The organism is Faecalibacterium gallinarum, assembly GCF_022180365.1.
Classification (GTDB): Bacteria; Bacillota; Clostridia; order Oscillospirales; family Ruminococcaceae; genus Faecalibacterium; species Faecalibacterium gallinarum.
Genome location: NZ_BQKV01000038.1, coordinates 1 through 42,563 on the forward strand (window position 1 = coordinate 1; position 42,563 = coordinate 42,563).

Below are 42,563 nucleotides of genomic sequence, written 5' to 3' on the forward strand. Positions count from 1 at the left end.
CAAAGATAAGATATCCCACTGAAAAATCAGGTAAGATCCCTTGAAGACTACAAGGTTGATAGGCACAATGTGTAAGTGGAGTGATCCATTCAGCAAGCGTGTACTAATAGATCGAGGGCTTGACCACAATTCACTTGATACTCTGTTTGCTAGAGCAGTTTATTATTCAGTTTTGAAGGCACGTCCTTCTAGAGAGAAGCGCTGAGGTAGCTCAGTAAATATGGCCGGTGTCGATGACGGTGAGGACCCACCTGTTCCCATTCCGAACACAGAAGTTAAGCTCACTGGTGCCGACGATAGTTAGCTGGAAACGGCTTGTGAAAATAGGTAGTCGCCGGCTTCTCTCACATCAGGATATTGAAACCGTATCCTGATGTTTTATATGGCCCGTTGGTCAAGCGGTTAAGACAGAGGCCTCTCACGCCTTTAACATCGGTTCGATTCCGGTACGGGTCACCATATGCACCTCTAGCTCAGTTGGTAGAGCAACTGACTCTTAATCAGTGGGCCCAGGGTTCGAGTCCCTGGAGGTGCACCATACAACGCAAATCCGAACGTACTTCTTTTTGAAGATGCGTTCGGATTTGTTTTTTATTTTAAGTTTATTAAGATTTGAATGAGAATATTAGACGGAGGCAGTGAAAGCTGCCTCCGTTTTGTATTTGTCCTGGTAAGCGTTTGCGTGTTCCAAAACCCGCAGACGCTTTTTTATTTTGTCCATAACAGAAAGACGGCGAAAGCCAGGAGGTACGCGTATGGGTGATTTCTTTTACGGCGAGCAGGCAAACATCTTTTCTTTCTACCGCTTCCCCAAGGCGCTGTTTACAGATAGTCGGTTTCGGGGGATCTCAGTGGAGGCTAAGGTCCTCTACGGTCTTCTGCTGGACCGGATGGGGCTCTCAGTGAAGAACGGGTGGAAGGATGAAGAAGGGAGGGTGTATATCATTTTCACGGTAGAGGCCATTATGGAGCATCTGGGATGCAGCAACAAAAAGGCGGTGGGCCTGCTGCGGGAGCTGGACGAGAAGGCCGACCTCATCGAGCGCAGGCGGCAGGGTCAGGGCCGGCCCAGCCTGATCTATGTGAAGAGCTTCATGGATGCCTTGGCATGACGATTCTGGAAGTGTCAGAAGTTCACTTCCGGCGGTGTAGGTTTTACACTTCCAGAAGTGTAGAATCTACACCCTAATAAGAATGATAGAACCATACAGAGTAGAACGAGACTGATCCTTTCCTTTCCGGGCGGGGGAGGCCGGAACAAACCAATTTCACGACTCTGGGCAGATGCGCAGAGCCTTGTTTTTCACAGGAGTCCAATGGTGTGAAGTCAAGTAGATAATGCAAGAAAAAATGAGAAAAATAGAGCAGGAAGCACGATGTAGGTTGCAAAAAGGCGACACAAACCTAAGTCCTGCCCCTGAAAAATTTTAAAACAGGGCCTGCGCAGCAAAGCGGCGAGCGATACGCTCAGCCCTCTGGCGGGATATACAAGCGATTGTCCTTCAGCAGTCGAAAGATCAACCGAACAAGTTTTCTGGCAGTGAAAGCGAGTGCGCGTTTATGCTGGTACTTGTTGACCTCTTTAAATTTAAGGTCGTAATAACGTCGGAACTCGGAGTCGCATCTTCTCACAGAGTTGGCGGCTTCCAGCAGGTAGTAGCGGAGATAACGGTTGCCAGATTTAATCATCCGAGAATGCTCGGCCTCAAAGTCACCGGACTGGTTCTTATGCCAGACAAGGCCAGCAAACTTGGCGACAGAAGCTTGAGAATCAAAGCGGTGTATATCACCAAGCTCAGCAATGATACCGGCAGAGTAGATCCTGCCAATGCCAGGGATAGATGTCAAGGTATTTGGGATGATCTCAAACTGCTGATCAATAGCCTTATCCAAAACTTTGACCTGTTTTTCCAAAGCCCGCATGGAGGCAATAGATATCGCCATAGCCTGGTTTACGGTGTCGTTCACCGTTTTGGGCAACCGGTAAGAGCCGCTGGCCGCAGCGCGAACTGCCTTGGCAGTAGCTGCTGGGTCAGCAAATCTGCCATGTCCTGTTTCGGAAATAAAAGCAGTCAGTTCGTTCAAGTCTGTATTTGCCAGTTCATCCACGCTTTCAAAGTGTTCCATGAGTGCAATGGTGGTGGCACTGGTATTTGGGATATCCTTGTCTTGAGCCATACCGGAACATTTTAAGAATAAATAGTTTGCAAACCGCTGCTTCTCTCGGGTCAGGTTTTGAATCACGTCAAATCTGGCTCTGGTAAGGGTTTTAAGTGCATGGTAACGATAATCATCTAGATAGACCTCCTTGGCGATCCTGCCAAAACGGAGATGGTCGGCAATTACAAAGGCGTCCACCCAGTCGTTTTTAGGTAGATCTGGATAGGCCTCTTTGAATTTTTTAACCTGCTTCGGATTAAGAATATGAATCTTCCGCTGGAACCGGCCAAGACTGCCATCCTCCCGGAGGGCATAAACCAGGCTGTCCCCGTAAATGGAGGTGGCCTCCAGACCAATCACCACATCACTGAGCTGCATGGAGCTGAGTGCTGACACGATTTTCTCTGACAATAGCTTGGCACCACCTAAGTTATTCTGTACGGAAAAACTGGAATACTTGCTGCCGTCAGGATTCATCAGATAGACTACATTGTTTCTGCTGCTCACATCAATGCCAACAAATAATGGATTCACAATTTTCACCTCCCTGTATGGAGATTTAAGGCCAGCAGGCTTTGAGATACCCATGATAACCGGAGCATCTGCAACCTCGCGTATCAGAATCATTCCGGAGAAGGCTAATGCGATATCCCTTACTGCTAAAAGGGCAGCCTTGCATCCAGCAAACAGCCAATGAGTTTGCAGCTAACTTCCGGCTCAGGGGAACTAACTCCTTTTGAAGTGACTTTTCAGTCCAACAAGGTGATGGAGAACTTGTCCCTGCCGTCCTACAGCTATTGTATCACGGGCATCTCTAAGCCTGCTGATTATATGGAGTGAATGAAGCAAATACACTTAAAAATTACCTGCAAATCTTATTATACGAGGTGGTGCCCTATGTTGAAAAAGAAGCCGGAGACTGCTGCACAGGGAGAACAAATTCAGCAGGTTCCTGTGGCAGAACTCCACCCATTCAAAGATCACCCTTTCAAGGTGCTGGACGATGAGGCTATGCTGAAAACGGTGGAGAGTATGGCCCGGTTCGGCGTATTGAATCCGCTGATTGTCCGGCCCCGGGCGGAGGGCGGCTATGAGATCATCTCAGGCCACCGGCGACAGCACGCAGCCCGGCTGGCCGGCATGAAAGCCCTGCCGGTGATCGTCCGCCAGCTGGACGATGACCAGGCCATTCTGCAGATGGTGGAAAGCAATTTGCAGCGGGAAACCATCCGTCCCAGTGAGCGGGCCTTTGCCTACAAGATGAAGATGGAAGTCCTCAAACACCAGGGAGCCAGGACAGATTTAACTTTGAGCCAAGTTGGGACGAAGTTGCGCTCAGATGAAAAAGTGGCTCAGGAAGCAGGCGAAAGCCGCAATCAGGTCCAACGCTATATCCGCCTCACCCACCTAATTCCCGAACTTCTGGAGCTGGTAGATCAAAAGAAAATATCCTTCAATCCCGCTGTGGAACTGTCTTACCTGACAGCTGACGAACAGCGGGATTTTTTGCAGGCCATGGAGGACAGCAAGCACCCGCCGTCCCTGTCCCAGGCTCAGCGTATCAAGAGACTGAGCAGGGCGGGCGATTGCAGCTATGACGCCATTTTGGATGTCATGAAGAACGCCCAGCTGGACCGGCTGACCCTGAAAAACGAAGCCATCCGGAAATACTTTCCGAAGTCCTACACCCCGCGCCAGATGGAGGAAACCATTGTAAAGCTCCTGGAGCAGTGGCACAGGAAGCGCCAGCGCAGCCAGGAACGCTGAAAATTACAGCTTTGACATCCTTCCTTTCCGCACAGCGGCCCTGCTATAATGAGGCTGAAAGAAGGCAGCAGCAAAGCAGAAAGGAGCAGACTATGGAAGAACTGAGACAGACCATTCAGGAACACGGCATCCGGTATCAGCTGGAAGGAGACTATTATCTTCCGGTTCTGGAACTGCCGGAAGAAAACCGCCCCATTGGCCGCTGGGGGCGGCTCCATAAAACGTATCTGAAACATCACAGACCGATCCTGTATCAGTCACTGCTTTTGTCCGGGAAGCTTTATACAGTGCTGGCTGACCTGAATGAGCAGGCGACTGAACGGTGCCACCTCATCATCCGGCAGATGGCAGAGGCCGAGGGCATCACCGAGGAGCTGAAAGCAAACGACCCGATGCGCTGGGTGCAGGGGATGAATTCCATCCGCAGCCGGGCGGAGGAGATCATCCAGACCGAGATGATCTACTGTTGAAGGAGGGCAGAACAATGATTCTGGAAGCGATTTATAACGGAGACTTTTATCCCAGCGAAACGGTTGTACCAAAGTCCGAAAAGTACCGAAATGCACTGAGAGCCTGCGAGAAGATTATGGATCAGTTGGCCCAGAGGCTGACAAAGGAAGACTACGACCTGGTGGAAACGCTCCTAGATCAGTCCTCCATCGCCCAGTGCGAGGAGAGCGAGTGCCACTTCAAGGTCGGCTTCTCGGCGGGGCTGCTGGTGCAGCAGGAGGCGATAGAACAACTCAAAATCATGGATTATATCCATACAGAGCAAGGAGTCCTATGATCCGGGATTTGTACAACAACAGTAGTGTGGCCTACAAGACTGTGCCCAGAAAACAGTGAATCTGGTGCTGGATACTATTCGCCTTGCTATGAAGAAAGAGAAAGTCGCTGTGGAGGTGCACCTCCACAGCGACCATGGGTTTCAGTATACTTCCCAAGCGTACTTTAACCTGACGAAAGAATAAGGCATTACGCCGTCCACGTCAAGACTGGAAAACTGCTATGACAATGCAATGACAGAAAATTTCTTCGGTATTCTGAAAACCGAGTGCATCTACTGCCAAAAACTCAAAACATTTCAGCAGGCCAACGACCTGATTGACGACTATCATCACGAGCAGCTCCAGTCTTTGATTATTCTTCTTCTACCCCTTGTAGACCTCTTTTTTTGTACTGCCTGCATAATATGAATCGGTTCACAGGTTTGTCCTGTCAATCTTCTTTTTTATTTTGATGATAACTTTTGCCTGCTGTGACATTGATAACTTTTCTATATAGTTGTATAATTATATTAATTATAGATTCTGACAACATTTTTAAAGGAGGTAACTCGATGGCTTCCAGCAGTATTTTTATATATGAATTGAGTTCACCAGAAGAAATCAATATAGAATCAATATATTCATGTTTGAAAAGCTATCCGGAAGATGAAAATACCTATTTTAATTTGGAAATGATTAGCGCCAATGAACTACTGGGCGAATATGTCATTGTCCAAAATGCTCAAGAATCTTATTATAACCCTGAGCAGAGAGTTTTTGAATATCGTATTGTTCCTAAAGCAAATGTTATTTCTTTCAGCATTACGGATGGTTTTTTGGAAATTTGGGGAAACAAAACTTCAGCAAACAAATTGGTATTTGAGCTCTCGAATTTGTTGGCGCCTATTTCCATTAATAGTATCGAAGTTACGATTGACACTCTATTAGAAAAATTGAAAGGTTATAAGTTAAAAGTCTCTAAAGTGTGCTTTCAAGATTTTCTCTTTACGGAGGATATTGTTGGCAACTTTACTGTGGATCTCTCATCGTATGGAGATGCTTTTTCTATCCTACAGAAATATAATGATAAAATTTCAAGCATGACTATTATTCTTTACTGTAATAATAGCTCAATTAAACTCCGAATTACTGCAAAGGGGCGAGTTACCGTTTATAAGTCTCGTTCCTCGATGGACGATGGAGAAATATTATTTCTCCATCAAATTTTGCTGAATGGAGGTGAACATTGATGGGCGAACTTAGTCAAAGAATTGGGAAAAAATTAGAGCGCTATGGAAATTCTATTTTTGAGCATTTGGAATGGAAAATTTTAGCTCAAGATGTTCAAATTGACTGCATACGAGCTGCACATAAAAACGCAAAATCTTCTGACAAAAAAACGCATGGTGTAGATATATTGGCAGGGTATTATAATCCTTTTACTAAACGCCAAGAGGCCTTTATTATAGAATGCAAACATCGCGAATGGTCTAACTTTATTCCGAGTAATTTGTCATTATGGGTTGAGGAATTGTGTAATACTATTGAGTGTGCTTCAACATCTCCTGCCTTAACTACATATTTAGAAGGATATACTTTAATCGGTGGGATTTTGTTATATAATTCAAGTGATGGCATATACGAGATAAAACGTGCGTTAAAAAGCATTTCCCAAATTAAGGTTCCAAGACGTCGCCATCCTCTAATGATTTATCTTGCAGATAATAGTAGGCTTGAAAAATGGTATTCTTTTAATGCTGAAATTGCGAAAATTAAGCAAAACAGTATTGAAAATAGCTTTGGCATTATATATCCATCCATTGGTGGTTCTACCTGGGATCGTTCACCTGTAGTCACGCCAACATATTTATTTTCCGACTACATCTTGGCATCCTATATTAAAAGTGCAACCAACCAAGGCGTTACAACAAAGGTTGATATAAAGGCCTTGTTTTGTTTTGAGCACGTTACAGATGATTCTTTAAAGTATTTGCAGGATATGATTAATGAATTACAATTAGAATCGAGAAGTGATCGTTATCAAGAAGTTCATTTCTATTTTTATCCTGAAACAGAAAAAGACATAGATCACATTAAAGAATCTTTTTCAAAAATGTTCGCAGAAAAAAATACTTTTAAATATTATCTGATGGACAATCGTCGTTTATCAAGAATCTATTATGAGTCATAAGGGAGGCAAGAATAATGGCAGTTCAATCCTTTGTTAAGGGGGATGACCTTAAAAAATTAATAGACGATAAACTAATTAACGCTCAAAGTGTCAAATATGTTTTACGGCAAAAAGGTATCCTTCCCGTATGTACTAATTCAGAGGCTCTTTCTGACTTGATACACCATCATTTTTTTGGCTCTGCAACTATGACTCAGATGCAAGAAGTTATGAATTTTGAGCAAAACAACTTGAAGTCTACTGTTGTCATAATCTCTCCTAAAAGCGAACAGTCCAAAGAAGATTTTCTGACGAGTATAGCAGATGAATTTGTCAATAAAGGTCGTAGTTCGAATACTAAGTATACATTAAAAAACATTACAAGAAATCAAACCAGCGTAACATTGCAGTATATATATAAAAAACCCCAAAGAGGCCGTATTAAAATTGCTGAAACGCGAAAAGTGACTTTAGATGTTACCATTTCCCCGTTAGAAGATGATTCGCAGAAGTTTAAAGTTAGCATACGGCACGAAGGAATGTCGGAATCAAAACAGTTTGTCACACTTCTGGATGAAATGATTCAAGAAAATAGTGAACAGGCTGTATTTGGTCTTAAAAGAATAACTTTAGCAAGTCTTTTAAAGGCACACAAGGTAGATTTCTTTGATGATTTTGGCGCGTACACTCACAAAGAATGGAAACTAACAGACATTATTAATGTTACTGTAAACAAAGATGAAAAAAGCATTGATGATGAAAATGACGAGACTACATCAGGCGAAATTGATGATTCTGAACCCAGCGGACGCCTTTCGGGAATTAGTAGTGCAATTTTAAAAGGTGACGGGTTAAGAAATAATGATTTTGTAAAGGAATGTATGGCTCAAGGATTTATTTTTTCAAGCATGAGCTATAAATTCTCGCACAAGACACTCCCGATAACAATAGTAATCGATGTGAATTTTAAGCAAACCGACTTGAAAATCAATATTGTAAAAACATACCGGCTTGAAGATGACGGTATAGAACGTTTGGCCCCCTTGCCTGCAAGTGACCAGAGTTTGTATATCGATTATTTTCAAAATGTTGCTTATGCAGTCTACTCAAATCTCATTGAGAAACAAAAAGCCGAACTGGTTAAGCAAACTATCAAGCCGGACAAATAGAATGTGTTTAAAAACGGATGGTTTCATTAGACCATCCGTTTTTATTCAATAAACAACCACAAGCTATGCTTGTGGACGAGTGTGGCACGAGCGTTGATACGGTGAAAAAAACTTCCTTTTGCTAAAATAGAAACGGGTAACGCTAACCGCACTACAAGCAAAAGGAGGTTCATCCATATGGATGAGAAAAGTTTACCACACGTTGATTGGAAATACAAAAGCCTTTCAGAGCATTAACAAAAAATCGAGAAAAAGACACTTACATAAAATTTGGGATAGAGATATAGAAAAGATAAAAACCTAAAAGTGAAGGGTGGCTGAAGTTTTCGAGATAAGATGTAATAAGTTTCGCAAAAATAAAAATGAAATAAAAAGAGACATGGTTTGCAGATCTCTAGTAGAATGAAGTTGCGACACACAATTCTGAAAGGAGACAGCAAACCATGGCCGAGAAGATTGTACAGTTAAACGAGGAAGTAATCAAGGGTCAGCTCGAGGAGCTGGCGCGCGGAAGCATAGAAGAAACACTCAACGAGCTGCTGGAGGCCGAGGCAGAAAAACTGAGCCAGGCGGCCCGGTATAAGCGTAGCGAACAGCGCCGGGGCTACCGTGGCGGCTACTACAACCGCAATCTCACTACTACTTCCGGGAATGTCACCCTCAAGGTACCCAATCTTAAGGGAATCTCTTTTGAGACTGCTATTATTGAGCGCTATCGCCGTCGGGAGAGCAGTGTGGAAGAGGCGCTCATTAAGATGTATCTGTCCGACGTGTAGAGGGCATTACAGAAGTGCTGTGGGGCAGCAAGGTTTCTCTTTACCATCAGTGGAACTGAACAAGAAAGTCTACATCGAGGATTGGTGCAACCGTCCTCTGCAAGGTGGGCGGTATCCGTATGTTTATGTAGACGGGATCTACCTGCGCCGCAATTGGGGCGGGGAGTTTGAAAATGTAGCCATTCTAGTAGCAATTGCGGTCAATGAGGACGGAGATCGTGAGGTTTTGGGTGCCGCCGAGGGCATGAAAAAGGACAAGGTCAGCTGGGTCAGTTTCTTTCAGTGGATTCACAACCGTAGGTTAAACGGGGGCAAGCTAGTTGTCGGGGATAAGTGCATGGGTATGCTGGAGGCTGTAAGAGAAGTGTTCCCGGAAGCCAAATACCAGAGATGTACAGTTCACTTTTACCGGAATGTGTTCTCTGTGACGCCTCGCTCTAAGGTGAAGCTGGTAACCAAAATGCTCAAAGCGATCCACGCCCAAGAAAGCAAGAAGGCCGCCCGGGAGAAGGCTAAAGCCGTGGTAGAGGAACTGCGATCCATAAAGTTGAAAGAGGCCGCCAAAAAGGCTGAGGACAGCATTGAGAAAACGCTGACTTACAGTGATTTTCAACCAGAACATTGGACTCGTATTTGTACCAACAATGTTATTGAGAGGCTGAACCGGGAGATTTGCCGCCGAACCCGTGTGGTAGGGAGTTTCCCGGATGGACACTCTGCCCTTATGCTGGTGTGCGCCAGACTGCGCCATGTGGCCAGTACCCAATAGGGCAAAAAAGTACATGAATATGAAGCACTTGCAGGCTGCCTTGGAGGACGCCTCTATTGCTAGCTGACCTCATTTATTTCCAGAGATTGCAAACCAATTTGCGAAAAACTATTGACACTACCCACAGTTCACGGGGTTTGGGGCACGGCCTCAACAAGCTTTTTGTATTTGTATATACAAATGCCCTGCTTGCAACAATGATGTTGATTCTAAAAATTGATTTTATTTTTTAAAATCGAATGAAAAACCAAGAGCTTATCCAATTGTAGCAAGCAATGTTCGTGCTATCCATTGCCACGAACCGCTCGTTGGGGCTCCCCCAAACCCCGGTATGCGCAGAAAGTATTCTGCGGCTGCGCGTTCAGAGAACGCTTTTTATGCATCATGGAATCTTCAAAATCACCTGATTCAGAAAAGAGTTAGGTGATTTTTTGTTCAATGAGAAGACGCATCATTTGATTTGTCGCCTCTCACATAGAATTCAATTCTAAAAGTTTGAGATCACGATATGTTACGCTGGATGTTATGTAGTGCATGGTTCTATGCTAACTTAAGAAAACTTCTTGCCATATTATGGAATTTTAATTATACTGAAGATACGATACTTCTATAAGAATTCCATGGAAAGTGTGAAAGATATGCTATCGCCCGGCCTTTACGAACAGATCATCAATCAAGCTTTAAACAGCGAGCTTTCGGAAATTCCCGAGGCCTGCAAGTCCATTGCACCCATTGATAGGGCTGAGGCTTCGAAAGTGTTAGCACAATATCTAGCAGATGTGGTACAGAAAGGAATGGAGAATCTGCTGGACAACGGGGGAGATATTTCTGCGCAGATCGGGCTTGCCAACCAGATCGTAACCTTGATTCAAAATACCACGCAAGAAGCTGACTTTGCTGCGCTGCATGTTGACCAGCGGGCAGAGCAGCTTCTTGCGCTTTTAAGGCAGCAAGACCCTCGGCTGGCAGCAGGGAAAACGGCCGCAAGCTTGAGCCGGCCGGAGACATCCATTGCCCGGAGTAGTCTGTTTACGGGCGCCATCAAGGAACCTCAGATGTACACAGAACTGAAAAAGGAGATCGTTTCTGCTGATCGCATTGATATGCTGGTCTCCTTTATCAAATGGAGCGGCCTTCGGCTTTTGATGGAGGAACTGCGAGAGTTTACCCAAAATGGCGGCGAGTTGCGGATCATCACCACTTCCTATATGGGAGCTACGGATCTAAAAGCCATTGAGGAACTGCGTGCTCTGCCGAATACCCGGATTAAGGTCAGCTATGATACCAAGCGCACACGACTTCACGCAAAGACCTACGTCTTTTACCGAAACACGGGTTTTACCACTGCCTATGTGGGCTCCTCCAATCTGTCCAACACAGCCATCTCCAGTGGTTTGGAATGGAATGTAAAGGTCACCCGCAGAGATCTGCCAGAGACCATCGACAAGATTGCTGCTACGTTCGAGAGCTACTGGAACGCAAGCGAGTTTGAATACTACTCAGAGGGTCAAAAGGAACGGCTGGCTCGGGCACTGAAAACGGAGAAGTACATTGATTCCAACAACGCCGCAATCTATACCATGGATATCACGCCATACTCCTACCAGCAGGAAATTTTGGATAAGCTGGAGGCGGAGCGAACCATCCGAGGATATACCCACAACCTGGTGGTAGCTGCCACCGGTACGGGCAAGACGGTGATTTCGGCGCTGGATTATAAACGGTTTCGCAAGCAGAATCTCGGAAAGCCCCATCGGCTGCTCTTCGTTGCTCACCGAGAAGAAATTCTGCGACAGAGTCTGTATACCTTTCGAGCGGTGTTGAAGGATGCAAACTTCGGTGAGCTGTTCGTGGGCAATTATAGGCCAGAGAGCATTGACCATTTGTTTGTTTCCATTCAGACGTTTAATTCCCAAGATTTTACGTCAAAGACTGCCTCGAATTTTTATGACTATATTGTAGTGGACGAGTTTCATCACGCAGCGGCGCCCACCTATCAGAAGTTGTTGTCCTATTACAACCCAAAAATTCTGCTGGGCTTGACTGCCACCCCGGAGCGTATGGACAAGAAAAGCATTCTGCCCTACTTTCATCATCGCATAGCGGCAGAGATACGTCTGCCGGAGGCCATCGACCGCAAGTTGTTGTGTCCCTTCCAATATTTTGGCGTGACTGATACGGTGGATCTGAGTACGTTGAAGTGGAGCGCTGGCGGCTACGACAAAGGAGAGCTTTCCAATCTCTATACCCTTAGTGACACCGTGGCCAATCGACGCGCTGATTTGATAGTGAACTCCCTGCTCCGGTATGTGACTGATATCGACGAGGTCAAGGGACTGGGCTTTTGTGTGTCTATTGAGCACGCTGAGTTCATGTGCCGCTATTTTAACCAGCGCGGAATTCCGTCCATTTTTCTGACTGGTAAATCCACTGATGAGGAAAGAAACACCGCTAAGGGCAAGCTGGTAAGCGGTGAGATTCGGTTTATTTTCGTGGTGGATATCTACAATGAGGGCGTGGATATTCCAGAGGTCAACACGGTCCTGTTTTTGCGGCCCACCGAGTCTTTGACTATCTTCCTCCAGCAGCTGGGCCGTGGGTTGCGCCTTGCGGAGGGGAAAGACTGCCTGACAGTGCTGGATTTCATCGGCCAGGCCAACAAGCGGTATCGTTTTGAGGATAAGTTTGCAGCGCTGCTCTCGAACACGAGTCGCAGTGTGACCCGTGAGATCAAGGATGGCTTTATCTCTGCTCCGAAGGGGTGCTATATCCAGTTGGAAAAGAAGGCCGCCCGATATATTTTGGACAACATTCGAGCCTCCTATGGCAACACCGCAGGACTTGTTTCCCGGGTGGCTAGCTTCACCGAAGATAGCGGTCTGGAGCTGACCTTGGCAAACTTTCTGGACTATTACCACCTGGACCCTAGAGCGATTTATAAATTCTCTTCTTTCTCCCGACTTTGTGCTCGTGCAGACGTTATTGAGGATTTCAGCGAACCGATGGAGGATCTGCTCACAAAAGCTTTTGCACGGTTGGCTGTCATTGACTCCCGGCGGTGGATTCGCTTTTTGCTGGACCTTCTCCCGCGTTTGGATGATGTGGATTTTGCGGCGCTGAGCGAACGGGAGCGGCGGATGCTCCAAATGTTCTATGTGACAGTTTGGAGCAAGGCTGCAGAGGACTGGGCGGCAGATGAAGTGCTGGACAATCTGTATGCTCTTTCGGATAGCTCTGTTCTGCTGGGGGAGCTTTTGAGCCTACTCCGCTATCGGTATGAGCAGATTGATTTTATAGACGAGCCGGTGGAGCTGGGGTTTGACTGCCCACTGGATCTTCATTGTACCTATACCCGGGATCAGTTGCTGGTAGCAATGGATTTCATGAAACCGGCAACCGTGCGTGAAGGGGTGAAGTGGCTGCCGGAAAAGCAGCTGGATGTGTTCTTTGTGACGCTGAATAAAGCTGATAAGGACTATTCGCCAACCACCATGTACAAGGACTACTCCATCAATGAGAGCCTGTTCCATTGGCAGAGTCAGAGCACTACAGCGGCAGATTCTCCTACAGGGCAACGGTATATTCACCACCGGGAACGCGGGAGCAAAGTGTTGTTGTTTGTCCGAGAGTTCAAAACGGATCGGATCAGCGGTGGAGCAGAGGCGTATACCTTCTTGGGAACTGCAAACTATGTAAAACATGAGGGGAGCCGGCCCATGAATATTACCTGGAAACTGGATCGGCCGATCCCGGCAAAGTTTTTGAAAAAGACGAACAAATTGGTGGTGGGATAACAGGACCCATAGGATGGTTCCTGGGAAACCTAAGAATCCTTTTTGTTTGTGACTTGTAAATACCTTTTAAAAGGGGGAGTTCTGATGAATCTATTTGATCGCGTGCCAGACGAACTCTTTTCTGTTTTGGCATCCCCAAATCGTGTATTATATGCTGACGCGCTGGATGTACTTTATGATGCGTACCGAGAAAGTTTAAAGATTCCGGAGGATACATTTTATTCTATGCTTCGGAGTAAACTGGAGCAGCAGTTGGCGGATGCAACATTTGAAGGCGAGGATATTGATGAAGAAGAATTACGAGATATTTCAGGACGTGCTAGATTTCTAATTCGCAAGTTATACAGTAAAGGATGGTTTGAAAAAGAACGCGGGGAAGACTTTGATGAATACATTACGGTGCCCAGTTACAGCAGTACCTTACTGGAAGTATTTCATCAACTGAGAGATAACAGCCCGGTTCGTGGCTATTCTTATGTTTTTGGTACCTATTCGGCCCTAAAAGTGGCGGCAGACAGCGAGAATATCTATGATAAAATGGCTGCGATCTACAGCGCTTATGATAATACGCAGGCTCTAATCAATGTGCTGCAAATGGTCTACCACAATATCAAGCATTTCTTCCAGCTGCAAATCAAGATGCAGGAAGTAAATGAGGTCTTAACTTCTCATTTTGATGATTTTGGACAGAATGTGGTAGAGGCTTATATCCGTCCGCTGAAAATTAAAGATTCTGTGCCCAAATATCGGATTCCGATTCAAACAATCCTCACAAGCTGGATTCAAGACGAGAAGCTCCTGATCGAACTTTCCAATGCTGCGCTGCAGGATCGTCGGGGCAGTACACTCGAGGAATGTCGGCAAGATCTCATGGGAAAGGTCTTTTGGGTGAAAGATCGTTATGACAGTATTCAGCATGACTATCTGGATGAAATCGACCGCCAAGTGCGTCGGTATACCCGAGCCACCACACAGAAACTGGAAAATCTCACCAACCGTGATTATAGCGTTCGAGGAAATCTGAATTATCTTCTCAGTGCACTGGGAAGAAATCGCCACGCCGCAGAGCTTGTTGAGCAGATTCAACCGGCATTCCAGCTATATGAACAATCTTTTCTTTCGGAAAAGAGCCTGTGGTACCGCAAACGGCCTGTAAAACGAGTGAAGACTACATCTGTTTTGATCGAAGACACAGGATTGGATGCAGAGGCGGAAATCCAGGCGGCAGAACTGATACGGACAGAGTACAACCGGTCCGCTGTTGCAGCCTGTGTGGAGGAATGGCTGGGGGATCGTGGAATTTGTTACTCTAAAGATATAGGGCTGTTGAATGATAAGTCCTATATTATGAGTATGCTGGCTGTGCTTACTGGACGTGATTCAGATGCAGGCTATTTAGTTGAGGAGCTGGAAGGAAACTTTACAGAAAATGAATACACCATTCCACAGCTTCGAATTGTGCGTAAGGAGAAAAGTAAATGAGCTTTGATTGGATCGGAGCAGCGACTCAGAAAGAACTTGATCATTTCAAGGCTGTTTGCAATCAGCTGCTCAGCCATACTTATGTTGTAAGGACCCTCTATAAACCAGGGGAAGGACGGGTAAATAACCCCGATTATGTATTTATTTCGGCTCACTTTGAAGAGATACAGGATTATCTGGCACTCTTGGATTGGGATCTACGCAAAGATGATCTGAATGGATATTTCTATGTCATTAATACGGATGAAGCGAACCGCTGCAACTTGAATAAAAAGGAAACAGCGATTCTTTTGGCAATTCGTATGATTTATGAGGAAAATATGGAGCGATTGGGCTTGGAACAAGACGCGATCTGTACAGTACGAGATGTTTTGGAAAAAGTAGTAACAGACTACGCAATTTTACCAGCAAAGCCCAATATGGATGAAGTAAAGAGGGCGCTTACCACGCTGGATAATCATTGTGTCATTCAGCGAATTGAGGGAAGATATAATCAAGGAAGCTGCAAATTCGCAATATTGCCCACCATTTTGTCTGTGGTTTCCAGCGAAAAACTGAATGTGATTGTATCCACACTGAGGAAGGAGGACAATGATGAAGAAGCTGAAAAAAATTCTGCTGATTAACTGGCTCTATTTCTCAAAAGAACTCATCGAAGTGGAGGATATCAATTTTTTGACTGGAAAGAATGGAGCTGGCAAATCCACCGTAATTGATGCACTTCAAATTGTTCTTTTGGGAGAAACGAATTCCCGCAACTTCAATCAGGCAGCCAATGAAAAATCTCAGCGGACGCTGGAGGGATACCTGCGGGCGGATATGGATGAAAATAATCCAAACTCCAGACGAGGAAAAGATTTTTCCAGCTTCATTGCCTGCGAATTTTGGGATGATGTGGAGAGTAAGCCCTTTGTTTCTGGCGTTATGTTCGACTGCCGGAGCGATGGAGGCAGTCAGGAGCATTTTTTCCTTTACGACGGACCATTGCCGGAAGACTGCTTTGTTCGCCAGGGGGAGGCCATCGACCTTCCTAACCTTCGTTCTTTCTTGAAGACATACGGTGTCAGAGGAAAGCTCTATGATACCCAGAAGCAATATCGGGCAGATCTTTTGGCAAAGTGGAATGTTCACAACGAGCAGGTCATGCGGATGATGAAGAAGGCTGTCTCCTTCCGCCCCATTGTAGATATCCAGAAATTTATCACGGAGAATATCTGTGATATCCCGGAAAAACCGGATATTGAAGCGATGCAGCAGACCATTCGGGACTATAAGCGGGATGAGCAGCTGGCCCAGCGTCAGGAGGAAAAGCTGGAGGCGTTGCATGACATCCGACGGCATTATCAAGATTGGCAGCAGGCGATTGAACGCTGGCGCATCCAATCATTCCTGTCTAGGTGGGCAGAAAAGGAAGTACAGCAAGCCGCGATTGAGCGCGCAGAGCAGGCAAAAAGAGAGTGTGAAGCTGCGCTGGGCGAAGCGGAAAAACAAATTGAAGCGTTAGCCACAGAAATTGGTCAAAAAGAGAATCGGCAACGGGAATTGGACCGTGCCATTGCCCAGAGCAATGTCTATCAGGAAGCGGAAAGACTTGAGCAGCAAAAGGCTGAGCGTGTTGTTGAGCAAAAAAAGCTGATGGATGGATGTCAGAAACTGGCGTTGGAAATTAGGCGGGAAGCTGGCCGAATCAATCACATATGCGAGAAGGTGATGGCCTGGGAAGAGGAAACGCTTACGCCGGTACAACAGGCGGCGGAGAATGCAAAAAAGGCATACACTCCCTTTGAAAGTGCTGGGCCGGATTTGTTTGCCAAGCCCATTTCTCTCTTTGAACAAGCCCAATCCGCCACATCTGATTTTTGGCGGAGCGTTCGAAACACCGCTCACAAAGTCGAAGATCAAGTAGATGCATATAAGATCGAGGTTGACCAGAAAAAAGCTGCTCTGGCGAATCTGCGCAAGAATGTGAAGGACTATCCACGGGGACTGATCGAACTCCAAAAGCGTCTGAGCACAGAGTTGGAACAACAGATCGGCCATCCTGTGGAAGTGTACATACTAGCCGATGTATTGGAGATTCGAGAGGAGGCCTGGCGCGGCGCAGTGGAGGGCTACCTCAACATGCAGAAATTCTATCTCCTGGTAGAGCCAGTCTATTATCAGTCAGCATTAAAGCTCTACGACCAGATCAAGAGAGATTTTATGCAAAACACATTCGGCATTGTAGATGTTGGCAAGCTTCGAGAACAGGAAAAGATAGAACCTAAGGAGAATAGCCTAGCCCAAAAAGTGGAAACCAAAAACGATCTGGCACGTAGTTATATGGATTATTTATTGGGACGGGTCATCTGTTGCACGCATGTCGAAGAACTCCGCGATTATAAAACCGCCATTACTGCGGAAGGAATGCTGTACCAAGGGTATGTTGCGCGCCCGCTGCGCCGTGCATGGATGGAGGATGCATTCATCGGACGCCGGGCAGTTGAGCTGCGTATTCGGCGCCTTGAGGCAGAGCTGGCCCAGGTAGAAGGTGCAATCCGATATTGGAACCCGATTCTTCAAGTATTGAAGAACCAGGATGAGCCGCTTTTTACCCAGTTCTTTGTGCAGAATACAGTCCAGGAAAAACTGGATGGGTATACGCGCAGTCTGGAGATCAAAAAAGAAATCGTGGAAATTGAAAATCAACTTTCCCAGCTGAATTTGTTCTGGTTGGATGAGCAGAGACGAACCATTGAAGGCCTGAGAAAAGAGATTGAAACACTGCGTGGCAAACAGAGCAGCACTGTAGAGCGGCAGGGACAGCTAAAAGAGCAAATTCACCAGTTGGAATATGTGACGCTGCCAGAGCAGTGTCAAAAATTAACCGAGTTAGAGGACAGAATTAGCGAAGAGTTCACTGCAGAGTATCAAGAGCAAGTGGGCCTTCCACGGTACAAGCAGGAGTTGGCACGGTTGAAACGTCCAGAGGCTGTACAGAAAAATTTCAGTGAGCAGCTGATCCGCTCCCGCAATGAACAGCAAACGACTTGGAGTGAGCTGCTTGGGGCAAGAAACAATTATGCCGACAGGTTTAAGCCTTGTTCTTTTCGGGTGGATGCTCTGGATAATGACGAATATGAGATGGAACGACAGGCCCTGGAAGAAAGCGAGCTGCCGAAATATCGAGAAAAGATCAAAGCGGCTCGAGAGAGCGCCTTGGAGCAGTTCCAAAATGATTTCCTCTCCAAGCTGAAATCCAGTATCGACCAGGTGAGGGAACAGGTCAAAAACCTCAACAAAGCATTGAAGCAGGCAAAGTTTGGGACAGACCAGTATTTGTTCCGAGTAGATCGAAACCCGGATTATGCGGATTACTACAATATGATTATGGCGCCGGAGCTGATGGAAGGAGAAGGTGGCTTGTTTGCGCTGCCGTTCCAGCAGAAGTACGGAAAGCTTATTGAAAGCTTGTTCAATCAGATTGCTACGTCAGATGATACCCAGATCAACGCCAGAAAACAGAGTGAGCTGCAACAGAATATCGAACGTTTTACAGATTTTAGGACCTATTTGAAATTTGATTTGGAAACCACCGATCAGAATGGTTCAAAACAGCTTCTTTCCCAAACCCTCAACATTAAGTCTGGCGGTGAGACTCAGACGCCATTTTATATTGCAGTGCTGGCATCCTTTGCTCAGCTGTACCAGGTCAACAATCCTTCTGTCTTGGCCAGCAACACAGTTCGTCTGGTGGTTTTTGATGAGGCATTTAATAAAATGGACAGCGACCGTATTGTGGAAAGCGTTCGCCTCCTACGAAAAATGGGATTGCAAGCTATTATTTGCACACCGCCTGATAAACTGCCGGACATCATGCCTTTGGCAGACCGCACCCATTTGGTGATAAAGGAAAAATATAAAATGCATATCAAGGCTTGGGGAAAGGAGATCATGCCGGCATGAAAGAGAACATTCTTCTCTCTCGCTTGCTGGATAAATATGAAAAAAGCAAGCATCTGAGCCAGCCGGGATCTTCTACACGCCGGGTAATGCTTCGCATCGAAAAGCATGAATTCCCAGAATATGATTATGAAGATGCACAGGTCCGGGATGAGTGGAACGAGACGGTAAAAACTTTGGAATCCCGTGGATTGATAGGAGCCGAGTGGGTTTCAGGACGTCCAGTTTTATCCTGCGTGACACTGAATTTAGAGCGCCTTTCTGAGTGTTATCAAATCACAGGCCGAATCCATCCAAGAGAGCTGTCTTCTGTGGTGGCCCAAAAAATTGAATCAAGTCTTTCCCAGGTTACGACAGACTGGATCTTAGGATGGAAAGAGGATGTCTGCCGTCAGGCAAAGACGCTTTTCCGGGTGCCGGCCTACTGCAAAAAGGATTTCTCCTTGCTAGATAAGCTGCTTACTGCCTTTATACTGTATGATTCTCTACATGGTGGATCCATTACGATGCGCGCTTTTAGCAGCAAATGTTACCAGAACACAAAAACATTTGAACGAGAAGTACGGGACCAGTTTCTGCGGATTGCATTGGAGTACTCTCAAAAATTGAGAGAGGTCTGTGAGCAAAGTGAGATGGGAGAACGGGAACAGCTGGCCTATTTGGGAATTTATGCCCGGCCGGAACTTTATGAGCTCTCCGGAAACTGTATGATCCAGACCGAAAATGGAAGCATTTCTGTGAATGCGGCGACACCCTATGGTCTTGCTCTGCCTAGCCCCTGTGTTGACTTAATACAGTCTTTCGACCTGCGAGGAATTCAGAAAATCGTTTTTATTGAGAATAAAACCAACTATGATGAATATGTGACAACGGAGCTACACCCTGAGGAACTGGCGGTGTATCATGGCGGTTTCTTAAGCCCTCAGAAACGCAAGTTTTTTGAAAAGATAGCTGCCTCTGTACAAAACCAGATAATGATTGTCTTTTGGGCGGATATTGATTTAGGCGGATTTCGAATGTTTGAGCGGTTGCAAGCGTTTTTTCCTTCACTGTTGCCTATGCGAATGTCTGCCGAAAACGTTGAGTCTCTCCATTCGACTGGCCTGAAACGTCCGGAACATTATCTGGGAGAAATTCAGGCTGCTATCAATGGTGGAAAGTACCCGCTTTTTCATGAGGCTATGAAAAAAATAGTGGAATATGGTGTCACCATTGAGCAAGAAGCTTTTTTGACAGAGTGAAATAAGAAAGAAGAACCTGCGAGGGGGAAAATAGATGACTGAAGTCGTCGCAGCCCTGATCTGGGACAAAGAGAAATTTATGATTTGCCAGCGCCCGGCCCACAAGGCCAGAGGGCTGCTCTGGGAGTTTGTGGGTGGAAAGGTTGAGCCGGGGGAGACCAAAGAGCAGGCGCTCATCCGAGAGTGTCAGGAGGAGCTGGCCATTACCCTGGATGTTGGCAAAGTGTTTATGGATGTGGTCCACGAATACCCGGACCTGACGGTGCATCTGACCCTGTTCCATGCGACCATCCGGGAGGGAACTCCCCAAAAGCTGGAACACAACGACATCCGCTGGATCACGGTGAATGAGATCGACCAGTATTCCTTCTGCCCGGCGGACGAGGAGATTTTGAGGAGGCTGAAAGATGCCGGTAAAAACTTATCATAAGTTGGTCCGTGACCGTATCCCGGAGATCATCAAAGCGGACGGAAAGACCTGTGTCTGTGAAACGCTGTCAGATGAGGCGTACATCCGGCTTCTGGACCAAAAGCTGAACGAAGAGCTGGCGGAATACCAGGAAAGCAAATCACTGGAGGAATTGGCCGATCTTTTGGAGGTCATGCAGGCGGTTGTTCGGGCTCGCGGCTGGACATTGGATGAGCTGGAGCAAGTGCGGGCGGACAAGGCAGCTGAACGCGGCGGATTTGCAAAAAAGATTCTGCTGAAGGAAGTGTGGGAATGAGCGCAGCAACGATACAGGAAATGGTCGCGGAAAAAATAAAAACTCTTTATCGCGTGTCGCACGAACTGGAAGAACTGTTTCCAGGAAGACATTATACGCCCGATGGACATATGATCGGGAGCATCGGTGAGGCTCTGGCGGCCTGCTGCTATGGGCTGACGCTGTTTGAGGCGTCGGCAGAAACCCATGATGCCAAAGCGTCGGATGGTCGGCTGGTTCAGATCAAAGCAACCCAAATTGACCGGGTCGCACTCTCGAGCGAGCCAAAGTGGCTGCTGGTGCTCCAGATCCATCCGGATGGCACCTTTTCTGAGGTATACAATGGTCCGGGCAAACTTGCCTGGGAGCATTGCGGGAAAATGCAGAAGAACAGCCAGCGACCCATCTCTTTGGCAAAGCTGCGAAGCCTGCAGGCTGAGGTCCCGGAAGAGGACCGGCTGAAACGGATCATGTGAGGTGCCTCTATGCCTACTTATCGTTCGATCTCTGGCAGCAGTGCCGAGGACTTGTTTATTGAATTGTTTTCTGACACCTTTGGTGCTGAAAAGGCTGGTTATCTCTACTCCCAGTACCCTTTCTTTGATATTTATCAGAACAGCCGGTTTGCCGATTTTATGATCGAGAACGGCGGGCGGAAAGTGGCCATTGAGATTGACGATGAAGCCTCCCATAACCCCAGGCTAGTTTCTCAGAACAAGATTTATGATGATCTGCTCAAACAGAACAGCATGATCTATCTGGGCTGGGATGTGTACCGCTGGGCGGTGCGGCAGATGCAGCAGCAGCCGGAAACTGTGAAGGATGAGCTGCGGGTCTTTCTGGGTCAGCATCCCAGTTTCAAGGAGATTGAGGACTATCTTCCCACCCAGCGGGGCAAGTCTCTGGATGGCTCCCGTCTGGAACTGAAGGAGCACCAGAAGCAGGCACTGGCTGCACTGGAGGAGATGCGCCGCAATTTTGAGACCATTGCACTGCTTTACCATGCCACCGGCACCGGCAAAACGGTGACCGCCGTCATGGATGCCAAGCGTTTTGGCAAGAAAACTCTGTTCCTGGCTCATACTGTGGAGCTGGTGGATCAGGCAGCCAGAACATTCCGGGAACTGTGGCCCCAGGCCACAGTGGGCCGCTATGTGGAGAGCGCAAAGGAAAAGGACGCCTTCGTCGTCTGTGGCAGCATCCAGAGTGTGGCGCTGAATCTGGAACAGTTCAAGCCGGACGAATTTGGCTATATCATTGTGGATGAGGCCCACCACGCGTCCGCTGATACATACCAGAAGGTTCTGGCCTACTTTACGCCGGAGTTTACTCTGGGCCTGACTGCTACGCCGGAGCGGGCCGATGACAAGAATATTCTGGATATCTTCAAACATACCGCTCATAAACTGGACATCCAGACGGCTGTGGAGATTGGAGAACTGGTGCCTGTGCGCTGCATCCGAATCCATACCAATATCGATTTGACCAGGGTGCGTTTCAACAGCGTCCAGTACAACATCCGGGACCTGGAAAGCAAAATTTATGTGCCGGAACGGAATCAGCTGATTGTAGATACATGGCTGCAATATGTGAAGGATAAACGCACTGTGATTTTCTGTGCATCTGTCCGGCATGCGAAGGAAATTGCCGGGCGGCTTCATGATGCCGGCGTGGCCGCGGAAGCAGTATCTGGTGAAATCAAAGCGGCCGACCGGCGGGAAATTCTGGCCCGCTTTGAAAAGGGACAAATAAAGGTTCTGTGTGCCTGTGACCTGCTCAACGAGGGCTGGGACTGCCCGGCCACCGAGGTGCTCTTCATGGCCCGACCCACCATGTCCAAGGTGCTCTACACCCAGCAGCTGGGCCGCGGCATGCGGCTGTCGCCCGGCAAAGAAAGCCTGATGGTGTTTGACTTTGTAGACAACGCCAGCCAGTATAATATGCCTTACTCGATGCACCGGCTGTTCCGTCTGAAGGAGTATAGACCGGGTGCGCTGGTATTAGGCACCAAGAAGCAGAAAATGGCAGAGCAAGGCCTGTATGAGCGCGGCGAACGCCCCGACGCTATCATCGACTGGCCTGTGGATGCACTGGATTATGAGTTGGTGGATCTTTTCAACTGGCAGGAAGAAGCCGCCGGCATGATCTCCCAGATGGAGTTTGTGCGCCGGGTGGATGTGCAGACCGAGACCATCGAGCGATATGTGCGGGAAGGCCTGCTGGTGCCGGATTTGGTTGTCCCCATGAGCGAGCACCGGACCTTCAAGTACTTCAAAGAGGAAACCCTCAAGAAGTATGCTGAGCAATATGGCTGGACGCTCATTGATGACTCCAACCGCAAGGATCTGTTCATGGAAATGGTTCGTCAGATGGATATGAGCTACTCTTATAAGCCGGTGCTGCTCAAAGCAATTCTTTCCCTTGCCGACAACAAAGGCCGGGTGAAGCTCAGTGATATTGTGGACTACTTCCGGAAATTCTATGAGGCCCGGCGGGCCGCTGGTCTGGTGGTGGAAAAAGCCAACAGCATCTATGCCAGGGGAGACTATACCGATGCCCAGGCCCAGCGGAATATCCTGTCCAATCCCTTCAAGCGGTTCGAGGATATGCAGATGCTGCACCATACCAGGACCCTGGGCGTGGTCCAGGTGGATGAATCGGTCTGGAAAAAGCTGACCCAGGAAGAAAAACGGGAGATCCAGCGGATCTGTGATGAAAAGCTGGAGAGCTACTTTGAGCGGTTAAAATAAGGGACATTCATAAAAGGAAGTGGATTCGATGAAGGGAATGCGACTTTTTGCCCAACGCATTACAGCAATGGCACTTTGCTTCAGCGTGATGATAGGGATGATCCCTTTTTATGGAATAAAAAGCTTTGCTGCGGCACCGGATGCTTCAACGCTCGGAGAGACAGGTGGTTATCTGCAGGGGGCCCTGCAAACCATTGAAAAGACCTATGAAGAACGAAAGTTTAACTATGTTCAGGGGCATGGCTTTGCAGCAGAACGGGCAAATAACCTTTCCGATGTGTTGCGTGGTGAAAAGGCGGTGGTTGTGGGAGACAACAACGTCAAAAATGGTCCGGACCGGCAGATTTTGAACCGGGATGGGACGACCACTTACATTCAGGACAAATATTGTGCAACGGCGAGTGAATCACTCAACGCAGCGTTTGACAGTGCGACCGGAGAGTATCGGTACAGTATGCCGGATGGAACGGCAATGTGCCTGGAAGTCCCGGCGGATCAATACGATGATGTACTCCGGGGGATGGAGCAGAAGATCCGTGCTGGAAAAGTTCCGGGAGTTTCGGATCCAGCCGAAGCTGTCAATTACGTGCGGAAGGGAAAATATACATACGAACAGGCGACAAACCTTGTCAAAGCCGGAAACATTGATTCACTGCGATACGATGCGACCAACGGAGCGATTGTAGCTGCCAGCGCTTTGGGAATCAGCTTTGCACTGGACTTTGTTTCCTGTACCATGAATGGGGAAAGCTTCGAGGATGCCACTAAAAATGCAGCATTGAATGGGCTGAAAACAGGAGGATTTGTTTTTGCGACCTATGTAATTTCCAGTCAACTGGCAAAATCAGGGCTGAAAGATGGACTGAAGCCTGCAACAGAAGCGATTGCAAAGGCCTTGGGAAAGGGCGTTTCTACAGCCATCTTCAATACATTTGGGGAAAGTGCAGCAAATCTTACATCCAGCCAGATCGCAGCACGAGTGGCTGGTATTTTGCAGAGTCAAATTATTACGTCGGGTGTTGTTGTGGCTGCGCTTTCGGTGAGCGACGTTGCGGATCTGTTCCAGGGACGGATCTCTCCACAGCAGCTTCTGAAGAATCTTGTGGTTACGGTAGCCTCGGTAGCAGGAACAACCGTGGGCGGTGTGGCCGGAGGTGCCGTGGGAACAGCCATTCTTCCAGGAGTGGGAACGACGCTTGGGACTTTTGTCGGAGGAATGGCCGGCGGAGCAGCTTCGGGATATGTAAGCGATGCGCTTCTCAGCAAGATCTATGCGGGTGATGCGCAGGCAATGTATGATATTATCTCGGAAAAGTTCCAGAGTTTAAGTGAAGATTACCTGGTCAGCGAAGAAGAGGGCGCTGCCATTACAGAAAAACTTCAGACAGTGCTGTCAGGTGAGACATTGGAGGAAATGTACGCCAGCGAAGACCGGGAAGTTTTTGCAGAAAATCTCATGGAGCCGCTCTTTGAGGAACAGGTGAAGCAGCGGGAGAAAATTGTTTTGCCTGCCGAAGACGAAGTGCGTACAGAAATGAAAGCGATGCTGCAGGAAATCGTATGTATTCATTGAGCGCATGGGACAGAAACCAGCAGGGGAGAGGAGGAGACAATGCAAAAGAATGGAGGAAGCGAGAAGAAAAAGGTTCCGGTGATACAAATGCTTGTCGGAGTTTTTGCGGGGCTTCTTTTGATAATCGTGCTGGTGTTCGTGTTGGCGATACTTCCGCTGCAAAATGCGACAGAAGCGTACAACAGTGCGGTGGAAGAATACAATGCTGCGGCGGAGGATTACAATTCCATGCTTTCGCTCACCTGCGTTGATAACCTGGATGGGTTTCCTGAATCAGCTGAAAATCTGGAAATGGTCAATGAAGACCTGTTTTCTGTGATGAAGTCCTTCCTGGGCGGCAATACGGCAAAGAAAACGCAGGCAGACATAGAGACCTTAAAGGAGATCATGGAATATCTCTCGGATGATACAAAGATCATGGAACAGATCACGGCTCCTTCCGAAGCGTGGGTAATGGAGCGTCTGGGCCGGGTAGAGGATATTCTTGAGATCCAGCCGGTGACTTCGGACAACGATCCCAACGGTCTTCTCCATCGGGAAAATGGAGGATATACAGCCTGCATCTATTTTACATCCACAGGCATTGAATCGGCGGGCGACAGTCCGGTATCCAAGGGCACGGACGGCGGAGGCGCAGTGGAGGTGTACAGCACCGTGCAGGACGCAGAAGCCAGGTGCGAGTATTTGAGTGGCTTTGACAATACGATCTTGTATACGGGCTCGTATGCCATCGTGGGAACGATGGTGATCCGCATCTCCTATGCATATACAGATGAAGCGCAGTATGAGATGACCGATCGCATAGCAAAAGCCTTTACACAGCTGGAAACCGCCTGATGCTTTGCAGGTCAGGATGAAAAAATCGAAGATCAAGTTTGTTGGGAAGGAATAACCTATGAGCGAAAAAGAGAGCGAATCTGCACAGGTTTATGTGACACCGGAACTGACGGAGCAGAAGTATGATCTTGACCGGATCATTTTTGATCTGGATGCCCAAATGGATTTGCTGTCCAGCCATGCAGATGGCGGTGACTATCTGGCGGCGATTGGAAGCGGGCTGATTTGCGGTATCCTGGATGTCGTGTGGGGAGGAACCTTTGATCTGCGGCGGGGCCGTGAGTGGAGCAGCAACCAGATAGAGCAGTTTGTGGTGAAAGTGTCGCGTCTGACTGGCTACCCGGGAGAAGATTTGCAGGGAGCAGTACGCTTTTTGGAAAAGCAATTCTGCATCCCCAGTGACAAAAATACGCCGGATTTTGGCGGCGGACTGCAGCACCATCTCCGGGATTTTGCACACCATCCCACAGCGGCCGGTTTGGTATTTTCTCTGCTGACCCAGTTTACCCAAAAGGCCTATGGAACGGACACCAACGGAGCGTTTGTGATAGTCCCGGTTCCCAAAGAAGCTCTGGGACTGATTGGCAAAAATATTCCTGAAAAATTGTTCAACGGTGTGGTGGTCTGGTTTTTCCATCTGGTCAGTGATATGGCGGGTTCCAGCAGCACAGCCGGCAAAACGGGCGGGACCGGTATTCCTGGTCCGCTGCTGGCTATGGCAAAAGAGATGGCGGCGCTGCCTGTTTTTCAGGATAAAGATGGAAAGAACCAACTGTCTGTTTTTCTGTCGAAGCTTTTCAATGGAACACTTCTGGCGGAACATGATGAAAATGGAAAGATCCTGAAAGACACAAAATTGCAGATGGATCTTCGGGGAGAGCTGGGGCTTTTGGCCGAGCTGGCACGGCAGGCGCTGCCGGTAGCAGCCAATGAGTGCATGGTGCGGGTCTTTTACATGATCCGGAGATTGTCGGCAGCCATTCAGGAACGGAAGGCTGATTCCTGGCAATCCTTGAAGACGCTGGACTGGCAGAAAATCCTGCCGGTTCATTCGCCTGCGCTGACCCGAATGCTGACAGTTGCGACCGGCGTTTTTACCACAGTGGATTTCAGCGCGGCGCTGATCGGGCCGGGGAAGTGGTGGGTCTGTGTCAATTATGCAGGGATCGGCCGGTTTGCTGTGGCAATCGGACAGGATGTTGCGGTGGGCCTGCGGGCACGGGACCTTAAGCTGCTGAGAAGAATGTATGAGGAGATTCGCAGAAACACTTTCCGGCAGGAGGATGCAGATCTCTATGAAAGGATCGGATGCGGTATGGGTCAGATGGAATTTGGTTTGACCATGGAACAGGTGGAGATCCTGTACAATATCGAAGCTCTTAAAACAGAGTACGATGCGGAACATACCCAATGGCCAATTCACCGGGAAGCTCTCAAGAGTCTGAAACGGGAATGGCTGCAGGAATGGAAGAACTATATTTCAGCCGGGCTGCCCAGTTTCCTTCAGGTGGACCATGCTGTAATGCATTGGTACACAAAAGAGGAACTGATCCGGAAAATCGAGGAGAATGAGCCGCAAAAGCCGTGGCTTCGGCTGGTGCTTCTGGAGGCCATGCTGTTTGAACCCTATTATCCTTTGAGCACTGAGCAGGTGAAAAAGGGCAAAGAAACCAAAGAGATTCCCAGCACAAAATACAAAGATCTCAATGGGCCGGCTGGTTACAACCAGAAGGACGGGGACACATTTTTGGAAGAATTTTTGACCGGAAGCTATTACCAAAAAGGTACGATCGCCCGCCTGCGCAAATCCTACCAAAAGGCCATCCGAGAGATGAAGGAGACCTTAAAGACGGCAATCACTTCCATGGGTGTTGCAGCTGGGATTGCACTGGCGGCAGTCGCAGCGGCCGGAATGTTTGCACCCGCCATTGCGGTTGTGCTGGTGGGTTCCAATTTTGCTGGGTTAAGTGGTGCAGCGCTGACCAGCGCCTGTCTGGCTTACCTGGGCGGCGGCGCGATTGCGGCCGGCGGTGCAGGAATGGCGGGAGGAACCATTGCCATTGTAGGCGGCGGTGCCGTGCTGGGGCTGGGCGCAGGAAGTGCAGTTGGGGGAGGAATGACGGCCCTAAGTCTGGCGGGCAAGAAAAATACGATTCTGCAGTCTGCCAAGCTGATGGTCTCGGTGGAGGAAATCTTCCTCAACGGAGAAAAGGATTTGGCATACTCCACCAGCGTGTATGAGCAGTATGTAAAGAAAATCGAGAGCATCGAAAAGTCGGTGGTTGAGTTGCGGCTGAAAGCGGATGTGGCAGAAGCTGCAGAAAAGAAGAAACTGAATGAGCAGATCAAAGAGGCAGAAGACTCGGTTCGCGCCATGCGCATTGCCCGCAAGTCCATGAACCGTTTTATCAGCTCCTTTGAAGTGGGGCTGTCTGCAGATACTGGAGAGCCCAGGTAAAGTAAGAGTCCATTTGATTTGACACAAAGAGAAAATACACAGTATGAACTATAAAACCATCCTGGACGCTACCTTTCTCTCCCGCCCCAACCGTTTCATCGCCAAGGTGATGCTGGAGGGCAAGGAGGAGACCGTCCATGTCAAAAACACCGGCCGCTGCAAGGAACTCCTGCTGCCAGGGGCGGATGTCCGGCTCGAAGTGTCGGATAATCCTGCCCGCAAGACAAAATATGATCTGGTAGCCGTCCGGAAAGAAGGCCTGGGCTGGGTCAACATCGACAGCCAGGCTCCCAACAAGGTGGTAAAGGAGTGGCTGGAAACCCAGGGCTTTGACGCGATTCACCCTGAGTTTTCCTACGGCAAATCCCGGATCGACTTCGCCATGGAAAAGGCGGGCCAGCTCTACCTGCTGGAGGTGAAGGGCTGCACTCTGGAAGTGAACGGCATCGGCTACTTCCCGGATGCCCCCACCGAGCGGGGCGTCAAGCACCTTCAGGAACTGACCCAGGCCCAGCAGACCGGAGTCCGCTGCGAGGTGGCTTTTGTGATCCAGATGGAAGGAATCACCGAGGTGCGGCCCAATGTGGACACTCACCCGGCTTTCGGGGAGGCTCTGGCCCAGGCAAAGGCGGCTGGGGTGAAAGTTTTCTTTTTGCTCTGCCGGGTAGGCAGAGATTCTCTGGACATTGTGGATCAGAGAGAAGGATAAAACAAAACGCTGCCCGGTAAAGCAGCATATGGAATACCGGCAGACAGAAGCAGTTTGGATGAGACTGCGACTGTCTGCCGGCATTTTTTGTGTCTGAAGAATGAAAGACTTGGGAGGCGTTACAACCAGTCACAGTAAACTGTGACAGATAGTTACTCCCGTCAAAGAGGAACCCAAGTTATCATTTGTAATGGGCACTTTCACAGAAATGTGTACTAAGAGTACACAAAAATGGGTGAAAAGGTGTACTCCCAGTCACTCCCGGAGAGGAAAAATTTCTGGTATGCTTTTGCCAGAGACCACACGGCACCTTGAAAACCGAATCATTCAACCTCCTGGTACTTCCAGACAATGATACTTCCGTAATTCGCGGCCCGGCCATGAAGAAGGCGGGGCGGCCGAAAGGCCGATGGAGCGGTGCAAATCCGCCGCCAGAGGTTCCCAACCCTCCCCGGGGTGTCGAGGACAAATAAGGGAGGAGCATGCAAAACTAATTTCAAACCACTGGCCGGAATGGAAATCTTCAGGGAATTGGGCCTTAAAATCCGACTGAAATGAGTTCATACCCGATAAAAGAGAGGAGGCGAAAGCAGATGCTGCAAAATTTGAGCATTGACCCGGAGTTTCAGAGCAAGATCCCACCGCTTACAGCAGAGGAGCGCAGCCAGCTGGAGTCCAACATTTTGGAGGAAGGCAGAATCATCAGCCCGCTGATCGTCTGGAACGGCCTGATTGTGGACGGACACAACCGGTTTGACATCCTGAAACAGCATCCCGAGATCGAGTACACCGTTTTGGAAAAGGAATTTGCCAACCGCTACGAGGCCATCGTCTGGATCTGCAAGAACCAGCTTGGCAGGCGGAACTTGACACCAGAACAGCGGAAATACTTGATTGGAAAGCAGTATGAGGCAGAGAAAGTAAGTCGAGGTGGCGAACGTCCGAATTCACACATGAGAGATGAGAACGGTATGTTTACCGCAAAGTCACAAAATGTTACTTTGCGGTGTGATGAAGGTGTCATCAAACGAATCGCTGACGAGAACAACGTTAGTAGGATGTTTGTGTTCAGAGCTGAAGATTTTTCTCAGGGAGTTGATGCGGCTGATGAAGCTGTCCCCGGCACCCGGGACAAGATTCTCTCCGGCAAGGTGAAACCCACCGCAGCCGAACTGGCAGCGGTATCCAGAGCAGCACCCGAAGAACGCCCCGGCCTTGTGGCGGAGATTTGCAGGCCGCGGCAGGAGAAACGGACGGCCCGGGAAAAGCAGGCAGCTCAAGAGAAGATTGATGCCCAAGAAGCGGAGTCTCCACTGCCGGAGCTTCCAAAGCCAAACAGTGGGCGGCGAAGCCAGAGCAGGAGGATTCTGGAATCCATACGGGAAATATCGGAAAAGATGCTCCAGCCCACCGGAGAGATTGAGGAAGAGGACATTTTCGCCGAGATGGAGGACGCCCTGGACACCCTGATCTTCCGCTGGAACACCTGCTTGCAGAACAATCCGGCGCTCTGTCTTTCGGGGCTGGAGGGCATCCGCCGGATTGGGGAACAGGGTATAGACTTTATTAAAAATTTTGAGCAATCGATTAGGAAAGCAAATACTGGATGATTTAAAAACCAGCTTAAATTCTGGGATGCTGCCGACAACTCTACCATGTAAGCGAAGACCAGGAACTATGGCGTTGGGTTGTAGCCATGTTCTGACATAACGGGTTAAGGGATAGAAACGATGATTCGGCACGGAAAGGCGGCAGGGGACAGCCCTGCAGAAAGGAGCCACTACGGGAGATTTTGAGAAAAAGAGAGCAGTACCGATAGCGTCATCCGCCAAGTACCGCGAAGACGGCGTACCCAAGGAGGAGCTGGAGCGGTTTGCCCAGTTCCTACTGCCCAAGATTCAGGCATTTTATCAGTCAGAAGAGGGACAGCGAATGTTTGAGGAGTGGAAAAAACGAAAAGTGCTTGAATAGTACACAAAAATTGATTATACTTGAATTAGAAAAACTGTGCAAAGGAAGAATCAATATGGACGTATCCGTAGGAACCAGGTTGCGCGTACTGCGCAAGGACGCAGGGCTGACTCAAGTCCAGTTGGCAGCGCTGGCTGGTACCAATCAAGCTGCCATCAACCGGTATGAGACTGACCGGGCAGCGGCACCCTACCGTATCCTGGTCTGGTATGCTACCTATTTTAATGTATCACTGGATTATATCTTCGGGTTGTGCGAGGATCCTCGTGGACGGTATGTCTGCGTCACACCAGAAGGGGCGGCAGAAGTGATACAACGCAAGCCGGATTGGAGCGAGTTTGTAGAAGCCTGCTTCACGCCAGGCAGTGAGCTGAATTGCCGCCTGAAACAGATGATCCTAAATATGGGAGAAGAAGAAAAGCATAAGTAAGGAGGTATACGCCATGAATGCTGTGATTTATGCCCGCTACAGCAGTGATAACCAGCGGGAAGAATCCATCGATGGGCAGCTGCGGGAGTGCAAGGAATATGCCGACCAGAACGGCATCACCGTGGTGCGGACCTATATCGACCGGGCGCTGTCTGCCAAGACAGACAGCCGTCCGCAGTTCCAGCAGATGATCCACGACAGCGCCACCCATACCTTTGAGGCGGTGCTGGTATGGAAGCTGGACCGCTTTTCCCGCAACCGGTATGACTCGGCCCACTATAAGCGTATCCTCAAAAACAATCGGGTCCATGTGGTGTCGGTGACTGAGCCCATCTCCAACACGCCGGAAGGTATCATGCTGGAAAGCCTGCTGGAAGGCATGGCCGAATATTATTCGGCAGAGCTGGCTGAGAAGGTCAGCCGGGGCCACAAGGAGAACGCCCTCAAGGCCAAGTTCAACGGCGGCCCGGTGCCGCTGGGTTACCGTATCGACAGCCAGCATCACTACCAGATCGACCCTGCTACCGCCCCGGTGGTACAGGAAGCATTCCAGCGGTATGCAGCAGGGGAAAGCATCCGCAGCATCATCGAATCGCTGAACGCCCGTGGCATCCGAAACAGCCGGGGCAACCCGTTCACCAAGAACAGTTTCCAGACGTTGCTCAAGAACCGCCGGTATCTGGGAGAATATCGTTATAAGGATACTGTCATTCCAAACGCTATCCCGGCGATCATCGACCCGGAGCGTTTCGATGCAGTGCAGCGTCGGTGCGAAATCCATCGCCAGGCCCCAGCCCATAACAAGTCAGATGTCCACTATCTTCTGACTACAAAGCTGTTTTGTGGTAAGTGCGGCACCATGATGGCAGGGGAGAGCGGCAGAAGCCACACAGGCACGGTTCATTGCTACTATAAATGTGGCACCCGTAAACGCAGTGGCAGGGAGGCTTGCAGCCTGAAGCCGGTGCGCAAGGAGCCACTGGAGCAGTTTGTGGTACAGACGGCGCTGGAAAAGGTGCTGAATGACCGGGTCGTCGATCTGCTGGTGGACAAACTGTTGGAATACCAGAGTCAGGAAAATACACGCCTGCCGGTTTTGCAGGCCGAGCTGAAAGAGGTGAAGCGCCGCATCGACAATCTGGTGGCGGCCATCGAGCAGGGTATCCTGACGCCCTCCACCAGGACTCGGATGGAGGAATTGGAACAGCGGCGCGAAGCACTGGAAACCAGCGTCCTGCAGGAGCAGATCGAGAAGCCGCCCATTACACGGGAACAGATTCTATTCTGGTTTGATCAGTTCCGTCACGGCGACCCGGCGGATATGGCTTTTCAGGAAAAGGTCATCGACTGCTTTGTCAACTCGATTTATCTGTTCGAGGACCGCATTGTGTTGAACTTCAATTATCAGGAGGGCGGTCGCCCGGTATCGTTGGAAGAAGTACTTGGTTCGTTTTTGGATGGGCGCGGTGCACCAGCAGATAACCTCACGCGTTGGCGTGGGGTTATTTTTTATTCAAATGCACCAGGGGAACGCCTCTGGCCTCTTCACTCGGATTCCACCTTTGAATCTAAGCTCGCATCCGGTTTCTCATTATCTATAAAAAGGCTTTGCCATACACAATTTCGGCAATCTCCAAGACACTCTCTGAAACCACAATTTCCCGGTTCTAATGGGATATATTTGCCCGCAATAAGCCGTTCTCTGCCTGTCTTAGTCCATAAAACACAGATATATCTTCACGCGGTTGCAGCCAGAAAGGCCCCGATCCAATTCGATTGCAATGAAGGAATTGCTTTGTTTATACGGAGCGATCCAGTAGAATATCCGGAAGAGGACGTAAGCTTTTCTTGTTCGGCGGAGGTCCATCGGAAATTTCCGGATGAATTAAAGATGCTCCATAGGACAGGGGAAACCCATTTCAAATGATCCCGTTGGAGCTCTGCTGACAAAAAGAAAAGACGCAAAATCTTTCGATCTTGCGTCTTTTGTTGGTGCACCTCCAGGGACTCGAACCCTGGGCCCACTGATTAAGAGTCAGTTGCTCTACCAACTGAGCTAGAGGTGCAGAACAAGCCGGCGACTACCTATTTTCACGAGCCGTTTCCAGCTAACTATCGTCGGCACAAGTGAGCTTAACTTCTGTGTTCGGAATGGGAACAGGTGGATCCTCACCGTCATCGACACCGGCCTTGTTTACTCATTTATTATAACACGCTTGAAAGGGATTGTCCAGAGCTTCCGGACAAAAAATCCCGCTTTTTGACCAAAAAATTCCAGAAAGGCTCCTGTGGATTCTCTGCCCGAAGAGGGGGTGTTTTGGGCCTATATGGGAAAAGTGGAATTGCACCGCGGTTTTGAGTGTGGTATACTAAACACAGTGTGTTTTTATTTGGAGGGTAAACCCGGGCCGGGTCTGCCTGGATAGAATTTGTAGAGGAAAGTGGGATGCAGATGAATATCGGATTTGATAACAACAAGTACCTTGCCATGCAATCGGCGCATATCCGCGAGCGGATCGAGCAATTCGACAACAAGTTGTACATGGAATTCGGCGGCAAGCTGTTCGACGATTATCACGCTTCCCGCGTGCTGCCGGGCTTTCAGCCGGACTCCAAGCTCCAGATGCTGCTTCAGCTGAAGGATCAGGCCGAGATCATCGTCGTCATCAGCGCAGAAGATATCATCAACAATAAGATCCGGGGGGACTACGGCATCACCTACGATATGGACGTGCTCCGCCTGATCGATGCCTTCCAGGGCGTGGGTCTGTTTGTGGGCAGCGTCTGCGTTACCATGTACACCCCCGAGCCCGAGGTGGAGGCCTTTGAGAAGAAGCTCAACAGCCTGGGGATCCGCACCTTCCGGCACTATAAGATCGCGGGCTATCCCGGCGACGTGGCGCGGATCGTCAGCGACGAGGGCTACGGCAAGAACGATTACATTGAGACCGAGCGCCCCCTGGTGGTGGTGACGGCTCCCGGCCCCGGCAGCGGAAAGATGGCGGTCTGCCTGTCCCAGCTGTACCATGAATACAAGCGCGGGGTGAAGGCGGGCTATGCCAAGTTCGAGACCTTCCCGATCTGGAACCTGCCCCTCAAGCACCCGGTGAACCTGGCCTACGAGGCCGCCACCGCCGACCTGAACGACGTCAACATGATCGACCCCTTCCACCTGGAAGCATACGGCGAGACGGCGGTGAACTACAACCGGGATATCGAGATCTTCCCGGTGCTGAACGCCATGTTCGACCTGATCGCCGGCAAGAGCCCCTACCGTTCGCCCACGGATATGGGCGTCAATATGGCGGGCAACTGCATCGTCAACGACGAGGTCTGCCGCGAGGCCTCTCTGAAAGAGATTCTCCGCCGGTACATGAAGTGCCTGTGCGACCAGAAGGTGGGCGGCACCGCCAAGGACGACCGCTTCAAGCTGGAACTGCTGGTGAACCAGGCTGGTTTGACGGTGGGCAGCCGGGCAGTGGAGCAGCAGGCCCACGCCCGCTCCGAAAAAACCGGCGGCCTGCCTGCGGCGGCCATCGAGCTGCCGGACGGCACCATCGTCACCGGCAAGACCGGCCCGCTGCTGGGCGCGGCATCCTCGGCGCTGCTCAACGCCCTGAAGAAGCTGGCGGGGATTGACCAGGAGATCGAGCTGGTTTCGGCCCGGGCCATCGAGCCGATCCAGAAGCTCAAGACCACCTACTTCGGCAGCAAGAACCCCCGCCTGCACACCGACGAGATTCTGATTGCCCTGTCCAGCTCCATCCTGGAGAACAAATACGCCGAGGCGGCGCTCAACCAGCTGCCCAACCTCAAGGGCTGCGATATGCACTCCACCGTCATCCTCTCCCGGGTGGACAGCGAGACCCTCAACCGCCTGGGGATGTACGTCACCTGCGACCCCATCTATGAGGAAGAGGACCGCAAGTACCACAAGAACTGATCAACGGATTGTAAGAACGCTCCGCACATGGGCCGAAAGCGCCTTTTGTGCGGGGCTTTTCTTGTTTTTGGCCCGCTTGCGGAATCGGCGGGGGCGCTGTTTGGTTTGCCTTTTCCTGCCCCTTCCGCTATACTAGAGCAAAACGCAGAACGCCAATCGAAGAAGGAATTTCTATGGAAAAAATCTTTTTGCTGGAGGATGACCCGGCCCTGGCCCGGGGGATCGGGATGGCGCTGGAAGCGCCCGGGCGGGCGGTCACCCTGGCCGGGACGCTGGGGGAAAGCCGGCCGGTGCTGGCCCGGGAGCGCTTTGACCTGCTGATCCTGGACATCAACCTGCCGGACGGCAGCGGGCTGGACTTGCTGCGTCAGCTGCGGGGGGCGGGGGATCGCACCCCCGTGATTCTGCTGACCGCCAACGACCTGGAACTGGACGAGGTCACCGGCCTCGAGGCCGGGGCGGACGACTACATCACCAAGCCTTTTTCCCTGGCGGTGCTCCGGGCGCGGGTGGCGGCCCAGCTGCGGCGGGGCGCCCCGGCGGCGTCCAGCCCCCTCCGGCTGGGGCCTTTTGCCTTTGATTTCGAGGGGATGGACTTCCGCCGGGCAGGGGAGCCGGTGGAGCTCTCCAAAACCGAACAGAAACTGCTGCGGGTCCTGGTGGAGAACCGGGGCCGCACCGTCCCCCGGCCCATGCTGGCGGAAAAGGTCTGGCCCGATGGGGCGGAAGCGGTGGAACCCAACGCCCTCTCGGTGACGGTCAAGCGGCTGCGGGCCAAGCTGGAAGCCGACCCCGCCAACCCCCAATACCTGAAAACGGTGTACGGCCTGGGGTACACCTGGGCGGTGGCCCCATGACCGGCTGGATCGCGGCGGGGGTAATGCTGGCGGCGGCAGTCGGGGTGGTTTTGGGGGAGCGCTGGCGGTCGGCCCGGCTGATCCAGCGGCTGGACGCCATGCTCACCGCCGCCATGGAGGGGGAATTTTCCGAGGCGTCCTTTGACGAGAGCCGCCTCTCCGCCCTGGAAAGCCGGCTGGCCCGGTACCTGGCGGCCAGCGCCCTCTCGGCCCGGAACCTCCAGGCCCAGAAGGACCAGATCAGCGCCCTGATCTCGGATATCTCCCACCAGACCCGCACCCCGGTGGCAAACCTCCAGCTCTATTCCCAGCTGCTGGCAGAACAGCCCCTCACGCCCCAGGGCCGGCGCTGTGCCCAGGCGATCTCGGCCCAGTCGGAAAAACTGCAAACCCTCATCGAAGCCCTGGTGAAGAGCTCCCGGCTGGAAACAGGGATTCTGGCCCTGCACCCTGAGCCGGGGCCCCTGGCCCCCATGGTGGCCCGGGCCGCGGCCCAGTACGCCCCCAAAGCCCGGGAAAACCAGATCCGGCTGACGGTGGGCCCGACCGAAGGGGAGGCCCTCTTTGACCCCAAGTGGACCGAGGAAGCTCTCTGCAACCTGCTGGACAACGCCCTCAAATACACCCCCGACGGGGGAAGTGTGACGGTGGAGGTCCGGCCCTATGAGATGTTCACGGCGGTCTGTGTCCAGGATACCGGCCCCGGCATCCCGGAGGAGGAACAGGCCAAAATCTTCGGCCGGTTTTACCGGGCCCCGGGGGCGTACCAGGCCGAGGGGGTGGGGATCGGGCTGTATCTGACCCGGCAGATTGCGGCGGGGCAGGGGGGATATATCCGGGTGAACAGCGCCCCCGGCCAGGGCAGCCGGTTCTCGCTGTATCTGCCCCGGGGCTAGAATCTGTCCAAACTGTCACATTCAGGAAAGGCCCTGGAAAGATTTCTCTGGTAAAGTCTGTGGTGTCCCAAAGACACACAGACTTTTTTTGTGGGAGGTTTGCTGCATGCACATTTTACAGACCCAAGACCTGAAAAAATATTACGGCGCCGGGGACACCCAGGTGAAAGCCCTGGACGGGGTGGATCTTGCGGTGGAACAGGGGGAGTTTGTGGCCATCGTGGGCACCTCCGGCTCGGGCAAATCCACCCTGCTGCACATGCTGGGGGGCTTGGACCGCCCCACCTCTGGGCGGGTGACGGTGGACGGCCAGGAGATTTTTTCCCTGGGGGAGGAGGCGCTGACCATCTTCCGGCGGCGGAAAATCGGCTTTGTGTTCCAGGCGTATAACCTGGTGCCGGTGCTCAGCGTCCGGGAGAACATCGTCCTGCCCATCCAACTGGACGGCCGGGCGGTGGACGAGGCCTTTGTCCGGGAAGTGGTGGCCACCCTGGGCCTGGAAAAGAAGCTCCAGAGCCTGCCAAGTCAGCTTTCGGGCGGCCAGCAGCAGCGGGTGGCCATCGCCCGGGCCCTGGCGGCCAAACCGGCGATTCTGCTGGCGGACGAGCCCACCGGCAACCTGGACTCCAAGACCAGCCAGGACGTACTGGGCCTGATGAAGGTGACGGGCCAGAAGTTCGGCCAGACGATGGTGATGATCACCCACAACGAGGAGATCGCCCAGATGGCCGACCGGATCGTCCGGATCGAGGACGGCCGGATCGTGACGCGGTGAGAGGGGGGCCTAGACCATGAATATATCCAATCGGGGCTGCATCCGGCGGCTGAGCGTTCGGGCGCTTTTGGCGAGCCGCACCCGGAATGTTGTGGCGGTGCTGGCCATCGCCCTAACGGCGCTGCTCTTCACCAGCCTGTTCACCATCGCCCTTTCCATCAACGAGGGGATGCAGCAGAACAATTTCCGCCAGGCGGGGGGCTTTGCCCACGGCAGTTTCAAGTACCTCACCGAGGAAGAGTTCGACCAGCTGAAAGAACACCCCCTGATTGAGGCCTGGGGCCTGCGGCGCTTTTTGGGGATGCCCACCGGAGCGCCCTTCCACAAATCCCATGTGGAGGTGGGCTATTCGGATTCCAGCGAGGCCCACTGGACCTACTGCGACCCGGTGGAGGGCCGGCTGCCCGCCGAGGGCACCCAGGAGGCCGCCACCGACACCCACGTTTTGGAGCTGCTGGGGATCACCCCGGCGCTGGGGGCGGAGTTCACCCTCACCTTTGAGGTGGACGGCCGCGAGACCACCCAGACCTTCACCCTCTGCGGCTGGTGGGAGTACGACGAGGCGGTGGTGGCAAACCACGTCCTGATTCCCGAGAGCCGGGTAGACGCCATTCTGGCCGAGGTGGGGGTCACCCCGCCGGGCCGGGACGGGATGACCGGCAGCTGGAACCTGGACGTCATGCTGGAACACGGCGCCCGGTCCATTTCCGCCGACCTGGACGAGATTCTGGCGGACTATGGTTGCCAGACCCAGGACCCCGCCGCCCCGGGTTACATCGCCACCGGCGTCAACTGGGGCTATACCGGGGCCCAGCTGTCCGACCGGCTGGACCCCTCGGTGGTTCTGGTGATCGGGGTGATGCTGGCCCTGATCCTCTTCACCGGGTATCTGATCATCTATAACGTGTTTCAGATCTCGGTGGCGGGGGACATCCGGTTTTATGGCCTGCTGAAAACCATCGGCACCACCCCCCGGCAGATCCGGCGGATCATCCGGATCCAGGCCCTGATCCTCTCGGCGGCGGGCATCCCGGCGGGCCTGGCGCTGGGCTGGCTGGTGGGCGGGGTGCTGACCCCCTTCATCACCGCCCAGCTCAACGACGTCACCCCCACCGTATCGGTCAGCCCGGTTCTGTTCGGGGCGTCGGCCCTCTTCGCCCTGGGCACCGTCCTGATCTCCTGCCGCCGCCCCGGCCGCCTGGCGGGCCGGGTCTCGCCGGTGGAGGCGGTGCGCTACACCGAGGGCGGCGCCCCCCGCCGCAGAATCAGCCGGAAGGGGAAAGGCGTCTCTCTTTTCTCCATGGCCTGGGCCAACCTGGGCCGCAGCCGGGGCAAGACCGCCATCACCGTCTTGTCCCTGTGCCTGGCGGTGGTGCTGCTGACCCTCACGGTCACCTTTGCCGCCGGCTTTGATATGGACAAATACACGGCCCACTTCACCGCCACCGATTTCATTCTGGCCGACGCGGGGAAACTTCAGGTGGGGAGTGTGGGCTTCAACCGCGGTATGGCCGTAACCGAAGAAACCATCGCCGCCGTCAACGCCCAGGGCGGCATTACTGAAAGCGCCCGGGTCTACGGCCAGACCAAGGGGATGAATGAGTTTATCCCGGAGGAGCGGTTTATTGCAAACAACAGCCAGTGGTATTCAGAGGAATCTCTGAAATGGCTGATGGACCACACCCAGCGCAGCGAGGCGGGGCTGCTGGCGGACGGCGTCCAGCTCTGCGGGATGGAACCCTTCGCCCTGGATCACCTGACGGTATTGGAAGGGGACCTGGAAAAACTGAAAGAGCCCGGCGGGAACTGGATTGCCGCCGTCTATCAAGAGGACGACTACGGCGCGCCGGTGTGGGAGAGCAACTGGGCCAAACTGGGGGATACGGTGACCATCCGGTACATCGAGGAATTCGAGTACTGGGACAACGCCACCGGGGAAATCATCCCCATCGACCAGGTAGGGGCGGCCTATGAGGCAGGCCGCAGCATCACCTCCTACGCCAAGACCTACCGGGACGTGGATTACACGGTGGCCGCCCTGGTGACGGTGCCCACAGCTCTCAGCTACCGCTACTATGGGGACGACAGCTTCATCCTTAACGACCAGACCTTTATCCGGGACAGCGGCACCGCCGACGTCATGTATTATGCCTTTGATACCACCGACGAGGCCAACGCCGGGATGGAATCCTTTTTGAAAGACTACACCGAAAATGTGAACCCCCAGCTGGACTACGAGAGCAAGGCCACCTTTGCCGGGGAGTTTGCCAGCATCCGGGGGATGTTCCTCCTCCTGGGCGGGGCGCTGAGCTTCATTGTGGGGCTGGTGGGGGTGCTGAACTTTGCAAACGCCATCCTCACCGGCATCACCGCCCGCCGCCGGGAGCTGGCGGTGCTCCAGTCCATCGGGATGACCGCCCGCCAGCTGCGCGCCATGCTGGCCCTGGAGGGGCTGCTCTACACCGCGGGGGCGGTGGCTCTGGCCCTGGGGCTGATCCTGATCAGCGCGCCCTTCCTGGGGCCGGCCCTCAACCGGATGATCTGGTTTTTCAGCTACCATTTCACCCTCTGGCCCGTGGGGGTGGTGCTGCCCCTCTTCGCGGTGCTTGGGGTGGGCATCCCGGTTTTGACCAGCTGGGCCGCCCAGCGCACCCCGGTGGTGGAGCGGCTGCGGCAGGAATAAGCGGATAAACTGGCCCCGCAGAGAAAAACCCCCGGCGGCTTCTCGCTCTGAGAGGCCGCCGGGGGTTCTGTATTGAGGAAAAAAGAAAGAGCTGAACTTTTCACAAAGAAAAGCTCAGCTCCTGGTGCGGATAAGAGGACTTGAACCTCCACCGAGTTGCCCCGATTAGAACCTGAATCTAACGCGTCTGCCAATTCCGCCATATCCGCATATTCTTTTGTGTTCCGTCCGGCGTGTCGCCCGGAACGTTTGTTATTATACCACGGGCGGGAAAAATGTCAAGCACTTTTTTCGGCTTTTTCTGACAAAAAATTGTTTGAAAAATCTTGCACTCTGTCAGGGCGGGAAAGGGCGCAAAATGGGCCCGGATGTGATACAATAAAAACTGCGTTTGAAACAGCGCAGAACGAAGAATAAAGAGGGAAGCCATGGATTACGTATTTTTTATCGCCGGTACACTGCTGATGTTCTACATGGGCCTGCGGAGTACCCTGTTCCGCCTTCGGCTGATGCGCCAGGGGCAGAGGGTAGAGGCCCGGGTGGCCGGCACCGTCCAGAGCCGCCAGGGCACCGCCTACCTGCTGGAGTTTGCCACGGCGGGCGGGAGCCATCGCCTGCAATACCCGGCCCCCCGCAAGGGCAAGGGCCTGCCCATGGGCAGCCAGGTGGTGCTCTACTATGACCCCGACCACCCCGAGAAACTCTATGTCCAGGGCGACAAGGCCGTTCTGGGGGCAGAGGTGGTCTATTATGTTCTGACGGCGGCGCTGATTGTCCTGTCGGTGCTGCTGGCTGTGCAGTGAGGAAGGGGGCCGAACCATGATTCTGGAATATGCGCGCACCACCGAGCCGGGGGCCTGGCAGCTGGTGTTCCGGGCGGATGCCGATGAGCTGGCCCGGGCCATCGAGGCCGTGGAGGCGGGACCCGACGCCCCAAAAGAAGAGGCGGATCTCCTGACCGAGGCCGTCAACCGGGCCATCCTGACGGGCTTTTCGCCTCTGTACGCCCAGCTGATGGAGGAGCGGGGGATCATCCCCGTCACCGACCCGGATTTCAGCCTGCTGGCGGTCAACCGGGCCGAGGGGTTCCGGGCGGGGGCGGAGTTCTTCGCCCTGCCCGAGGAGCTGACGTTGGAGCGGTACACCGGCTTTGTCCAGGCGGTCCAGCCCCACCCCATCCGGCCGGTGACCATCGAGCTGGAAGTCAACCAGCACCACGGCGAAGAGGACCGGGCCGCCGACGCCGCGGGCAAACAGGCCCTGCGGGCCCGGGTGACGGCCGAACTCTATGAAAAACGCTGTGCCCAGGCCCGGGCCCTGGCACAGCAGAAGCTGATCTACCAGCTGGGCGGCCAGGTCAAGGGCCCGCTGCCCAAACAGCTGGTGGCGGGCAACTACTTCGCCGAGCAGCGCCGCTTTAACCTGAGCCTGCAGGCCCGGGGGGTCAACTTCGACCAGTACCTCCAGGTGCGGGGCCAGACGGTGGAACAGTTCCGCGCCGAGCTCCACGCCGAGGCCGAGCAGAAGCTCCGCAGCCGTCTGGGGCTTTTGCTGGTGGCCGGGCGGGAAAATCTCTGGCCCACCGAGGCCGAGGTGAACCAGGCTCTGGCCCAGTGGGACGAGAAACGGGACGGGGAGCGTACCTTCCCCGCCAACGACGCCCGCAAGGCCCGCCAGAAGATCGCTTCCAGCCGGGCGGCCGGGTATGTGGTGGCCCACTCCACCCTGACGCCGCCCCCGGCCGAGCCTGTGGTGGCAGCCCCCCAGTAAATAAACAAAACACCCCTGTTTCTGAACCGCCCCATATTGTGCGGACAGTACAAAAAAGAGGCCTGCAAGGGGTAGAAGTAAACGAATCAAAGACTGGCCTGGCGAAGCGAGAGCGGAGCCAGGCCAGTCTTTGTCTGGAGCCGCTCGTGGTTATAGAAGTGGATGTACTC

The 42,563-nt window shown here is 51.7% G+C and carries 33 protein-coding genes, 4 tRNA genes, 3 rRNA genes and 1 pseudogene; 36 read left to right on the plus strand and 5 right to left on the minus strand.

The window, feature by feature from the left end; genetic code table 11:
- The 5 genes from JCM17207_RS06530 to JCM17207_RS06550 all read left to right on the plus strand — a co-directional run.
- Positions 1 to 127: ribosomal RNA gene (locus JCM17207_RS06530) — 23S ribosomal RNA — on the plus strand; the annotation flags it as partial.
- Between the two features lie 96 nt (positions 128 to 223).
- Positions 224 to 340 (plus strand): 5S ribosomal RNA (gene rrf, locus JCM17207_RS06535).
- Between the two features lie 44 nt (positions 341 to 384).
- A tRNA-Glu gene (locus JCM17207_RS06540) sits at positions 385 to 459 on the plus strand.
- 3 nt (positions 460 to 462) lie between these two features.
- Positions 463 to 538: transfer RNA gene (locus JCM17207_RS06545), tRNA-Lys, on the plus strand.
- Between the two features lie 217 nt (positions 539 to 755).
- Entirely contained in the window at positions 756 to 1,112 is a 357-nt protein-coding gene (locus JCM17207_RS06550) for a replication initiator protein A (protein ID WP_238316818.1), read from the plus strand.
- 355 nt (positions 1,113 to 1,467) lie between these two features.
- Here JCM17207_RS06550 and JCM17207_RS06555 read toward each other — a convergent pair whose 3' ends face one another.
- Positions 1,468 to 2,787 (minus strand): IS110 family RNA-guided transposase, encoded by a 1,320-nt coding sequence (locus JCM17207_RS06555; RefSeq protein ID WP_238316819.1) that lies wholly within the window; start codon positions 2,785 to 2,787, stop codon positions 1,468 to 1,470.
- A gap of 270 nt (positions 2,788 to 3,057) precedes the next feature.
- Here JCM17207_RS06555 and JCM17207_RS06560 point away from each other — a divergent pair, with 270 nt between their 5' ends.
- The 24 genes and pseudogenes from JCM17207_RS06560 (at position 3,058) to JCM17207_RS06675 (ending at position 33,396) form a co-directional block, all read left to right on the plus strand.
- Positions 3,058 to 3,927 (plus strand): ParB/RepB/Spo0J family partition protein, encoded by an 870-nt coding sequence (locus tag JCM17207_RS06560; RefSeq protein WP_238316820.1) that lies wholly within the window; start codon positions 3,058 to 3,060, stop codon positions 3,925 to 3,927.
- Between the two features lie 92 nt (positions 3,928 to 4,019).
- Positions 4,020 to 4,397 carry a TnpV protein gene (locus JCM17207_RS06565; protein WP_238316821.1) on the plus strand — a complete coding sequence of 126 codons (378 nt, stop codon included), beginning with the start codon at positions 4,020 to 4,022 and terminating at the stop codon, positions 4,395 to 4,397.
- Between the two features lie 14 nt (positions 4,398 to 4,411).
- Positions 4,412 to 4,714 carry a DUF6809 family protein gene (locus JCM17207_RS06570; protein ID WP_238316822.1) on the plus strand — a complete coding sequence of 101 codons (303 nt, stop codon included), beginning with the start codon at positions 4,412 to 4,414 and terminating at the stop codon, positions 4,712 to 4,714.
- A gap of 232 nt (positions 4,715 to 4,946) precedes the next feature.
- On the plus strand, positions 4,947 to 5,123 hold the full coding sequence (locus tag JCM17207_RS06575) for an IS3 family transposase (protein ID WP_238316823.1): 177 nt from the start codon (positions 4,947 to 4,949) through the stop codon (positions 5,121 to 5,123).
- A 143-nt stretch (positions 5,124 to 5,266) separates the two neighbouring features.
- Positions 5,267 to 5,944, plus strand: coding sequence for a hypothetical protein (locus JCM17207_RS06580; RefSeq protein ID WP_238316824.1), 678 nt, complete (start codon positions 5,267 to 5,269; stop codon positions 5,942 to 5,944).
- Positions 5,944 to 6,885, plus strand: coding sequence for a PD-(D/E)XK nuclease domain-containing protein (locus tag JCM17207_RS06585; protein ID WP_238316825.1), 942 nt, complete (start codon positions 5,944 to 5,946; stop codon positions 6,883 to 6,885). Before JCM17207_RS06580 ends, JCM17207_RS06585 begins: the two co-directional genes overlap by 1 nt.
- A gap of 14 nt (positions 6,886 to 6,899) precedes the next feature.
- A complete protein-coding gene (locus tag JCM17207_RS06590; RefSeq protein WP_238316826.1) occupies positions 6,900 to 8,033 on the plus strand; it encodes a hypothetical protein in 1,134 nt (377 codons plus the stop codon).
- Positions 8,034 to 8,476: 443 nt separating this feature from the next.
- Positions 8,477 to 9,645: pseudogene (locus JCM17207_RS06595) on the plus strand (IS256 family transposase).
- 571 nt (positions 9,646 to 10,216) lie between these two features.
- Positions 10,217 to 13,372: a DUF3427 domain-containing protein gene (locus tag JCM17207_RS06600; RefSeq protein ID WP_238316848.1), complete on the plus strand. Its 3,156-nt coding sequence runs from the start codon at positions 10,217 to 10,219 to the stop codon at positions 13,370 to 13,372.
- Positions 13,373 to 13,456: 84 nt separating this feature from the next.
- A complete protein-coding gene (locus JCM17207_RS06605; protein WP_238316827.1) occupies positions 13,457 to 14,854 on the plus strand; it encodes a Wadjet anti-phage system protein JetA family protein in 1,398 nt (465 codons plus the stop codon).
- Positions 14,851 to 15,480, plus strand: a complete 630-nt coding sequence (locus tag JCM17207_RS06610) for a DUF4194 domain-containing protein (RefSeq protein ID WP_238316828.1) — start codon at positions 14,851 to 14,853, stop codon at positions 15,478 to 15,480. The genes JCM17207_RS06605 and JCM17207_RS06610 overlap by 4 nt, the downstream gene beginning before the upstream one ends.
- Complete coding sequence (locus JCM17207_RS06615) at positions 15,446 to 18,799, plus strand: ATP-binding protein (RefSeq protein WP_238316829.1); 3,354 nt, start codon at positions 15,446 to 15,448, stop codon at positions 18,797 to 18,799. Before JCM17207_RS06610 ends, JCM17207_RS06615 begins: the two co-directional genes overlap by 35 nt.
- Positions 18,796 to 20,037, plus strand: coding sequence for a Wadjet anti-phage system protein JetD domain-containing protein (locus JCM17207_RS06620; protein WP_238316830.1), 1,242 nt, complete (start codon positions 18,796 to 18,798; stop codon positions 20,035 to 20,037). Before JCM17207_RS06615 ends, JCM17207_RS06620 begins: the two co-directional genes overlap by 4 nt.
- A 34-nt stretch (positions 20,038 to 20,071) precedes the next feature.
- On the plus strand, positions 20,072 to 20,467 hold the full coding sequence (locus tag JCM17207_RS06625) for a (deoxy)nucleoside triphosphate pyrophosphohydrolase (protein ID WP_238316831.1): 396 nt from the start codon (positions 20,072 to 20,074) through the stop codon (positions 20,465 to 20,467).
- Positions 20,445 to 20,762: a nucleoside triphosphate pyrophosphohydrolase gene (locus tag JCM17207_RS06630; protein WP_238316832.1), complete on the plus strand. Its 318-nt coding sequence runs from the start codon at positions 20,445 to 20,447 to the stop codon at positions 20,760 to 20,762. The genes JCM17207_RS06625 and JCM17207_RS06630 overlap by 23 nt, the downstream gene beginning before the upstream one ends.
- Positions 20,759 to 21,217, plus strand: a complete 459-nt coding sequence (locus JCM17207_RS06635; RefSeq protein WP_238316833.1) for a DUF6998 domain-containing protein — start codon at positions 20,759 to 20,761, stop codon at positions 21,215 to 21,217. Before JCM17207_RS06630 ends, JCM17207_RS06635 begins: the two co-directional genes overlap by 4 nt.
- Before the next feature lie 9 nt (positions 21,218 to 21,226).
- The gene (locus JCM17207_RS06640; RefSeq protein WP_238316834.1) at positions 21,227 to 23,491 is read left to right on the plus strand and encodes a DEAD/DEAH box helicase; all 2,265 of its coding nucleotides are present in this window, start codon (positions 21,227 to 21,229) and stop codon (positions 23,489 to 23,491) included.
- Between the two features lie 28 nt (positions 23,492 to 23,519).
- Complete coding sequence (locus JCM17207_RS06645; protein WP_238316835.1) at positions 23,520 to 25,064, plus strand: YeeR family protein; 1,545 nt, start codon at positions 23,520 to 23,522, stop codon at positions 25,062 to 25,064.
- A gap of 39 nt (positions 25,065 to 25,103) precedes the next feature.
- Positions 25,104 to 25,901, plus strand: coding sequence for a hypothetical protein (locus JCM17207_RS06650; protein WP_238316836.1), 798 nt, complete (start codon positions 25,104 to 25,106; stop codon positions 25,899 to 25,901).
- A 58-nt stretch (positions 25,902 to 25,959) separates the two neighbouring features.
- Positions 25,960 to 28,359, plus strand: coding sequence for a hypothetical protein (locus tag JCM17207_RS06655; protein WP_238316837.1), 2,400 nt, complete (start codon positions 25,960 to 25,962; stop codon positions 28,357 to 28,359).
- Between the two features lie 43 nt (positions 28,360 to 28,402).
- Positions 28,403 to 29,068 (plus strand): DNA/RNA nuclease SfsA, encoded by a 666-nt coding sequence (gene sfsA / locus JCM17207_RS06660; RefSeq protein WP_238316838.1) that lies wholly within the window; start codon positions 28,403 to 28,405, stop codon positions 29,066 to 29,068.
- A 593-nt stretch (positions 29,069 to 29,661) separates the two neighbouring features.
- Positions 29,662 to 30,678, plus strand: coding sequence for a ParB N-terminal domain-containing protein (locus JCM17207_RS06665; RefSeq protein ID WP_238316839.1), 1,017 nt, complete (start codon positions 29,662 to 29,664; stop codon positions 30,676 to 30,678).
- A 371-nt stretch (positions 30,679 to 31,049) separates the two neighbouring features.
- Complete coding sequence (locus JCM17207_RS06670; RefSeq protein ID WP_238316840.1) at positions 31,050 to 31,469, plus strand: helix-turn-helix domain-containing protein; 420 nt, start codon at positions 31,050 to 31,052, stop codon at positions 31,467 to 31,469.
- Between the two features lie 13 nt (positions 31,470 to 31,482).
- Positions 31,483 to 33,396 carry a recombinase family protein gene (locus tag JCM17207_RS06675; RefSeq protein ID WP_309295405.1) on the plus strand — a complete coding sequence of 638 codons (1,914 nt, stop codon included), beginning with the start codon at positions 31,483 to 31,485 and terminating at the stop codon, positions 33,394 to 33,396.
- Positions 33,397 to 33,459: 63 nt separating this feature from the next.
- Here JCM17207_RS06675 and JCM17207_RS06680 read toward each other — a convergent pair.
- Positions 33,460 to 33,535 (minus strand) — tRNA-Lys (locus tag JCM17207_RS06680).
- Positions 33,536 to 33,541: 6 nt separating this feature from the next.
- Positions 33,542 to 33,658, minus strand: a 5S ribosomal RNA gene (gene rrf, locus JCM17207_RS06685).
- Positions 33,659 to 33,921: 263 nt separating this feature from the next.
- Between rrf (JCM17207_RS06685) and JCM17207_RS06690 the strand changes: the two genes are divergently transcribed.
- From JCM17207_RS06690 to JCM17207_RS06710, 5 genes are all read left to right on the plus strand, one after another.
- Positions 33,922 to 35,412 carry a DUF1846 domain-containing protein gene (locus JCM17207_RS06690; protein WP_238316841.1) on the plus strand — a complete coding sequence of 497 codons (1,491 nt, stop codon included), beginning with the start codon at positions 33,922 to 33,924 and terminating at the stop codon, positions 35,410 to 35,412.
- 173 nt (positions 35,413 to 35,585) lie between these two features.
- Complete coding sequence (locus JCM17207_RS06695; protein ID WP_238316842.1) at positions 35,586 to 36,269, plus strand: response regulator transcription factor; 684 nt, start codon at positions 35,586 to 35,588, stop codon at positions 36,267 to 36,269.
- Entirely contained in the window at positions 36,266 to 37,165 is a 900-nt protein-coding gene (locus tag JCM17207_RS06700) for a sensor histidine kinase (RefSeq protein WP_238316843.1), read from the plus strand. Before JCM17207_RS06695 ends, JCM17207_RS06700 begins: the two co-directional genes overlap by 4 nt.
- Before the next feature lie 106 nt (positions 37,166 to 37,271).
- The gene (locus JCM17207_RS06705) at positions 37,272 to 37,940 is read left to right on the plus strand and encodes an ABC transporter ATP-binding protein (RefSeq protein ID WP_238316844.1); all 669 of its coding nucleotides are present in this window, start codon (positions 37,272 to 37,274) and stop codon (positions 37,938 to 37,940) included.
- A 16-nt stretch (positions 37,941 to 37,956) separates the two neighbouring features.
- Positions 37,957 to 40,623: an ABC transporter permease gene (locus tag JCM17207_RS06710; protein ID WP_238316845.1), complete on the plus strand. Its 2,667-nt coding sequence runs from the start codon at positions 37,957 to 37,959 to the stop codon at positions 40,621 to 40,623.
- A gap of 122 nt (positions 40,624 to 40,745) precedes the next feature.
- Here the strand turns inward: JCM17207_RS06710 and JCM17207_RS06715 are convergent.
- Positions 40,746 to 40,832, minus strand: a tRNA-Leu gene (locus JCM17207_RS06715).
- 219 nt (positions 40,833 to 41,051) lie between these two features.
- On the opposite strand from JCM17207_RS06715, the gene JCM17207_RS06720 reads away from it, so the two are divergent.
- A complete protein-coding gene (locus JCM17207_RS06720) occupies positions 41,052 to 41,426 on the plus strand; it encodes a DUF3592 domain-containing protein (RefSeq protein WP_238316846.1) in 375 nt (124 codons plus the stop codon).
- 16 nt (positions 41,427 to 41,442) lie between these two features.
- Entirely contained in the window at positions 41,443 to 42,393 is a 951-nt protein-coding gene (locus JCM17207_RS06725; RefSeq protein ID WP_238316847.1) for a SurA N-terminal domain-containing protein, read from the plus strand.
- Between the two features lie 86 nt (positions 42,394 to 42,479).
- On the opposite strand, the gene JCM17207_RS13830 is transcribed toward JCM17207_RS06725, so the two are convergent.
- Positions 42,480 to 42,557: a hypothetical protein gene (locus JCM17207_RS13830; protein ID WP_373871900.1), complete on the minus strand. Its 78-nt coding sequence runs from the start codon at positions 42,555 to 42,557 to the stop codon at positions 42,480 to 42,482.
- Between the last annotated feature and the right edge of the window lie 6 nt (positions 42,558 to 42,563).

Excerpts from the sequence above, each read along its gene's own strand:
- JCM17207_RS06550 (WP_238316818.1), top strand. The coding sequence starts at position 756 with ATGGGTGATTTCTTTTACGGCGAGCAGGCAAACATCTTTTCTTTCTAC.
- JCM17207_RS06555 (WP_238316819.1), bottom strand. The coding sequence starts at position 2,787 with ATGATTCTGATACGCGAGGTTGCAGATGCTCCGGTTATCATGGGTATC.
- JCM17207_RS06560 (WP_238316820.1), top strand. The coding sequence starts at position 3,058 with ATGTTGAAAAAGAAGCCGGAGACTGCTGCACAGGGAGAACAAATTCAG.
- JCM17207_RS06565 (WP_238316821.1), top strand. The coding sequence starts at position 4,020 with ATGGAAGAACTGAGACAGACCATTCAGGAACACGGCATCCGGTATCAG.
- JCM17207_RS06570 (WP_238316822.1), top strand. The coding sequence starts at position 4,412 with ATGATTCTGGAAGCGATTTATAACGGAGACTTTTATCCCAGCGAAACG.
- JCM17207_RS06575 (WP_238316823.1), top strand. The coding sequence starts at position 4,947 with ATGACAGAAAATTTCTTCGGTATTCTGAAAACCGAGTGCATCTACTGC.
- JCM17207_RS06580 (WP_238316824.1), top strand. The coding sequence starts at position 5,267 with ATGGCTTCCAGCAGTATTTTTATATATGAATTGAGTTCACCAGAAGAA.
- JCM17207_RS06585 (WP_238316825.1), top strand. The coding sequence starts at position 5,944 with ATGGGCGAACTTAGTCAAAGAATTGGGAAAAAATTAGAGCGCTATGGA.
- JCM17207_RS06590 (WP_238316826.1), top strand. The coding sequence starts at position 6,900 with ATGGCAGTTCAATCCTTTGTTAAGGGGGATGACCTTAAAAAATTAATA.
- JCM17207_RS06600 (WP_238316848.1), top strand. The coding sequence starts at position 10,217 with ATGCTATCGCCCGGCCTTTACGAACAGATCATCAATCAAGCTTTAAAC.
- JCM17207_RS06605 (WP_238316827.1), top strand. The coding sequence starts at position 13,457 with ATGAATCTATTTGATCGCGTGCCAGACGAACTCTTTTCTGTTTTGGCA.
- JCM17207_RS06610 (WP_238316828.1), top strand. The coding sequence starts at position 14,851 with ATGAGCTTTGATTGGATCGGAGCAGCGACTCAGAAAGAACTTGATCAT.
- JCM17207_RS06615 (WP_238316829.1), top strand. The coding sequence starts at position 15,446 with ATGATGAAGAAGCTGAAAAAAATTCTGCTGATTAACTGGCTCTATTTC.
- JCM17207_RS06620 (WP_238316830.1), top strand. The coding sequence starts at position 18,796 with ATGAAAGAGAACATTCTTCTCTCTCGCTTGCTGGATAAATATGAAAAA.
- JCM17207_RS06625 (WP_238316831.1), top strand. The coding sequence starts at position 20,072 with ATGACTGAAGTCGTCGCAGCCCTGATCTGGGACAAAGAGAAATTTATG.
- JCM17207_RS06630 (WP_238316832.1), top strand. The coding sequence starts at position 20,445 with ATGCCGGTAAAAACTTATCATAAGTTGGTCCGTGACCGTATCCCGGAG.
- JCM17207_RS06635 (WP_238316833.1), top strand. The coding sequence starts at position 20,759 with ATGAGCGCAGCAACGATACAGGAAATGGTCGCGGAAAAAATAAAAACT.
- JCM17207_RS06640 (WP_238316834.1), top strand. The coding sequence starts at position 21,227 with ATGCCTACTTATCGTTCGATCTCTGGCAGCAGTGCCGAGGACTTGTTT.
- JCM17207_RS06645 (WP_238316835.1), top strand. The coding sequence starts at position 23,520 with ATGAAGGGAATGCGACTTTTTGCCCAACGCATTACAGCAATGGCACTT.
- JCM17207_RS06650 (WP_238316836.1), top strand. The coding sequence starts at position 25,104 with ATGCAAAAGAATGGAGGAAGCGAGAAGAAAAAGGTTCCGGTGATACAA.
- JCM17207_RS06655 (WP_238316837.1), top strand. The coding sequence starts at position 25,960 with ATGAGCGAAAAAGAGAGCGAATCTGCACAGGTTTATGTGACACCGGAA.
- sfsA (WP_238316838.1), top strand. The coding sequence starts at position 28,403 with ATGAACTATAAAACCATCCTGGACGCTACCTTTCTCTCCCGCCCCAAC.
- JCM17207_RS06665 (WP_238316839.1), top strand. The coding sequence starts at position 29,662 with ATGCTGCAAAATTTGAGCATTGACCCGGAGTTTCAGAGCAAGATCCCA.
- JCM17207_RS06675 (WP_309295405.1), top strand. The coding sequence starts at position 31,483 with ATGAATGCTGTGATTTATGCCCGCTACAGCAGTGATAACCAGCGGGAA.
- JCM17207_RS06690 (WP_238316841.1), top strand. The coding sequence starts at position 33,922 with ATGAATATCGGATTTGATAACAACAAGTACCTTGCCATGCAATCGGCG.
- JCM17207_RS06695 (WP_238316842.1), top strand. The coding sequence starts at position 35,586 with ATGGAAAAAATCTTTTTGCTGGAGGATGACCCGGCCCTGGCCCGGGGG.
- JCM17207_RS06700 (WP_238316843.1), top strand. The coding sequence starts at position 36,266 with ATGACCGGCTGGATCGCGGCGGGGGTAATGCTGGCGGCGGCAGTCGGG.
- JCM17207_RS06705 (WP_238316844.1), top strand. The coding sequence starts at position 37,272 with ATGCACATTTTACAGACCCAAGACCTGAAAAAATATTACGGCGCCGGG.
- JCM17207_RS06710 (WP_238316845.1), top strand. The coding sequence starts at position 37,957 with ATGAATATATCCAATCGGGGCTGCATCCGGCGGCTGAGCGTTCGGGCG.
- JCM17207_RS06720 (WP_238316846.1), top strand. The coding sequence starts at position 41,052 with ATGGATTACGTATTTTTTATCGCCGGTACACTGCTGATGTTCTACATG.
- JCM17207_RS06725 (WP_238316847.1), top strand. The coding sequence starts at position 41,443 with ATGATTCTGGAATATGCGCGCACCACCGAGCCGGGGGCCTGGCAGCTG.